Here is a 54,611-nt window from a genome sequence, read left to right on the forward strand (position 1 = left end):
CCTCATGCGTACGGACATGGCGGGCGGCGGCGCGGTGATCGCCGCCGTCGAGGCCATCGGCCGGCTCGGGCTGGACGTGCGGGTGACCGCCCTCGTGCCGTGCGCGGAGAACCACATGTCCGGGTCCGCCTACCGCCCCGGCGACATCGTCCGGCACTACGGCGGCCGGACCACCGAGGTCACCAACACCGACGCCGAGGGCCGCATGGTCCTGGCCGACGCGCTGGCCTACGCGGGGGCGACGCTCAAGCCCGACCTGCTGGTCGACGTGGCCACCCTGACCGGCGCGATGAAGGTCAGCCTCGGCATGCGCACCGCTGGCCTGTTCGCCACCGACGACGCCCTGGCCGAGCGGCTTCGCGAGGCGGGAGCCAGGGTCGGCGAGGCCTTCTGGCGGATGCCGCTGCTCGAAGAGCAGTACGCCGACGCCGTGGTCAGCGAGGTCGCCGACATCCGGCAGTGCCCGAGCGGCCCCGGCGGCATCACCGCCGCCCTGTTCCTGCGGCACTTCACCGGGGACACCCCGTGGGCGCACCTCGACATCGCGGGCCCGGCGCGGGCGGACAAGTCCTACGACGACGTCGTGCCCGGCGCCACCGGGTTCGCCGCGCGCACACTCGTCGAACTGGTGGCGTCGTACGCCTGACCGAACACCCGGTCCAGGAACGCGAACTTCGCCACGAACACCGGCAGCCCGCCGAGCAGGTAAGCAATGATCAACACCAGGGTGCGGGCGCCGCGGTCGACGACCAGCGGCGCGAACACCTGCTCGGCGACCGTGGTCAGCCCGATCGAGACGAACCCGCCGAGCCCGGTGACGACGAGATAGCCGACGACCTGCTTGGTCAGCCTGGGCATGCCGCGCTGACCCCATGCCCACCAGCGGATCATCACGAAGTGTGGGACGGCGCCCGCGACGAACCCGATCGCGCTCGCCGAGGTCGCGTCGAGGCCGGAGGAGAACAGCACCGACAGCACGAGCTGGGTGATGCCGGTCGCGACGAGCGAGGCCACCGCGTACCGGCTGAACCGCACTCGGTGCCGCCTGACCCAGCGAACCAGTCGACCCTCCACAGCGAACACAGTAGGTGCTACTTCCTGACCGGGTTCTCAGTGGCGACCCGCGTGTAGACGGCTACCGTGCGCTCCGCCACCGTCGTCCACGAGAACTCCCGCTCGGCCCGCTCACGGCCCGCCGCGCCCATCGCGGCCGCCCCTGCGGGATCACCGAGCACCCGGTTGACCGCCTCGGCCAACCCCGCCCGGTAGGACTCGGTGTCGGCCTCGTCGTAGTGCACGAGCAGGCCGTTGACGCCGTCGGCGACCACCTCGGGGATGCCGCCCACGTCGGAGGCCACGATCGCGGTTCCGCAGGCCATCGCCTCCAGGTTGACGATGCCCAGCGGTTCGTAGACCGATGGGCAGACGAACACGGCGGCCTGGCTGAGCACCTGCCGGACCTCGTGCTGCTTAAGCATCCGCTGGATCCAGAAGACCCCTTCGCGCGATTCGGCCAGTTCGGCGACGGCGGCGCGGGTCTCGGCCTCGATCTCCGGGGTGTCGGGGGCGCCCGCACACAGCACGATCTGGGCGGCCGGGTCGATCCGGTGGGCGGCGGCGATCAGGTGTCCCACGCCCTTCTGCCGGGTGATCCGGCCGATGAACGCGACGATCGGCCTGTCGGGGTCGATACCCTCGCTGAGCAGGGCGTCCGTCTCCGTGACCGGGTGGTACTCGGTGGTGTCGATGCCGTTGCGCACGACGTGGACGCGCTCCGGGTCCAGCGTCGGGTAGCAGGCCAGGACGTCGGCGCGCATGCCCTCGCTGACCGCGATGATCGCCGCCGCGGATTCGTAAGCTGTCCGTTCGATCCAGCAGGACAGCCGGTAGCCGCCGCCGAGCTGTTCGGCCTTCCACGGCCTGCGCGGCTCCAGCGAGTGCGCGGTGACCACGTGCGGCACGCCGTGCAGCAGCGACGACAGGTGGCCTGCCAGGTTCGCGTACCAGGTGTGCGAGTGGACCAGGTCCAGGCCCGCGGTCGCCGCCGTGATCGCCAGGTCGGCGGAGAGCATCCCCAGGGCCGGGTTGACCGCGGACAGGTCCGGCAGGGGAGCGTGCGCGAACGCGCCGGGGACGGGTCCGCCGATGCGGTGCACGTCGACGTCGACCAGTCCACGCAGCCGGGGCGCCAGCGCCCCCACGTGGACGCCTGCGCCGCCGTAGACCTCCGGCGGGTACTCGCGCGTCAGCAATCCGATGTGCACGCGAGCCAGGCTAGTCGCGGGTACCTGGCGGAACGCATTGCGGCGCACGGGTGAACGTGCGGCGACGAGGGGCCCGAGCGGCGTGTCACCGGTGGCCTGGGTCCCGTGCGGCCGGTTAGGGTCGAGACGTGAAGGGCCGGCCGCGCGTACTAGGCATCGTGCTGGCTGGCGGGGAGGGCAAGCGGCTCTGGCCGCTGACGGCCGACCGCGCCAAGCCCGCCGTTCCCTTCGGCGGCAACTACCGCCTCGTCGACTTCGTCCTGTCGAACCTGGTCAACGGCGGCTTCCACCAGCTTTGCGTGCTGACCCAGTACAAGTCGCACTCGCTCGACCGGCACATCTCCACGACGTGGCGGCTCTCCAGCGTCCTCGGGCAGTACATCACCCCGGTCCCGGCGCAGCAGCGGCTCGGCCCGCGCTGGTACACCGGCAGCGCCGACGCGATCTTCCAGTCCTTGAACTTGGTCTATGACGAAGCCCCGGACCACATCGCGGTCTTCGGCGCCGACCACGTCTACCGGATGGACCCGGCGCAGATGCTCGACCGGCACATCGACTCCGGCGCGGGCGTCACCGTCGCCGGGATCCGGGTGCCCCGCGCCGAGGCGCGCGCGTTCGGCTGCATCGACTCCGGCCCCGACGGCCGGATCACCCGGTTCCTGGAGAAGCCCGCGGACCCGCCGTCGGTGCCCGACGACCCGAACGTGACGTTCGCGTCCATGGGCAACTATTTGTTCACGACCAGCGCGCTCCTCGACGCTCTTCGCGCGGACGCGGCGAATCCGGACTCGCTGCACGACATGGGCGGCGACATCATCCCGATGCTCGTCGACGCGGGCACCGCGCACGTCTACGACTTCGACGACAACGACGTCCCCGGCGCCACCGAGCGCGACCGCGGCTACTGGCGCGACGTCGGGACCCTGGACGCCTACTACGAAGCCCACCAGGACCTGGTCTCAGTGCACCCGGTGTTCAACCTCTACAACCAGCGGTGGCCGATCCGGACCGCGACGCCGCCGCTGCCGCCCGCGAAGTTCGTCAACCTGGGGTCCGCGGTCGAGTCGATCGTCGGCCCGGGGGCGATCATCTCCGGCGCGTCGGTCGTCGACTCGGTGATCAGCGCGGACGTGGTGATCGAGGACGGCGCGACGGTCGAGGGCAGTGTGCTGCTGCCCGGCGTGCGGGTCGGGAAGGGCGCGACCGTGCGGCGCGCGATCCTGGACAAGAACGTGATCGTCGCCGACGGCGCGCGCATCGGCGTAAACCAAGAGGCCGACCGCCAGCAGTACACGGTGAGCGCGAACGGGGTCGTCGTCCTCGGCAAGGGCGTCCGCGCGGAGTAGCTAGATCTTGGCCGCGACCAGCAGTCCGTCGCCCGTCGGCAGCAGCAGCGGGACCAGCCGGTCGTCCTCGCGCACCAGCTTGGCCACCTCGCGCAGTGCCGTGCTCTCGACGTCGTGGCGGGACGGGTCGGCGGCGGCGTTGACGTCATCGAACGCGAGCACGCCGCCGGGGCGCAGCAGGCGCACACCCTGGGCGTAATAGGTCAGGTAGTCCGCCTTGGCGGCGTCGGCGAACATCAGGTCGTAGCCGCCGTCGGTCAGCCGGGGCAGCACGTCGACCCCGCGGCCCATGATCAGCCGAGTGCGTCCGGGCGCCACGCCCGACTCCAAGAAGGCTCGCTTTGCGACGGCCTGGTGCTCCGGGTCGACATCGATCGAGGTCAGGACGCCGTCCGGGGCCATTCCGCGCAGCAGCGACAGGCCGCTCACCCCGGTGCCGGTGCCGATCTCCACGACAGCCCTGGCCTGCAGGACCGCGGCGAGAAACCGCAGGGCGGCGCAGGTCCCTGAGCTCGCAGGCGGGCAGCCCAAGGCGATCGCGCGGGCCCGTGCGGCCGCCAGCGGCTCGTCGTCGGCGAGGTAGGCGTCGACGTAGTCGCTCAGCTCAGCCGCGGTTTCCGGTCCCACAGGGACGCAGACTAGCGAGGGAAGTCCCAAAATCGGGTGAACCTTGCCGTGGAGCACGTCACCGGTTTTCTCAGGCAGGTCTCAGCCGACTCTCACGGTCGCCACATGGGCGTGCTGAATGCTCATCGCCAAGACGGGGAATCTGTCGTGGAGGGGGAACAAGATGGGCGACACGCACGTTGGAACCGGCAGTGGGCAACACAGCCTTCAGGAGGTGCGTATCCCCACGATGCAGACGCAGCCGATGAGCGAGACGGTCCTGGACAACAAGCCGGTCGGCTTGGACGCCCCGGCCTGGACGCCGCCGTCATGGGACGAGGTCGTGCGCGAACACGGCGACCGCGTCTACCGCCTCGCGTACCGCCTCTCCGGCAACGCTCACGACGCCGAGGACCTGACCCAGGAGACGTTCATCCGGGTCTTCCGGTCGCTGGCGTCCTACAAGCCCGGCACGTTCGAGGGCTGGCTGCACCGCATCACGACCAACCTGTTCCTCGACATGGCCCGGCGCCGCTCCCGGCTGCGCATGGAAGGCCTGCCCGAGGACACCGACCGGCTCGTCGGCGACGACCCCAGCCCCGAGCAGGTCTACTCCGACACCCATCTCGACCCGGACCTGCAGGCCGCGCTCGACGAGCTGCCGCCCGAGTTCCGCGCCGCGGTGGTCCTGTGTGACGTGGAAGGCCTTTCCTACGAAGAGATCGGTGCCACCCTCGGGGTGAAGCTCGGTACTGTGCGGAGCAGGATCCACCGGGGCCGCCAGGCCCTCCGCGCGTCGCTCGAGCGTCGCCGCGAGCTCGCACGGGAAGGCCTGTGATGACCCTCTCGACCACGGAGTCGAACCGATGAGCCTTGAGCGTGGCTGGGGGCTGCCCGAACAGCACCTGCTGCCCGACGCCGTCGTCGCTTTCGTCGACGGCGAGCTGTCGCGCACCGCGGTCGACCGGGTCACCTCGCACCTGGCCAAGTGCCCGTGGTGCGCCGCCGACATCAACGCCCAGCGCCAGGCCCGCGCCGCGGTCCGCGCCGCCGACACCCCGGCCATGCCCGCGGGTCTGCTCGCGTCACTGCGCGCGATCCCGCAGGAAGTCGACCTGCCCGCCACCCCGGACGGCCTCGCGGTCACCGAGGACGGCCAGCTCGTCGCCGTCCAGCGCACCGACAAGGCCGCATTCGGCAGCAGTGTGCCGCTGGGCTCGTCCCCAAAACTCGGCGAGAGCCGCAACGTCCTGGGCCGCCGGCCGGGAAGACGCGCCGCACAGGGCGCGGGCGTCGTGGTGTCCGGCCTGGTTCTCGGCGCCTTGGCGTTCGTCAACACCGGCGGCACCGACGGGCCGAGTGACCCGAACTTCGGCTCCGACGTCGAACCCGCGGGCTTCGTCGGCGGCCAGCTGAACGCCCACTTCGGCACCGTCCCAGCGCGCTAGTACGCCCACTTAACCGTGCGGCGGGCATCCTGAGCAGTGATGAGCGAGCACAACTCGGACCCGACCCAGGCCGCGAACACCCCCGCACCGCAGCAGCCCGCCGTGGCTGACCGCGGCCAGGGGGCCACCCCGGACCCGGACGCCACCGTGACCCAGCCCGTCCTCGGCCGGGACGCGCGCCTGAATCCACCGGGGCCGTTCGCCATCGATCACCAGCAGCGAGTCGGGCCTCGGCCGCTCGACCGCCCCCCGGTCGACCCGTCCAGCGCCGCCGTCTTCGGCAGGCCCGCCGGCGTCGAGGGCGCGTTCTCACCCAACGCCCCCGCACCGGCGCCGATCGGTACCCTCACCTCCACACCACCCCCGCCGGAGTCGCTGAGCAGCGCCTTCGGCAGGCCTCCAGGCGAGTCCGACGTCGTGCTGCAGCGCCCTCCGGGAGCGCGCGCCACGGCCCCCCAGGACGACCCGATGTGGACTGAGGACGGCTTCGACCCGTGGCGTGACCCGGCCGCGGGCGCCGTCATCGGCCCACCGGCCCTCGACCGCGAACCCGACGGCTCGACGACCGACACCAAGCGCCCGCCGGGTGGTCAGCTCAGCCTCACCGAGGTGCTCTTCGGCAGGCGGGTCAAGCCGCTCGCCCTGGGGATCCTCGGCTTGGTGGCTCTGTTGATCGGCGCGGTCGGCGGTCTCGTCGGCTGGGTCGTCGCCCGCGGTGGCGATGCCCTGACCAGCGACGTCACCCTCGCGCAGGCCGAAGCGGGCAAGGAGCGGCCCGCGGGTTCGGTGTCCGACATCGCCGCGCGCGTGCGGCCCGCCGTGGTGTCCATCGAGGTCCGGATGGAACAGGGCGGCGGCACCGGCTCCGGTGTCCTCATCGACGGCGCGGGATACATCGTGACCAACTGGCACGTGGTCACCCTCGAAGGCCGCGCCGACGACAAAGCCAAGATCACCACCGTCTTCACCGACGGCACCCGGGCCGAGGCCAAGCTCGTCGGCACCGACCCTAAGACCGACCTCGCGGTCATCAAGGTCGCCGTCACCAACCCGACCGTCCTGCAGTTCGGCAATTCCGACGACCTCAAGGTCGGCGACGCCGTCATCGCCGTCGGCTCCCCCCTGGGCCTGACCGACACCGTCACCGAGGGCATCGTCAGCGCCCTGCACCGCCCGGTCGTCGCCGGCGGCGACAACGGCCAGGCCCCGATCACCTACGACGCCATCCAGACCGACGCCTCGATCAACCAGGGCAACTCCGGCGGCCCGCTGGTCGACTCGACCGGCGCCCTGGTCGGCATCAACTCGGCGATCCGCAGCAGCGGCTCAGGCAACACCGGCAGCGTCGGCCTCGGCTTCGCCATCCCGTCCAACGACGCCAAGCGGATCGCCGAGATGATCATCCGCGACGGCAAGGTCAAGCACGCCGACCTCGGCGCGAACGTCCGGTCGGTGTCGGCGGAGACCGCCGAGGGCGCCCAGGTCGTCAACGTCACCGAAGGCGGCGCCGCGTCCCGCGCGGGCATCGCCGAGGGCGACGTCATCCGCAAACTCGGCGACCGCCAGGTCCGCAACGCCGCAGAACTGACCGTGGCGGTCCGCAGCCACCAGCCAGGGCAGACCGTTCCGGTTGTGTTGGCCAGACAGGGCCAAGAGCTGACCATTCAGGTAACCCTGCAGTCAGATTGACGGGATAACCTGGTCGGGGACGGTTCGCGAATTCGGAGGTAAGGGTGTTCGAGAGCATCGGTTGGACCGAGATCCTGGTGCTCGGCGTGGCCGGCCTGTTCATCCTGGGCCCGGAACGCCTCCCGGACGCCGCGGCCTGGGTGGGCCGCACGGTCCGCAAGGTCCGCGAATACGCCACCGGCGCCCGCGACCAGCTCAAATCCGAACTCGGCCCCGAGTACGACGAACTCCGCAAGCCCCTGCAGGACCTCCAGCAGCTGCGCAACCTGGACCCGAAGCAACTGGTCACGAACCACCTCTTCGGCGACAACGACAACGGCGTCAAGCCCAACGGCCACGCCCCGCAGCCCGCCATCCCGGCCAAGCCGGTGGACCCGCCTGCAGTGGGTCCGCAGCCACAGTCCCCGTTCGACCCCGACGCCACCTGATCCAGGAACGTTGGGTGTCCTAGCGGCCGGCGGGGCTGACCGACAGCATTCGGCCTGCCAGGCCACGGGCCCGGATGGACAGCTTGCCCGCGATGTCGTCGAGCACCTTCGCCGCGGGAGCGTCCGGAGTCGACTTCACCAGGGGCAGGCCGGAGTCGCCGCCTTCGCGCAGGCGTGGGTCGAGTGGGACCTGGCCGAGCAGGGGCACCGTCGAGCCGACCGCGCGGGACAGGGAGTCCGCCACCAGCTGTCCGCCGCCCGTGCCGAAAAGGTCCATTCGAGAGCCGTCCGGCATTTCCAGCCAGGACATGTTCTCGATGACGCCCGCCACCCGCTGCCGGGTCTGCAGGGCGACCGCGCCCGCCCGCTCGGCCACCTCGGCGGCGGCCTGCTGCGGGGTGGTCACCACGAGGATTTCCGCGTTCGGGATCAGCTGGGCGACGGAGATGGCGATGTCGCCGGTGCCGGGGGGCAGGTCGAGCAGGAGCACGTCGAGGTCGCCCCAGAAGACGTCCGCGAGGAACTGCTGGAGTGCACGGTGGAGCATCGGGCCGCGCCACACGACCGGGGCGTTGCCCGGTGTGAACATGCCGATCGAGATGACCTTCACGCCGTTGGCCTCCGGCGGGAGGATCTTCTTCTCGACCTTGGTCGGCTTTTCGCTGGTGCCGACCATCCTCGGGATGGAGTGGCCGTAGATGTCGGCGTCGACGATGCCGACCTTGATGCCGCGCGCCGCCATGGCGACGGCGAGGTTGACCGTGACGCTGGACTTGCCGACGCCGCCCTTGCCGGACGCGACGCAGTACACGCGTGTCAGCGAGCCCGGTTCGGCGAAGGGGATGCGGGGTTCCTCGCTGTCGCCGCGCAGCGACTTGCGGAGGGTGGTGCGCTGCTCGTCGTTCATCACGTCGAGTTCGACGGCGACGCTGGTCACGCCGGGCAGGGCGGCGACCGCGGCGGTGACGTCCTTGGTGATCTTGTCCCGGAGCGGACAGCCCGCGACGGTCAGGTACACCGCGACGTCGACCTTGCCGTCGTCGTGCACGGTGATGCCCTTGACCATGCCGAGTTCGGTGATCGGCTTGTGGATCTCGGGGTCCTCGACCTTCGCCAGCGCGGCGCGCACTGTCTCGACGCTGGGAACCTGCTCCGTTGTGGTCACCAGACCATGCTACGACCGAGTAGCCCGCCGCCTTCGTGCGGATGGCGGGCGCCACAGGGCACTGCGCGTCGGGACAATCGCGTTCCGTAACATCGATCCCCCGCTCAGCCTTAACCAGTTCCACCCCGAGGGCCGCGAGGATCGCAATCAGGAGGAACCTTGACCGTGCCGGATCAGTCCGCCCGGCCCACGCGTGAAGAACTCCATGCGTGGCGCACCTTCCTGCGTGCCCACGCCAAGATCACCCGTGCTTTAGAAGCCGAACTCGTCGCTGAGCAGCGGCTTTCCCTTGGGGGATATGACGTGCTGGTGCAGCTCGCGGAGGCCCCGGAGCGCAAGCTGCGGATGGCCGAGCTGGCCGACGCCGTCCTGCTGTCCCGCTCCGGGGTCACCCGGCTGGTCGACCGCCTGGAACGCGTGGGCCTGGTTTCGCGCGAACGGGTCGCCGGTGACGGCCGCGGTGTCGTGGCGACGCTCACCCCGGAGGGCCTCGACACGCTGCGCACCGCCGCCCGCACGCACCTGGCGGGTGTTTCGCGTCACTTCGTCGCCAAGTTCGACACCGACGAGCTCAACGACATGGGCGCCCTCTGCGCCAAACTTGTTGAATGACCCCGCGTGACCGCATGAGATGGCTGGTCAGGCGTCGTCGTCCCAGCGGGGGTCGTCGCGCATGGACTGGGCGGGCGCCCGCGGCCTCTTGGTGGCCTTGAGGTCGCCGCGCAGCTTGTCCAGCTCACCGCGCAGGTAGTCGCGGGTGGCGACCTCACCGATCGCGAGCCGCAGCGCGGCGAGTTCGCGGGCCAGGAACTCGGTGTCGGCCTTGGTCTGCGCCGCCCGCGCGCGGTCTTCCTCCAGCGACACGCGGTCGCGGTCGTCCTGCCGGTTCTGCGCGAGCAGGATCAGCGGGGCGGCGTAGGCGGCCTGGGTGGAGAACGCCAGGTTGAGCAGGATGAATGGGTACGGGTCCCAGCGCAGCGACACCGCGACCAGGTTCATCGTGATCCAGGCGATCACCAGCATGGTCTGCCAGAACAGGAACTTGCCGGTGCCGAGGAACCGGGCCAGCCGCTCCGAGAACCGCCCGAACGCCTCCGGGTCGATCTCGAACCGCAGCGTCCGGGGCCTGCGTGGCTGGTCGAGCCGCCTGCGGTAGGTGGGCTCAGGCATGGGCGCGCTCCCGCCAGCCTTCGGGCAGCAGGTGGTCGAGCACGTCGTCGACGGTGACCGCGCCGAGTAGGTGCTCCTCGTCGTCGACCACCGGCGCGCACACCAGGTTGTAGGTGGCGAAGAAGCGGGTGACCTCCAGCAGCGAGTCCGTGGGCCGCAGGCTGGTGAGTTCCTTGTCGATCGCCCCGGCCACCAAGTCCGACGGCGGTTCACGAAGCAACCGTTGGATATGAACACAGCCCAGGTAGCGGCCGGTCGGCGTGGCGGACGGCGGACGGCACACGAAGACCATGCTGGCCAGCGCCGGTGTGTTGTCCGGGTTGCGCACGCGCGCGAGCGCCTCCGCGATAGGCGCGTCCGGGGTCAGCACGATCGGCTCCGGGGTCATCAACCCGCCCGCGGTGTCGAACGAGTACTCCATGAGCCTGCGGACCGGCTCGGACTCCTCGGGCTCCATCAGCTCCAGCAGCCGGTCCTTGTACGGCTCGGGCAGCTCGGCGAGCAGGTCCGCCGCGTCGTCGGGGTCCATCGCCTCGAGGATGTCGGCGGCGCGCTCCTCGTGCAGGTGGGTGAGCAGGTCCTTCTGGTCGTCCTCGGGCAGTTCCTCGATGACGTCGGCGAGCCGCTCGTCGTCGAGCGCGTCGGCGACCTCGTAGCGCCGCTTCGCGGGCAGGTCCTGCAGGGCGGTGGCCACGTCGGCGGCGCGCATCGAGTCGAAGACCGCGAGCAGCCGGTGGGCGCCCTGCGGCTGCCCGGCCAACTCGGTGATGCCGAGCGCGCGGATCTCCGACCACGGCAGCACCTGCAGCGGCCCGCGCCGCGCCAGCCGCCCGGTGCGCTCCCGGATGGCGACCCGGCCCAGCACCCAGTCGCGGGTCCGGGTCGGTTCCATCGCGGTGTCCACGACGATCGCCTGCGTCCCACTCGCCACGATCTCGACCCGCGCGTCCATCAGCTGGCCGACGACGAGCACCTCGTTGGGCCGCTGGTGGAAGTGGCGCATATTGACCGAACCGGTGGCCAGCGTGATCGCGTTCGCGTCGATCGATGTGACCCGCAGCATCGGCACGAAGATCCGCCTGCGGGTCAGCAGCTCGACGACCATGCCGAGGACCCGCGGGGGCTGCCGGTCCACCCGCAGCCCGGCCACCACGTCCCGGATCTTGCCGATGGACTCGCCGTCCGGCCCGAAGACCGGCAGGCCCAGCAGCTGCGCGACGAAAATCTTGCCGATGCCTGCCACGATCGCCAGGCTAGCCGCCAACCGTCACACCAGCGCGTCGCCGCGCTCGGTGCGCTGTCGGCAGGCGCCAGCCGCGGCCCGCGCCAGGATTCGACCAGCTTCGAATCGTTTCTCCGTGGCCCCGGGATGCGGTGTGCTGGTGCCGTGCCACTGGGGGTACGGCCGGGGCCGACCAGCCCCGGCCGTGCTGTTTCTCACCTGACGCGGGCGCCGACATCGCTGGGCCAGGTCAGCAGCGACGGTGTCAGCACGACGTCGGCCGCCTGGTAGTCGACCGCCAGGTCGATACAGAGATCGATCTCCATCGCGGACCCGGTCCAGCGCACGTCCGGGTGTAGCGAGCCGATCACCCCGGCCACGCCTTCGCGGGACATGGTCCGGGCGCGGTGGTCGAGGTCGGCGTCGAGGCGTTCGCGTAGGCCGCTCCACTCGTCGCGCAGCGCCGACGCCCAGAACTTGGCCATTCCGTTCGCGGCGCGCGCGGCGAACTCGCCCGCGTCGACCGCGGCGCGCACCCGCGAGTCGCCGGAGTCGTCCGCGAGTTGGCGGGCCGCCTCCGTCGCCGGGGTGGCCGCCATCCGCTCAAGCTGCGCGCCGAGGATCCGGTCGGTTGGCACCGGCTCGGGCTTGGGAGTGAGCAGGTCCGGCATGCCCTTGCCCGGGTTCGCCAGCGTGGCGGCGACCAAGGCGACATCCGGGTCGCGCAGCGCGAACCTGGCGGCCGCGCCGGGATCGCCGAAGACCGGGTGCGACCCTCCTTGCGCGGCCAGCCGCAGCCAGGTCATCGCCTCGATCGCCGGTGACGCTGACAGCCGCACGCCGGCGAGCGTCTCGACGTCGAAGCGGGCCACGATCACGCGCTGAATGTAGTGCCCGTCTCACACGATCCCATCGGCCGATTTTCAGTGCGCCAGCGCGAAGGCCACCGCCTTGGCGTCGGTGTGGTCGTCCTCGTCGATCCAGGTGTCGACGGCTCGGACGAACGCCCAGCGTCGGGCGAGGTCCCCGTCGGCCCCGGTGGCCTCGACCACCGCGTCGAGCCTTGCGCGCGGGTCGTCGAGCCGGTTCCAAAGCAAGGCGATGAGCCCGAACTCCAGGTCACCCGCGATCGGCTTCGGATCGATCACCAGCCACGGCTCTCGCTCGGCGCGCAGCACGTTCTCGAAGTGCAGGTCCTCGTTGACCAGCCGGTCGCCCGACTTCGGGCCCAGTTCCCGGCAGTACGCCACGGCCTGTTCCACCAGTTCCCGAGGAACCGCGCTGTCGGAACGCTCCATCTCGTCGGCCCAGCGCAAAGCCTTCTCGCGCACGGACCGGACCTGCGGCGGCGCCTGCCGGTCGAGCCTGCGCATCAGCCCGGCGATCACCCCGATGGCCTCGTCGATCGGCACGTCCATCAGGTCGGCGTCGGAGTCGAGGCGTTCGAGGAGCATCGACCAGTCGGACGGCTCATGGGCCAGCAGCCGAACCGCGCCGTCGCCGTCCCACAGCGACAGCACGAGCGCCTCGTGCTCGGCCTCCTCGTGCGGCCACGGCAGCTTCAGCACCGCCGGGGTCCCGTCGGTCCGACGTACCGGCAGCACCAGCGCGACGTAGCCGTACATCGGGTCGCCGTCGAGGGTCAGGTCCCATCGCCGCAGACAACGGCCCGCGAGGTCGGGCAGGCCCGCGATCCACGCCTGCTCCTCGGGGGCGTCGAATCCGTCGGCGAAGTCCGCGGGGACGATCAGCTTCGGTGTCATGGTGGCCACAATGGCGGTCCGCTCCGGGTCGTGGTCGACTACAACTCTTCAGTGGTTACCGGACGGTTAACCTCGTACCGAACGGAGGCTCGATGCGTTCACCGAAGGACTTCTTCCGCCCGCTCGCGGTTGGTGCGCCCGAGCCGGTGCGGGAGATCCCGTTCCGGCCCTCGCGGATGATCCACTTCTTCGATCCGAGTAACGAGAAAATGGCCGCGAAGGTTCCCGACATGGCGGCGCAGGCCGACGTGGTGCTGGGCAACCTCGAAGACGCCGTGCGCGCCGACCGCAAGGAAGCCGCGCGCGAGGGTCTGGTGAAGATCGCCCGGGCCACCGACTTCGGCGACAGCCAGCTGTGGACCCGGGTCAACAGCCTCGACTCGCCGTGGGTCCTCGACGACCTGATCACCCTGGTCACCGAGATCGGCGACAAGCTCGATGTGATCATGGTCCCGAAGGTCGAGGGCGCCGCCGACATCCACTACGTCGACCGCCTGCTCGCCCAGCTCGAAGCCCGCGCGGGCCTGGACAAGCCGCTGCTGGTGCACGCGATCCTGGAGACCGCCAGCGGCGTCGCCAACGTCGAAGAGATCGCCACCGCGAGCCCCCGCATGCAGGGCATCTCGCTGGGCCCGGCCGACCTCGCCGCGAGCCGCCGGATGAAGACCACCCGAGTCGGCGGCGGGCACCCCGGCTACCTGGTGCGCACCGACCCGGTGGGCGACGACTTCACCGTGGGCCGTGTCACCTACCAGCAGGACCTGTGGCACTACACCGTCGCGCGCATGGTCGACGCCTGCGCGGGCGCCGGAATCCTGCCCTACTACGGCCCCTTCGGCGACATCGCCGACGTCGTGGCCTGCGAGGACCAGTTCCGCAACGCCTTCCTGCTCGGCTGCGTCGGCGCGTGGAGCCTGCACCCCAAGCAGATCGCCATCGCCAAGAAGGTCTTCTCCCCGGCGCCGGAGGACGTCGCCTGGGCCCGCCGCGTCATCGCCGCGATGGGCGACGGCACGGGCGCGGTCATGATCGACGGCAAGATGCAGGACGACGCCACGGTCAAGCAGTGCCGCGTGGTCGCCGAACTCGCCGACGCCCTCGCCGCGCGTGACTCGGACCTCGCCGCCGCTTACGACGCCGCCACGAAGGAAACTCTGGCCAGTGAATAATCCACAGCCCGACCCCATTGACCCGACCCAGCGCCCCCGCCGCTCGGTGCTCTACATGCCGGGCGCCAACGAGCGCGCGCTGGAGAAGGCCAAGACCCTGCCCGCCGACGCGCTGATCCTCGACCTTGAGGACTCCGTCGCCCCCGACGCCAAGGCCGAGGGCCGCGAGCGGGTGTGCGAGGCGGTCGCCAATGGCGGCTACGGCAAGCGCGAGCTGACGATCCGGGTCAACGGCCTGGGCACCCAGTGGCACGCCGACGACCTGCGCGCGGCGGCCAAGGCCGGTCCGGACGCCGTCGTGGTGCCGAAGGTCAACAGCGCCACCGAGGTGCACGCCATCGAGCGTGCCCTCGAAGCCGCGGGCGCCCCTGACCACACGGCGATCTGGGCCATGGTCGAAACGCCGATCGCCATGCTGCGTGCCCACGAGATCGCCGCGGCCAGCGACCGGCTGACCGTGTTCGTCATGGGTACCAACGACTTGGCCAAGGAACTGCACGCCGAGCACGTCCCCGGCCGCGCCCCGCTGCTCGGCGGCCTGTCGCTGGCGCTGCTGGCGGCCCGCGCCACCGGCAAGGTCATCCTGGACGGCGTCTACAACGACGTGAAGGACCTCGACGGCTTCGCCGAGGAATGCGTCCAGGGCAGGCAGTTCGGCTTCGACGGCAAGACGCTGATCCACCCCGGGCAGATCGGTCCGTGCAACGAGATCTTCGCGCCGTCGGAGTCCGCGATCGCCCAGTCCCGCAAGATCATCGAAGCCTTCGAGGAGGCCGCGGCGGCGGGTCGCGGCGTCGTCACCGTCGACGGCCGGATGATCGAGAACCTGCACGTCGAGAACGCCCGTCGCATCCTGGCGGTCGGCGCCGCCATCGACGGCCTGGGCTGAGTTCCGAACTCGGCAGAGCCGCCCACCCCGCGCGGGGTGGGCGGCTTTTCATTTCCGCACGTCATCGGCCTTCCCATTTCGCTATTCCGCCGGCGGGCGGAGCTGTGGTTGTGCCCTAGATCGTGTTCGACGCCATTTGGTTGCCAAGCTTGCGTGCCTTTTTTCGCGACTCAGCGTGATCACTGATTCGTAGAAGTTCGACGGCGCGGGGAGCGCGCAGTAGCCGATCTTTGGGGTTACAGTGTCGCCTGTGACCGACCGGCGGAGTGCTGATCTCGAATGCTTCTCAGGTACTGCACGGAGAGTGCGTTTGTGTCGACTCGTTCGCCCGTTAAGGTGTACCACTCGCCCATCCCGTGATGACTACGGAATGTAGTCAAATTCGGGCGTGAGTGGATCGTGAGTATTACTCCCCATTTCTCATCGCGACGGATTTCGGCCGGCCGTGTTGAGTATTTCGGAAAGTATTCGGCGGCCCTGCCGTCGACGCGCGAGAAGGAATCACAGTGTTGGACGATGACGACGTCTCCGTCTACGGGTCGCGGGCAGCGGGCCGCCGCGGGCAGGCCGCGCTGGCCAAGCTGCCGACCACCGACGACTTCACGAACCACAAGCTCACCCCGCACGACCGCAAGCTGATCCTCTTCCTGCTGGTCACCCTGGTCGACCGCTACGACCGGCTGACCGCCACCTACGACCGGCTGGTCCTGGCCTACGGCGGCCGGGAAGGTCACTGGGCGTTCGGCAAGGACGTGGCCGACCTGCAGAAGAGCTGTGCCAGTTTCCTCGGCCGCGGCGCCCGGCGGGCCCCGCGCTGGCCGGAGATCGTGGACCTGTTCGCCGCGGGCGTCTCCGACCGCAACCGGGCCCGAATACTCGCCTTCGCCGCGGGCCTGCACTGCCGTGCCGCGGGTGTTGCGGCGCCGGCGGGCTACGACGGGCCGATCGCCTACCCGAAGTGGGGTCGACTCTCCGCGTGTCTACGCGACCCAGATCTGCGAGGAACTCATCGAGGTGACCACCAACGGTTCCGACGTCCTCGAACTCCCGGCTCCGCGCGGGTCCACCGACCCCGCCGACCTGGTGGCGGAGGTGGCGGCGCTCAAGGCCGAACTGCTCGACCGCGACCGCCGCCTGCACACGGCCATGGAGTCCTTGCGGCACAAAGCCGCCGAGGTCTCCAACCTGGGCCACCGGGTGCGCGCGCTGACCGGCGAGCTCAACATCCTGCGCTGCTCGGAAACAGTACTGCGCAACGAAGTCCACCTCCTGCGCAGACAGTCCGTTCGGCTGCTGACCGACGCGCCGACCGTCCGGTTCCGGCCGGTCACGCTACAGGCCCCCGGCCTTCCGGGGTGACCCACTCGGCGCCGAAGTCCCTTGTGAACCAAGGCTTCCGCGCCGCCGTCCCGACCCACCACGCATGGCCTTTCACCTCGTGACTCGATCTCTGACGCGCCGGCATCGAGTCGGTTTCAGTGCGAGGAACGGAGAACCATGACGAAAGGGGATCGGGACAACCCCACCGAGGACGGCACCAAGCCTGCCCGGCGGGGATGGCGGGACCCGGGTCGATGGTGGCGAGCGGTGCGAACACCGCTGCGGCTGCTGCACGGCTGGGCGGTGCTCACACAGCACGAAGCCCTTGCCGTGACGACAAGGGCTCTCGTGGTGATCGGTGACGCGGTCTTCGGCACGCATCAGCGCTGACCGCGGCGCCTGCTGAGGATCGGCCCGGTGTCGGATGGACCCCGGCATCGGGCCGTTTCTCTCCGTGCGCGGCGTTCTCACCCCGGCACGACGAGTATGTTAGCCGCGCTCTGTGTTCACCACGTGTGATCAGGCCCCGCTTCACTCGCTCGGCGTAACATCGAGGGTGCTGAACGGAGGCCCCACGATGGTTCTCCTCTACATCCTCATCACGATCGCGTCCGTGGCCGCGCTGGTCGCCGCGGCCAGCGCCCGCGTGATCAGACAGTACGAGCGCGGACTCGTCTTCCGCTTCGGTCGCGTGCGGCCTGACCTGCGTGAACCCGGTCTGACGTTCCTCATGCCGGTGTCGGACCGGCTGCACAAGGTCAACATGCAGGTGGTCACCATGCCGGTGCCCGCGCAGGACGGCATCACCCGCGACAACGTCACGGTCCGGGTCGACGCCGTCGTCTACTTCAAGGTGATGGACCCGGTGCTCGCCGTGGTCAACGTGGAGGACTACCGGTCCGCTGTCGGCCAGGTCGCGCAGACGTCGCTGCGGTCGATCATCGGCAAGAGCGAGCTCGACGACCTGCTCTCCAACCGCGAGCGGCTCAACCAGGGCCTCGAGATGATGATCGACAGCCCCGCGCTCGAGTGGGGCATCCACATCGATCGGGTGGAAATCAAAGACGTCGCGCTGCCCGAATCGATGAAGCGGTCGATGTCACGCCAAGCCGAGGCCGAGCGCGAACGCCGGGCCCGGGTCATCTCCGCCGACGGCGAACTCCAGGCCTCCCACAAGCTCGCCGAGGCCGCCCGGACGATGGCCGACACACCGGCCGCGCTGCAGCTGCGACTGCTCGAAACGGTGGTCGAGGTGGCCGCCGAGAAGAACTCGACGCTGGTGCTCCCGTTCCCCGTGGAGCTGCTCAGGTTCCTCGAGAACTCGTCGAGTTTGCCGAGTCGTGATCGTTCAACGATGACTACGGAATGATTACGCAGCAGGTCAAGGACGTGACAGGCCGTAGAAGGTTGTCGTGACATAACGCACAGATAACGGGATTGGCTTGCTTCGCCACCCGAAGTCGACCAACGCTAGGCCCATGGGTAGACACCGCGACACCTCATCGGAGGGCCGAAGTCTTCTGAGCCTGTTCGGCGGACGACGCCGCCAGGCCGACGACCTCTTCGACCGCAGCTTCCGCTCTTGCGACGGCTGTGGGGCTGACGTTTACATCCTCGCCGAGGAATGCCGCGGCTGCGGCGACGAGCTGGTGCTCCGCGCGGGCTGAGTGGTCCTGCGCACTTCCGTACCGCGAACGGTCGTTAACCGGTGGATACTCCCGGGTAACTCAGAAGCCGTCTTCGTCAAGGGAGCTCGCATGGCCCGCCTCGCCCAGACCGCTGGATTGACCGACATCCAGCGCGAGATCCTCTCCACGGTCAAGGACTTCGTGGACAAGGAGATCATCCCCCACGCGCAGGCGTTGGAGCACGCGGACGAGTACCCCGCGGACATCGTCGCCGGCATGAAGGAAATGGGCCTGTTCGGGCTCACCATCCCGGAGGAGTACGGCGGCCTCGGCGAGTCGCTGCTCACCTACGCGCTGGTCGTGGAGCAGATCGCCCGTGGGTGGATGAGCGTCTCGGGTGTCATCAACACCCATTTCATCGTCGCGCACATGATCAAGCAGCACGGCACGGAGGCGCAGAAGCAGCACTTCCTGCCGCGCATGGCCACCGGCGAGGTCCGCGGCGCGTTCTCGATGTCCGAGCCCGACCTCGGCTCCGACGTCGCCGCCATCAAGACCCGCGCGAAGCGCGACGGTGACGACTACGTCATCGACGGCGCCAAGATGTGGCTGACCAACGGCGGTTCGTCGAACCTCATCGCGCTGCTCGCGAAGACCGACGAGGGCGCGGACAAGCCGCACCAGAACCTCACCACGTTCCTCATCGAGAAGCCCGAGGGCTTCGGCGAGGTCGCCCCCGGCCTGACCATCCCGGGCAAGATCGACAAGATGGGCTACAAGGGCGTCGACACCACCGAGGCCGTGTTCGACGGCTACCGGATCGGCGCGGACAAGGTCCTCGGCGAGGCCCCCGGCAAGGGCTTCTCGTACATGATGGACGGCGTCGAGGTCGGCCGGGTGAACGTCGCCGCCCGCGCCTGCGGCATCGCGATCCGCGCGTTCGAGCTGGCCGTGGAGTACGCCCAGCAGCGCCACACCTTCGGCAAGGCCATCGTCGAGCACCAGGCCATCGCCTTCAAGCTCGCAGAGATGGCCACCAAGGTCGAGGCCGCTCACCTGATGATGGTCAACGCGGCCCGCCTGAAGGACTCCGGCGAGCGCAACGACGTCGAGGCGGGCATGGCCAAGCTCATCGCTTCGGAGTACTGCTCGGAGGTCACCCAGGAGTCGTTCCGCATCCACGGCGGTTACGGCTACTCCAAGGAGTACGAGATCGAGCGCCTCATGCGTGAGGCGCCGTTCCTGCTCATCGGCGAGGGCACCAGCGAGATCCAGAAGACGATCATCTCCCGCGGCCTCCTCCGCGACTACAAGTCCCGCGGGTAACAGCTTCGCGTGCCGGACGGGCCCGCTCCCTCACTCGGGGGAGTGGGCCCGTTCCGCGTGCCGGGTTCGCCACCCCGGGCGAACATTGGCAGGATGGAGCGATGACCGGTGCGTTTTCGGGTTCTGGACGCTCGAACCAGGGCCTGCCCAAGGTGCCCACGCCGCCGAGCGGGTGGCCCATCGGCTCGTACGACACCTACCAGGAGGCCCACCGCGCGGTGGAGCACCTGGCGGGCAACGACTTCCCCGTCGAGGAAGTCACCATCGTCGGCGTCGATCTGATGCTGGTGGAGCGGGTGATCGGGCGGCTGAGCTGGCCGAAGGTCCTCGGCACCGGCGCGCTCTCCGGCGCGTGGTTCGGCCTGTTCGTGGGGCTGCTGCTGGGCCTGTTCAGCCAGCAGCAGACATCTTTCGCTCCGATCCTGGTCGGCCTGTCCGCCGGCGTCGTGTTCGGCCTGATCTTCGCCGCCGTGGGCTACGCCAGCACCCGCGGCCGCGGCCGTGAGATCGCCTCGGCCACGCAGCTCGTCGCGGGCCGCTACGACGTTCTCGCGCAGCCCCGCAACGCCGAGAAGGGCCGCGACCTGCTGGCCAAGCTCGCCATGGGGCCCGGGGGAGCACTCAGCTAGCGCTGTGCCTGCCCTGTGGATAGCCGTTTGCACCCGCCGAGTCGCCAGAGCACCCTTGATCACGTCGGACGCCTCACCCCGAGGCGTCCCGGGGACCAGGGGAAACACACATGCGCACGCTCCTGCGCGCGACTCTCGTCGCGCTGCTCGCTCTGTCCACTGTGCTCGGTCTGAGCTCGCTCGCCGCGGCTGATCCGTCGCCGTGCGACCGTGGAGAATTCTGTCTGTGGTCCGAGCAGGCTTTCGGTGGTGCTCGGGCTGTAATCACCCTGTCCGACAGCGCCCTCGAGGAGTGCGTTCCGGTTCCCGACGGTATCGCGGGCCGCTCCTTCGTGAACGCGTTGAGCAAACCTGTCACCGTCTACCAGGACGCGGAGTGCTCCACCGAGGGCGAGTTCGACACCTATCCGGGTGCAGGGACATACGTGCCCGACGCGCCGTTCGTCGTTCGGGCGGTGCAGATCTGGTTCGAGTGAGAGGCCACCTCATCGCCGGTCGCGCAGCGCCATGATCACCTCGTCGTCCCACCGGTGGGTGCGGATCAGTCGGTAGCGCTCGAGGAGGGCGACCACGGGCACGAATTCCTCGGCGTGCCAACGGGCGGCGATGGTGGAGCGGTCGAGGAAGGTGTGCTCGTCCTGCATCAGTCGGAATCCCCACGCCTCAACGGCTTCCGACAGCTGCGCGTAATCCCACGGCGCGACAAGGTTGATGGCGGTTCGTGCCTCGCCGCGCAGGGTGACCCGGTGGTGCCCGTCCACGACGAAATGGAGATCGCCTATGCGGTAAACCTCGATCGGCGGTATCGACTCGCCCCTGCGCTGCGCCCGCGCGAGACGCTCCCAACGTCGTCGGGTTCGCGGCGCAGCCAGGCGGCGAGGCGGGAGAGGACTTGGCGTCTGCGCATGCGGAGGAAGTCGTTCTCGGCGTCGGCGCGGGAGAAGCCGGTGTCACGCGCCATGGTCGTGCTCCGGGATGTGGAGGATGCGGTAGCCGACGGTGTTGATCACGGTGGTCGTGCCGAGTGTGCGGTCGGGGACGGGTTCGCCGGGCGGGTGGATGTGGCCGTGCAGCAAAACGGTGGGCCGCAGCGCGTGCACGGTGGTGTGCAGGCACTCGAAGCCGCGGTGTGGCCGGTCCTCGCGGTCGCCGAGGTGCCTGGGCGGCGAATGGGTCAGCAGCACGTCGACGCCGCGGCCGTCGCGTAAGCGGCGCCACGCGGCGCGGCGGCGCAGGGCCCGGGCGCGCCATCTGGCGTTCGGTCCACTGGTTCGGTCCGCCGCTGTAGCGGATCGACCCGCCCAGGCCCGCGCGACGAGCCGTAGCCGCCGAGGTCGATGTCGTGGTTGCCTGGTACGAACACACACGGTCGGTCGAGCGCGTCGGAAAGGAATTCGAGGTAGTCGAACGGGAGGTCACCGGCGGCCAGCACCAGGTCGACGTCGTGGCCGCGTACCCGGGTGGTCCACAGGTGTTCCACGACTTCGTCCGCCACGGCGAGCACCTTCGGCATCATCCGAGCGTACGTCCGATCAGGTATCGATGTGCCGCCGCGAAACGAGAAGAACCACGGGGGGAACGGTTCTTTCCCGCGCCGCGTCGGACAGCTAGCGTGATCATCGGATGCGATCGTCCAGTGGGCGGTCGTTCAGTCACGGGTGCGGTGGCCAGGCCTGCCACCGAGGGGAGTTCGTGGGATGGGCAGTGGGCAGCAGTCGGAGGACCGGTATGTCACCGGTGGCGTGAACTGGGAGTCCTACTCGCTGGAGGATCTCGTCGCCATGGTCGCCGAGAACGCCAGCGCCCCCCAGTTGGAGCGCCTCGCCGACGACTGGCGTGCCGCGGGCGCCGAGGTCACCGACGCCGCCGCGGTGCTGGCGACCGCGCTTGAGGAGCTGATGCAGTACTGGTCGGGCGCGGCCGCCGAACAGGCCCGCGCCGACACCGCGCTCAACGCGCAGTGGGTGGGCGACCTGGGGGAGACCGCCCACCAGATCGGCGATCCGGTCCAGGAGGCCGCGGGCGCGCTGAAAGCCGCGCAGGACGCCATGCCGGAGATCCCGCCCGCCCCACCCGTGGAGCCCGCCCTCGCGGTGGACGCCGCCGAACGCGGCGGCATCGCAGGCGGTCCGATGGCCGCGGCGATCAACGCCACCGCCGCGGGCGCCGACAGCGCCTTCGTCGCCCAGCAGGAACAAGCTCAGCACAAAGCCGTCGCGGTCGAGGCCATGCGCCGCTTCGAGGGCGCCGCCCTCGGTATCGACGCCGCGACGCCCCGGTTCGAGGAACGCGAAACCGAACTACGCCCCCGCCCGGCTGCCCCGAGTGTGCCGCGCCCGCCCGGCTGGGTCCCGACCATCCCGGTCTCCTACGTCACCGATGTCGAACTGCGCTGGCTCGAACTCACCGGCGGCAGTTCCGGCACCACAGCCCAGTCCTCGGACACCACGGGCTCGTCCGGCGGCGGCGGTTCCGGAGGAGGTGGCGCCTACGGCGGGGGAGCGGGAGCGGGAGCAGCCGCGGGAGCGGCAGGCGCCGTGGGTGGGGCGGCCCCCCGCGGACCACTGCAGTCCGGCCAGCGCACCGGCGTCACCGAGTCGTTCCAGAACCCGGTCAAAGCCGCCACCGCCGGCCCAGCCCTGCACGCCGCCCCGGCGGCCGCCCACGGCGCCATGGCGGGTGGCATGCCGATGGGCGGCATGGGAGCGGGCGCCGCCCAAGGCGACCAGGGCGAACACCGCAGGCGCTACCCCTTCGACGCCGACGACCCGTTCGCGTTGGACCAGAAGGCATCGCCGCCGGTGATCGGACTGTAGGCGCCCGGATGAGCAGACACGACGAAGCCGGTCATGGGCTCGCCACAGGCGTGCGGGGATAGGGGGAAGACATGCGGGAAGAACTCGAACGCCGGTCACTGATCGAGGAACGGCTGGCAGGCCCGGCGATGCTCGCCCCCGAAACCGCGGACACCCCACCGCCGCCCATGCCCGTCCCGCAGCCGGGGGGTTCCGCACCCGTCCAGGTGCCGCAACCGAGCCCGGGCCACCCCGAGCCCGGCGCTCTTCCTGCGCCTTCGCCCGACCACGGCGGCACCCCGCCTGCCACCCCAACCGACCAATCGCCCGGCTACTGGGATGTCGACACCGACAAGCTCACCGGCTTCGCCATGGCGGTCACCTCCGCCCGGTTCGGCCTCGCCGCCGTGCAGGCTCGGGTCGAGCGCATGCAGGGCGACGAGTACACGCCCAAGCTCGGGACGAGTCCAGTCGGGCAGCAGCTGGCCAAGAAATTCGACGACCGGCTCAACGGCGACGCCGGCCTGCGAGGCCTGCTGGCCGAGGCGATGCGGCGGATGGACCAGTTCATCGAGAGCGCCGAGAAGGTCCGCGACACCTACAGCGAGACCGAGGCCGACACCGAGCAGTCGATCAACCGGGCGAGCGGCGGATGACCGCCGGCACCCGCCAGGGCACCTGGCTGCGGCCCGCCGAGGTCGATCTGCTCTGCACCTTCGCCGAGGTCTCGCTCCCGTTCCCCCTCACTGTCGACTCCCACGGCGCGACCGTCGATGAGCGACGGGACATTTTCGGCACCGCCCGCACCGGGTTGGCCGCCCGCGGCCTGGCCGACCACCGTGGGCCGCAGGGCCTCGCCGCGGCCTTCGTCAGCCTGCTGCGCGACGGCGTCGGTTCGCTGGACATGATCGTGGCCCGCCGCGGCGGTGTGCGGCGGGTGCTGGTGCTGACCAGGCGCGAGCAGGCGCTGGTGGCCCGGCAGGACAGCGGGGACGCCTCGGTCCAGTTGTTGGCGCTCTCGACCCACGACGCCGTCGCGCACCTCATGCGCATGGTCCCCGACCAGCCCCCGGCCATGGCGGCCCCGTTCAGCCTGCCGCGCCGGGCGGTCGACCAGGCCCACCGGGAGATCATCGCCGCCACCGGCCCCGACAGCGCGCCGCGCAGGCTGTCCTCCGATGAGGTCGACCGCATCCTGCGCCGCCACGGCCTCGACGACGCCACTGTCCGCCGGATGGCCACCCACCTGCAGCCGGTGCTCGGCAACGGCCAGGCGGGCATCGCGGTCAAACGTGGCTACGCCGACTCGTGGACCCGGGCAGGCGAGGAACTGCGCTGGTTGGACACCGCGCGCGGCCGTTTCCGCATCGTGGGCGACGGGCAGGCCGACTGGATGAGCGTCAACCCCCTACCCCGCGACGACCTCCGGGCCGAGCTGCGGACTCTGGCCCAGAAGCTTTGGCACTAATGACGAACTCGCCGAAAACGACGGCTCCATCGGCTAGCGTGACGGTCGGAAACGATGGTTCTGGAGGCTGACGCATGATCGATGTCGACCAGCTGGTTCGCCGGGTCAAGGACACCGCCGAGCGGGCCGCCGCGGCGCGCGCGGCCGCCGAGCAGGACCGCAGACGCCGCCGCGAGACCGACGACACCTACGTGACCGGCGGCGTCCACTGGAACGGCTACAGCCTCGAAACCCTGCAGCGCATGGTCGGCGACCAGGCCAACCCCAGCCAGCTCGACATGCTCGCCGACGAGTGGGCCCGCCACGGTGACCGCATCGGCCGCGCCGCGAAAGACCTGTCCCGTTCGCTGAACCGCCTCATGGATTTCTGGTCGGGAACGGCGTCGCAAGAGGCGACCCGCACCGTGGTCGCCAACGCCGCCTGGGTCTCGGAGATGGCGGCGACGGCCAAGAGCATGGCCGACCCGATCCAGGACGCGGGCGGGGCGCTGCGCTCCGCGCAGGACACGATGCCGGGCAAGCCGCGCAGCGCCTGGTACGCGACCGCTGGTGGCGGCGCGGCGGCCGGGTTCGCCGTGGGCGGTCCCGTCGGCGCGGCCTTCGGCGCTGCCCTGGGCGGCATCGCCAGCGCGTTCGGCTTCGGCAGCAACAAGAAGAAGCTCAAGCGCAAAGCCGTGCAGACCATGCAGCGGTTCGAGGCCGCGGTCCTCGGCATCGACGGCTCGACCCCGCGTTTCGGCGGCCCGGCGACCGGCGTCAACCCGGGCACCGGCCCGGGCTCGACCCCACCGCCGGGCGTCGGCACGCCTGGCCCCGGGGTGTCGGTGCCGGGCGGCCCGTCCCATCCTGGCTGGAACGGCGGCGCACCCGTCGGTGGCACCACTCCGTCCTTCGCGCCCCCGTTCGGCTCCGGCTGGGAGGGGCGCTGGCAGGGCCTCACCAACTACGGCGGCGGCAACGCGGGCTTGGGCGCGGGCGGCCTCAACGGCTTCGGCGCGGGCGCGTTCGGCCTCGGCGCGGGCGGGCTCGGAGCAGGCCGCGGCGGTTTCGGCGCCGGACCGGGCGCCGGTGTCCGTGGGGGCAACAACGGCCGGGCGGGCGCGGGACGCTTCGGCAGGCACAACGGATTCGGTGCCGCGGGCCGCGGCTTGACAGGCGGCGGCGCCGCGGGCACGGGCGGGCGCAAGGAAGAAGACAGCGAACACCGCAGGCGGGTCCCGATCGAAGAGGACCCGTTCGCCATCACCGACATGAAGTCCGCGCCACCGGTGATCGGGCTGTAGCAACGTGAGAGGAAACACCCATGTACGTCGATGAGCCAGGCCCGATCGGGAACTTCGACGGCGCCAACGGCTGGCAGGTCGATCCCGCGCAGGTCCGCGAGTTCGCCGCCGCGGTCGAGGACGTGCGCGCCGACCTGGACGCGATCATCGCCGAGGTCGCCGACCTGAGTTCCCCCGCGTTCCAGCCGATGCTGGGCACCAGCCCCGTCGGCCAGGAGCTGGCGGAGAAGTTCAGCGATCGGCTCGGCTCCGAATCCGGGCTGCGCGGGCAGTTGGAGACCGCCCTGCAGCGCATGGAGGAGTTCGTCGCGAGCGCGGAGCGGACCGCGGCCGGCTACCAGGAAAGCGACGAGCACGCCGCCAAGCGGTTCCCGAACACCTGATGGCCGAGGTCTCCCTGCACCCGGTCGAAGTCGACCTGCTGTGTGTCTTCGCCGAAGTCGAGGCGCCGTTCCCGATCGATGTCCCCGCCTCCGGCCGCAGTGACATCGAACGCGGTGTGCTGTTTTCCGGTGCGGCGCAACAACTCCGCGACCGCGGCCTGGCAGATGAACGCGGCCCGCTCGACGTCGCCGAGGAGTTCGTCTACCTCCTGCGCGCCTGCACGGGCGTGGTCGACCTGGTCGTGCTGAGCGACGACCGCAAGCTCGCCGCGGCCGTCCTCACCGCCCAGGACGAAGCCCTGATCGTCGTGCAGGACAGCGCCGACCCCAACGGCATGATCCGCCTGCGCGCGGCCACCCTCGACGACGCGATCGGCAAGCTGGAACGGATGGTCCCGCGCGTCGACGCCCCGCTGACCGCGCCGTTCAGCCTGCCCCGCCGCGCGCTCGAGTCCGCGTTCGAGGCGATCCTGGCCGGAGCGCCGAAACCGTTGGCGCAGAACGAGATCGAAGAGATCCTCGCGGCTGGCGGAATCGACGACCGGGTGGCCCGCCGGATGGTGTCGCACCTGCAGCCGGTGCTCGGCAGCGGCCAGACCGGCGTCGCCAAGCGTGACGACACCGAAGACCAGTGGCGCCGCGTCGGCGAGGAGATCCGGTGGATCGACACCACCCGCGGGCGCTACCGGCTGGCGGGCGACGCGGACTGGATGAGCGTGAACCCCTTGGGAACAGACGACTTCCGGGCGGCCCTGCGGACCATGGCGGGGGCGGTCAGGGCGTAGGCATCTCGGCGATGAGCACCGTCACGACCGCGATCCAGGTGATGATCGTGGTCAGAAGCCAGAACTTGAGGTTGGTGAGCAGCCGGGTCATGACGGAACCTCCCATCGGGGAAGCGGGCGGGGGACCTGGGTGTCGCTGGAGCCGGGAAAGGCCTCCAGCTAAAGCCATCGGTTCTTGCGGAAGATTCGATACAGGACGAGACAGGCCGTGAAGATCACGACCATCACCAGCGGGTAACCGAACCGCCATTTGAGCTCGGGCATGAACTCGAAGTTCATCCCGTAGACGCCGACCACCATCGTCGGCACGGCGATGATCGCCGCCCACGAGGTGATCTTGCGCATGTCCGAGTTCTGCTGCAGCGTGATCTTCGCCAGGGTGGCGTCGAGCAGGGTGGTCAGCAGCTCGTCGAACGCCGTCACCCGCTCCGAGACCGTCGTCAGGTGGTCGTCGACGTCGCGGAAGTAGGAGCGCACCTCTTCCGGGATCAGCGGCGAGCAGCCCTCGGCCAGTCTGCGCAGCGGGTTGGCCAGCGGCATCACCGCGCGGCGCAGTTCGAGGATCTCCCGCTTCACCAGGTACATCTGCTCCGCGCCCACGGGGTTGCGCGGCGCGAAGACGGCCCGCTCGAGAAGATCGATGTCGTTCTCGAACGCCTCGCTGACCGCCAGGTAGCTGTCGACGATCCAGTCGGCGATGCCGTGCAACACCGCGGCGGGCCCGGCGCTGAGCCGTTCCGGCGAGCGCTCCAGCTCCTCCCGCAGGTCATGCAGGCCCGAATGGGCGCCGTGGCGGACCGTCACGACGTAGTTCTTGCCGAGGAACGCCATGATCTCGCCGGTCTCGACGATCTCGTTGGCCGTCGTCGGCGACTCGTGCTCCACGTAGCGGACCGTCTTGAGCACGATGAACAGGTTGCTCTCGTACCGGTCGAGCTTGGGCCGCTGGTGCGCGTGCACCGCGTCCTCCACGGCGAGCTCGTGCAGCCCGAAGGTCTCGGCGACGCCCTGGATCTGCTCGGCGTCGGGCTCGTGCAGACCGATCCAGACGAAGCCCTCACCCCGCGAGCGCACCTCGGTCACGGCCTCGGTGTGCGTCCAGCGGCCGGGCAGCCGCTTGCCGTCGACATACACGGCGCAGTCGACGACGTACTCCGACTTCCGCGCCGGGCTCGGGGCCTGCGGCGCGGATACGGTGTTGCGGCCTCTGCGGCCGCCGAGCGAGGGAATGAAGGCCATGGGGGTCTCCAGGTGCTCCCGCCGCGAACGGCGGACCGGACGACCTATCGCCGCTCCGGTGACGGAGCGTCCCTGCCGGACCCGCGGAAACTGCCGTCAGCGGCGGATTCCTCCGGAGGGGACGCGGGTACTACTGCAACCTGTCGCGCTTTCATGACCATGCGGGTCGCCCATGTGCGTCCTCACCTCCTCGCGGCCGGTGGCGGACCGGGCCGAATGCCCACGCCCACCAGGGCGACAGCGTACCCCCTCGGTCCGACCATCCGATGTTCAGGGATGCGCGATCACGCGCGGTGCACTCCCTCACACATCGGTTGCACCACCGGCCCGCGCGCCGTACACAGTTGTCTACTCGGCGGCCTACTCGCCGGTCACTTACTTGGAGGAACAGTGCAGTTCGGTCGGTACTACGAGGAGTTCGAGGTCGGCGCGGTCTACAAGCACTGGCCGGGCAAGACGGTGACCGAGTACGACGACCACCTGTTCTGCCTGATCACGATGAACCACCACCCGCTGCACATGGACGTCAACTACGCCGAGAACACCACCGATTTCGGCAAGAACGTCGTGGTCGGCAACTACATCTACTCCCTGCTGCTGGGGATGTCGGTGCCCGACGTGTCCGGCAAGGCGATCGCCAACCTGGAGATCGAGTCGCTGCGCCACGTGAAGCCGACTTTCCACGGCGACACCATCTACGGTGAGACCGAGGTACTCGACAAGACACCGTCGAAGTCCAAGGATGATCGCGGCGTCGTGTACGTCGAGACGCGCGGTTACAAGCAGGACGGCACCGTCGTGTGCATCTTCCGCCGCAAGGTGATGGTGCCCAAGCAGTCCTACGGCGACGCGCGCGGCGGCGAGCAGCCCGGCAGGCCTGAGCCCAAGGTGTGAAGAGCAAGACGGAGGAGCCCGTGACCGTGTCGCTGGAGGAGATCAGGCAGCGGTTGCGGCGCTTCGCCGAGTCGGAGGCGGCGGGCGTCTCCCCGCTCTACGAGCACCTCGCCGCCCGCGCCGCCGAGGACGACGCCGTCGCCGGGCTGCTGACCTCCGCGCAGCCCGGTTTCGGCCACCCGACGCTGCTGCTGGCCGCCGTGCACCGCGCGCTGCAGGCCGAACCCTTCCACGAGCTGGTGAATTACTACCCGTCGATGGGCGGCACGTACGGCCTCGACGCCGGGACGTGGCCGCTGTTCCGCACGTTCGTGGTGGAGCGGTCGGAGAAGATCCGCGCGCTTATCGCCGCGCACACCACCCAGACCAACGAGGTCCGCCGCGCCGCCCTGCTCTACCCCGCGGTCGCCTTGGCCGCCAAGCAGGCGAAGGCCCCAGTGGGCCTGCTGGAAGTCGGCTGCAGCGCGGGTCTGCTGCTCGACCTCGACCGCTACGCCTACCGCTACCAGACCGAGCAGGCGGGCCAGGTCGTCGCGGGCCCGACGAAGACCGCGCTGGGCCTGCACTGCGCGCTCGAACTCGCCCCCGGCGCCGCGCTGCCCGTTATCCCCAAGAAGCTTCCCCTGGCCGCCAAGGTGGGCCTGGACCGCGACCCGGTCGACCTCGGCGACGAGGACGCCGCGGCGTGGCTGGAGGCCTGCATCTGGGCCGACCAGCCCGAGCGGCAGCGGCTGTTCAGCACCGCGGCCGCCATGCAGCACAAGAACCCGCCGGAACTGGTCAAGGGCGACGCCGTAGCCGACCTCGCCGCCGCCGCGGGCCGGATCCCGGCGGACGTGCCGCTCGTGGTGATCACTTCCAGCGTGCTCAGCTATCTGCCCGACAGCGACCGGGCGGCGTTCGTCGAGGCGCTGCGCGCGCTCGCCGCGACCCGCCCGCTGTGGTGGGTCAGCAACGAGGGCTACGCCGCGGCACTCAGTTTCGTCCTGCCCGGGCGTGACGAACTTGTCACCGCCGAGAGTGAAACGGCGCTGGGCGTGCTGGGCCTCACGTCGTGGGCTGACGGCCGTCCGGAAGCGGTCGCGCTGGCGCGGACGTCGCCGCACGGCGAGCGCCTGCTCTGGCTGGCCTGACCTGCGCTAACGGGGTAGCACACCCCACCCGCGAAGGGTGTCCGAAAGCTGCGCGACAAGATCGTTACCGGCCTCGAGTGTGGTGAATGTCGCAAGGTCGACCCACGCTGCCTCAAGGGCGTCATCGCCTGCCCGAAGATCACCGCCCGTAACCGAACAGGCGTAGTCGTAGATCACGTACACCCCCTTGGGGCCCTTTCGCTCCACTACGCCGATCAGGTCCCCGACGATCACCGTTAACCCGGTCTCCTCCTGGAGTTCACGAACCAGTGCGACGTCGTCGGCCTCGCCGGATTCGACCCTCCCGCCAGGTAGAGACCACTGGCCGCGACCGGGATCGTTCGCCCGCCGAATCAGCAGGAGGCGGCCTGAGGAGTCACCGACGATGCCTCCGACACAGCGGATTCTCCCATTTGGACCAGCACTCATAGCTACAGAGCGTAGCCGTGCTTCTTCGGTAACGCTCCGCATTGACCCAAGCGCGGGACACCCCTCCCTAGCGGGCTCCGCGTGCGGTACAACGGTTTTCAACAAGGCCACTTCGGGTGCGGACGGAACGGGGTAGATCGCAGTGGACGTCAAGAAGGTAATGATCTTGACTGGGGCAGCGTTGCTCGTCTTCTTCCTGGTGACGCAGCCGGTTCAGTCGGCGGGCATCGTGAACTCGATCATCCAGACGCTCCGGGAGGGCGCCGAAGCGGTGATCACCTTCGCAAAAACTGTTTTCTCCGGCTGAGCCGGGTAGCGTCGAACCATGTTCGCGCCCCGAGACCCAGACGAGTACTTGCTGGACTCCGAACGCCGGGTCATCCGGGTGCGCAGGCACTGGGCGAGCCTGGTCTGGGAGGTCTTCGAGGCAGTCGCGCTCCTCGCGATCTGCGTCATGGTCTCCTACCTGCTCCCGCCGGCGGCATGGCTGGTGCAGAACATCCTCTGGTACGTCGCACTGGCCGTCGTGCTGCGCTTCACCTACCAGGTCATCGACTGGTGGGTGGAGCGCATCGTGGTCACCGACAAGCGGTTCATGATGACCACCGGGGTCATCACGACGCGGGTGTTGATGATGCCCATCGGCAAGGTCACCGACCTGACGTACAAGCGCACGGCGATGGGCCGCATCTTCGGCTACGGCACGATGGTCGTCGAGTCCGCGGGCCAGATCCAGGCGCTCAACAACATCGAGTACCTGCCCAAGCCGGAACAGGTCTATGACGCCATCTCCGAGCTTGTCTTCGGTGACAAGAAGGCGGCCGCCGAGCGGTTCTCGATGATCAAGGCGCAGCGGATGGCGCAGGGCAAGCGCAAGGCAATGAAGGGGTGACCGGCGTCATCGTCCACACTGACGCAGGTGCGGATCGACCTTCACTGCCACTCCACTGCCTCTGACGGCACCGACAGCCCGGCCGAGCTGATGCGGGCGGCCGGGCGGGCGGGCTTGGACGTCGTCGCCATCACCGACCACGACACCACGGCGGGCTGGACCGAGGCCGCCGCCGCGCTGCCGCCGGGGCTGCGGCTCGTTCGCGGCGCCGAGCTGACCTGCGTGTCGGAGGACGGCCGCGGCGGCCATTGCACGGTCCACGTGCTGGCCTACCTGTTCGATCCCGCCGCTGAGGCCGTGGTGACCGAGTACGCGCGCACGCGCGCCGAGCGCCGCACCCGGCTGCACACGATGGCCACCCGCATGGCCGCCGACGGCTACCCCGTCGACCCGCACACGCTGCTGGCCGCGATCCCCGACGACGTCCCCGCGGGCCGCCCGCACCTCGCGCAGGCCCTTGTCCGCGCCGGGATCGTCGGATCGGTCACCGAGGCGTTCACCAAGCTCCTGCACGGCCGCGACGGCTACTACGTGCCCAGCGACAAGACCGCGGTCCGCGACGCCATCGCCATGATCAAGGCGGCGGGCGGGGTCACGGTGCTGGCCCACGGGTTCGCGCACCGCCGGGGCCCGACGATCAACGCGGCGGTGGTGGCCGACCTCGTCCGGCACGGTCTCGACGGCGTCGAGATCGACCACCCCGACCACGATGAGCAGTCACGCGACGAACTGCGGTCCCTTGCGGTCAAGCACGACCTGGTGGTCACGGGCTCCAGCGACTACCACGGCACCAACAAGACCATCGCGATCGGCGCGGAGACCACCGCGCCGGCCATGCTGGACGCGATCGCCGAACGCGCCACCGGCGCCAAGATCCTGGAGGGCTGATGAGCTGGTTCGACGTCCAGATCTTCACCCACGCGCTGATCACCCTGCTGGTGATCATGGACCCGCCGGGCACGATCCCGGTGTTCCTGAGCCTCACCGGCCGCAAGACGAAGGCCACCAGGCTGCGCGCGGCCCGCCAGGCGGTGCTGGTGTCCCTCGGCGTGATCACCCTGTTCGCCATCGGCGGCGAGGCGATCCTGTCCTACCTCGGCATCGGCATCCCCGCGCTGCAGGGCGCGGGCGGGTTGCTGTTGCTGCTGATCGCCCTCGACCTGCTGACCGGCCGCGGCATGACGGAGCCGGAAGCGGTGGAGGACGTCAACATCGCCCTGGTGCCGCTGGGCACCCCGCTGCTCGCCGGCCCCGGCGCCATCGCCGCGACGATCGTCTTCGTCCGCCAGGCCGACACCGACAGCGGCGGGGGCGGCTACGTGGCTGTCGGCGCGGCCATTGTCGCGGTGCACTTCATCCTGTGGCTGTGCCTGCGCTACTCGGGCGTGGTCATCCGGATCATCAAGGACAGTGGCATCCTGCTGCTGGCCAAGATCGCCGGTTTGCTCCTCGCCGCCATCGCCGTGGAACTGATCGCCAACTCGGTGAAGGGCTTTATTTCCGGTTGAGCAGGGCGTTCAGGGCTTCCTGGGTGCGCACGATCGCGGCGGTGCCGTCGTCGTGGATCACGATGGGGCGCTCGATCAGCGCCGGGTTCGCGGCGAGCACGGCGATCCACTGCGCGCGGTGGTGCGGGAGGTCGGCGAGGCCGAGTTCCTTGGCAGGCGGCTCCTTGAGCCGGGTGATGTCCCAGGGCTCCAGGTTCAGCTTGACCAGCACCTCTTCGATCTCCGCCGCGGTCGGCGGATCTTCGAGGTAGCGGCGCACGGTGTGCTCGGTTCCCAGCTCGCCAAGAGCCGACTCGGCGCTGCGGGACTTGCTGCATCGGGGGTTGTGCCAGATTTCCACACCACGATTGTGCCCGGCGCGGGGAGTGTCGGTGTCACTGCGTACGGTGGGGGCCGTGCAAGGCCAGCTGGGTTTTGAGAGCATGCCGCGGAAGCTGATCAAGGTCACGCCGTCGCGGCTTTCGGTGTGGGCGGACTGCCCGCGCCGGTTCCGCATGGCGTACCTCGACCGCCCCACACCACCTCGCGGTGGGCCGTGGGCGCACAGCACGCTCGGCGCGGTCGTTCACAACGCGCTCAAGGCGTTGTTCGATCTGCCGGTGGGGAAGCGGACGCCTGACGCGGCGGCCGCGCTTGTCGGCACGCACTGGAAGGACGACGGGTTCGCCGGGTCCGAGCAGGCGGCCACCTTCCGCGAGCGCGCCGCGGGCTGGGTGCACGACTACGTCGCCGAGATCGACGTCAACCACGACCCGGTCGGCCTGGAACGCTGGGTGTCCGCCCCGGTGGGCACGATCGTCGCCGAGGGGCGGGTCGACCGCATCGACCAGCGCGACGGCGAACTGGTGATCGTCGACTACAAGACCGGCAAGCACGCGCTGACGACGGACGACGCCCGCGGCTCCCAGGCGCTCGCGCTGTACGTCCTGGCGGCCCGCCGGACGCTGCGCAGGCCGTGCACCAAGGTCGAGCTGCACCACCTGCCTTCGGGCACCGTGTCGTCCTGGGAGCACACCGACGAGTCCCTGGCCCGCCACCTCCGCCGCGCGGAGGAGTCGGCCGACGAGTTCCAACTCGCCACCGACACGCTCAAGGCGGGTGGCGACCCGGAAGTCCTGTTCCCGCCCACCCCGGGCCGCCAGTGCTCGTGGTGCGACTTCCGCCGCAACTGTGCGGACGGCAGGGCGGCCGGACCGCAGATCGAGCCATGGGCGATGCTCGCACCGTGACCGGCCCGACTGACCGCTTCCCGCACTCGGACCCTCGCACGGCCCGACTCCCCACCGGGACCCCCACCGCGCAGGTCGGTACCGCGACGGTCCCGTTGCCGTCGGCGGCGTACGACGGGTCACCGCGCCCGCCGCGGCGCGGGCCGAACCGGGCGGGACCCGGTGGCGGGCACGGGGAAGCCGAGGGTTTCCAGCCCGACGGGGCGCCCGGCGACTACCCGACCGAACCGTTCGATCGACCCGACACCGCCGACGACGAGCCCAGGCCGCCCGGTTTCTTGCGCGAGCTGTCCGGCGCGCTCACCCTAGGCCTGTGCGTGCTCGCCCTCGTGGTCGTCGGGCTCCAAGTGCTCGCCGCGTCCAAGGGCATGCCCGGTCCAGGCTTGCCCATCGTCCTGGGACACGCGGTCGCCGCGATCGCCGCCGTGGTCGTGCAGCGCCAGGCGGACCGCCGCCCAGGCTCGGTCGCCGCCCTGCCGGTCCTGCTGGTCGCCGCCATCACCGCGGCCACGACCTGGTTCTTCTGGTGGTCCTGACCGGGCTAGAGCCAGGTTTTCCAGGTGGGGAGGAGCGTGGCTAGCAGGTCGGTTGGGTTTTCCATGGCGGGGGAGTGGGCCGCGCCGGCGATCATGCTGAAGTCGGCTTCCAGGCGGTCGGCCATGTCGCGCTGAGTCGACGGCGACCACGCGTCGTCCTCGGCGCCGCAGACCACCAGGCAGGGGGTGCCGCGGGCCCGCAGGGCGCGGGCGAGGTCGCCGACCAGGTCGGGTTCGCCGCGCAGGCCGGTGCCCATGCCGACCAGTGCCGCGACGGTGTTGCGCAGGAACCGATCGCGCAGGAACACCCGCTGCTCGGCGGGCATGGTCTGCCAGCGCGGGTTGCTCGCGTTCAGCTTCTCCAGCACGTCGTGCGTAGGCCCGATCCCGTGCTGGTGCAGGACCGGCTCCGCCAGCTCCAGCACCGCTCGCCGCCCACCCGAAGGCAGCTCACCCGGACCCGAGCTGAGCAGTGTCAGCCCGGCCACCGGCGCCCCCGCGAGCACGGCTCGACGGGACACCAGGCCGCCGTACGAGTGGCCCATCAGCACCACGGGACGACCGTCGGCGGCGAGCTTGCCGACCAGTTCCGCCACGACCTGACCCAGCGGCGCGGGCAGGAACGACGCCTCGTCGCTCGGCCCCGGGGAGTCCTGCTGACCCGGCAGGTCGATGGCGACGACGTCGAATCCGGCGTCGGCGATCGGGTCGAGCAGCGGCGCGAAATCCTCTTTGGACCCCGTGTAGCCGGGCACCAGCAGCGCGATCGGGCCCTCACCGCGGATGCGCAGGGCGCCGATCGGTCCGTAGGGCCCGGACAGGTCGGCGCGGACGGCCCGGTGCGGGCTCAGCTGCGAGTGCATGAACCGAGTGTGCCGCGCGCGGCGGTCAGTGCAAAGCCACGAGGGTCGTGCCGCGCTGTTCGAGCACGATCGGACCGATGGAGCTCATCGTGACGACGCCCGTGTGGTTCGCCCGGTCGACGGGGATGCGGCCGACCTCCTTGCCGTCGGCCTGGCTGACCACCGAGATGGCGTCCTTGACCGGAAACAGTGCCCGCCCGGCGAAAACGGTGCCGGGGCCGAGCGTGTCCTTGATCGTCCACAGAGGACGAAGCTCGGTCGCGGAGACGACGATCGTGCGGGACCCGCTGAACCAGTGGAACGCGCCCGTGGCCTTCGTCACCGGCGACGCCCGGCCGGGCGGGTCGGCGCGCAGGTCGTCGGGACCGAGGTCGAGGTCGTAGGTCGCGGCCTGGGCACCCTCGGCGCCGTAGACGACCAACCGGTTGGGCGAGGGCATGGCGACCGCGGTGAGTTCGTCGTTCATCGCGACGACCTGGGCCGACTCGCTGCCGAGAACGCTGCTCAGCACCTCGACCGGCTTGTCCGCCTCGTTGTCCTTGCCCGTGGCCTTGTAGACCGTCAGGCGGGCCGCCGCGTCGTTCGGGCAGCGCTCGATGACGGCGATCTTGTTCGACGCCGCGTAGGCGGACTTGTAGGTGCATCCCGTGCGCGGCTGCTTCTCCGCGTTGACCATCGCCGGGACCTGGCCGTAGTCCATCGTCTCGACGAGGTCCGAGCGCACGCTCGTGAGCAGGCGCTCTCCCGTCGCCGTCAGGTAGACGCCGTCGCCGATCAGCCGGGTGCCGCGTTCGGCGTCGCTGTTGCGCTGCCGGTCCCGCTTGCCGCTCACCGGGTCCAGCGACGTCATCTCGCTGCAGCCGCCCGCGTGCCGGGGGTCGCTGTCGGGCAGCGCGTTCTCGGTCGTGCGGAACAGCGCCACCGCGTTGCGCCACTGCGTGCTGACGGTGCACAGCTCCAGGTCGCGCCGGTAGGTCCAGCGGACGTCCCCGGTCTCCGGGTCGCGCCCGGCCACCTCGCCGCCGCGGCCGGTGACCACGGTCGGTCCGGCGATCACGGGCTCCCACGTGGCGGGGCTCTCCGCGCGCCAGACCTCGCCGAGGGACGGCGGGAAGAACTCCGGCGCCGCGGGTTCCTCGTACTGCCGTTCCGTGGTGATCGAGGTCGTGGCCCGCAGATCGCTCTTCTGCCACACGACGACGACGGCCGCGACGAGCGCGACGACGATCAGGCCGATGCCCGCGTAGTCGCGCTTGCGGTTGAACCGGGTGCGCGGCGCGCGCGGCGGCGGAACGTCCCCTTCGAGGACGTCCTCGCTGCCCACACCGTCAGAGTCCGCGGAAGTCACGGACGCTAGTCTGCCGCGCCCGATGTGTCGTTGGCGTTCGAACTCGCGTCCGCGCCGACCTCGGCGCCGGAGCGCCTGCGCCTGCGACGTGCCCGCGCGGGCTTGTCCTCGGTGCCGCCGGTCTCAGTCGGAGCCGCCGTCTGGGCCTCGCCCGCGGCGTCGACACCGGAGCGCCTGCGCCGACGGCGGGGCCTGCTGGCGCGGTCCTCGGACTCCTCACCCGACGTGCGGGTGGCGGCGTCCTCACCGCCCGCACGGCCACGCGAGGACGAGACCCGGGTGGTGCGGACCGGGGCGGCGCCGCGGCCGCGGCCGGGACGCTTCTGGCCCATGTCCTCCTCCGGTTCGGCGTCGAGGCCCGCGCGGGTGCGCATGGCCAGCGGCAGCCTGCCGGTGGAGCCCTCGGGGATGCCGAGGTCGCTGAACAGGTGCGCGGAGGTCGAGTACGTCTCCACCGGCTCGGGCATGTCCAGGCCGAGGGCGTCGCTGATGCCCTTCCAGCGGGGCTCCTCGTCCCAGTCGACCAGGGTGATCGCCACGCCGGTCTTGCCCGCGCGGCCGGTGCGGCCGATGCGGTGGACGTAGGTCTTCTCGTCCTCGGGACACTGGTAGTTGATCACGTGCGTGACATCGGTCACGTCGATGCCGCGGGCGGCGACATCGGTGCAGACCAGGACGTCGACTTTGCCGGAGCGGAACGCGCGAAGCGCCTGCTCGCGGGCGCCCTGGCCGAGGTCGCCGTGCACGGCGCCCGCGGCGAAGCCGCGCTCGGTCAGCTCGTCGGCGACCTTCTGCGCGGTGCGCTTGGTGCGGGTGAAGACCATGGTCAGACCGCGGCCCTCGGCCTGCAGCGAGCGGGCCACGACCTCGATCTTGTCCAGCGAGTGCGCCCGGTAGGAGAACTGCTCGGTGCGCTCGTGGGTGGCGCCCGCGTCGTTCTCCTCGGCCCGGATGTGCGTGGGCTGGGTGAGGAACGTGCGCGCCAGGGTGATGATCGGGCCCGGCATGGTGGCCGAGAACAGCATCGTCTGGCGCTTGTCCGGGACCATGCGCAGGATGCGCTCGATGTCGGGCAGGAAGCCCAGGTCGAGCATCTCGTCGGCCTCGTCGAGGACCAGGCCGGAGACCTTGCCCAGGATCAGGTCCTTGCGCTCGGCCAGGTCGAGCAGGCGGCCGGGGGTGCCAACCACGATGTCGACGCCCTTGCGCAGCGCGGCGACCTGGGGCTCGTACGGGCGGCCGCCGTAGATGGCCAGGACGCGCGCGCCGAGGTGCTTGCCCGCGTCCTTGAGGTCGTGGGTGACCTGCAGGCACAGCTCGCGGGTCGGGACCACGACGAGGACCTGCGGGGTGCCGTCACCCGGGGTCTCGAGCCGCTGCAGCAGCGGGACGCCGAAGCCGAGGGTCTTGCCGGTGCCGGTGCGGGCCTGACCGATGAGGTCGTCACCCGCCAGCGCCAGCGGGAGCGTCAGCTCCTGGATGGCGAAGGTCCGAATGATGCCCGCCTCGGTCAGCGCGCGGACGATCTCCTCGCGGACGCCCAGCTCGGCGAAGGTCGGTGCTTCTTCCTTCACCGGCGCGCCCGCCACGAGCGGGTGCGACGTGTCGGTCTCGGGAACGCCCGCGACGCTGTGGTCCAGCGTCACGGGGTCGAGATCGACGGCTGGGGTAGTGCTGTCAGTGTTGTCACTGTCGTGCGTCAGGGTGATCAGCCTCTCTCATACCAGCGCGCACTGCCCTGGACGGGCCCTCGACCGCACCGGATTCCCTACGCCGGCGCAGGAGGCCCAAGAGGTATGCGCGCACCCTCACACTCGGTCCGCGGCGTGCTTCGCCACGAGTTTCCCGAGGTCCTCGTCAGCCCTGCGTCGCCTGCCGAGACGGCGGCGAGACACGGGCGTCCTGCCGAGTCTACCCGCGACGGTCGCCCGATACGCTGCCAACCATGGAGAACGCTGAGCCTGAGGTGTCCCGGGGCGTGTTGTCGGCTGCTGTAGTGGACCTGCTCGGCGTGCTGGCCTATGGCGAATTGTCCGCTTTCGACCGCATGTCGGAGGACGCCAGGTCGGCCCCGACGGTGGCCGGGCGGGCCGCGCTGTCGGCCATGGCCGCCGCCGAGATGGGGCACTACGCCAAGATCGAGAAGTTCCTCGCCGGGCATGGGGTGGAGATCGAGGACGCGATCCGTCCGTTCATCGCCCACATCGACACCTGGCATGCGTCGACCGCGCCCCGCTCGTGGCTGGAGTCGCTGGTCAAGGCCTATGTCGGCGACGGTCTGGCGGCCGACTTCTACCGCGAGATCGCCAACTGGCTCGACGAGGAGACCAAGGCGCTCGTGCTCGAGGTCCTCGCCGACACCGGCCACTCCGCCTTCGCCGAGCGCGAGGTCGCCGCCGCCATCGAGCGCGACGGCACCGTGCGCGACCGGCTCGCCCTTTGGGGCAGGCGGCTGCTGGGCGAGGCGCTGACGCAGGCCCAGTACGTCGTGGCTGAACGCGACAGCCTCGCCGAGCTGATCGTGGGCGGCACCGGCGACCTCGCGGGCATCGCCGCCCTGTTCCGCAAGCTGCAGCAGCAGCACGGCAAGCGGATGACCGCCCTCGGCCTTGGCTGACCCGAGTCCCCAACTCCCGACAACGACTTCTCACTTCAACTGTGGACAAGTCGGCCCGAGATGGGAACTCGGTGTCGGGGCGTGGGGACTCGCGATTACGCGCGTGGTGAAACTCGCAGGGCCTGAGCGGTCGTCGGGGCCGATCTCCACTAGCCTGCGATGGTGAAACAGTCGTATGACGCACGGAGGTCTGGCGTGGAGGTCAAGGTCGGTGTCGCGGACACCGCGCGGGAAATTGTCCTGAACAGCGCGCAGACTCCCGACGAGGTCGAGGCCATGGTGGCCGCGGCGCTGAAGGACCAGCAGGGTCAGCTAGTGCTGCTCGACGACAAGGGCCGCCGCTTCGTGATCCCGTCGGCGCGCATCGCCTACGTCGAGATCGGCGGCGCCGACGCCCGCAAGGTCGGCTTCGCCCCCTAAGGGCATCGCAGACAACACGATGGCCACCTACCGCAAGGAGGTGGCCATCGGTGTTTCCAGGCTCAGCTGTCGGCGTGGTCCAGCGTGGTCTGCACGACGAACGGCGGCCTGCTGGTGCCCATGATCCTGTAGCGGTCCCACGGGTCCGGGTCGGACAGCTCGCCGTCGGCTTCCGCGCCGGGCGTGCGCAGCGTCGCCTTGGTCTTGCGGCCGCCCACCGCCTCGGAGACCGCCGGGTCGGCGTCGATGCGGCCGTACCAGCGGTAATAGCCGTCGATGGGCTGGAAGTGGCCGCGCAGCGTGACCCGGACGTCGAATTCCTGCTCGCCGATCACCAGCGTCGCGGAACCCGTGTAGCCGTCGTCCTCGGGGTGCTCTTCATGGTCCATGGGGGTTGCTCCTAGCCCGCCGCGGTGCCGCTGTCGGCGGCGTCGCCGTTGGTCAGTTTCACGATCTTGTTGATGTCCAGCGGCTTGTGCGGGTCGATGGTGACGCCGTAGCTGCGCAGGGTGCCGTCGACCGCGGCCCAGATGGTCATGGTCAGGTACTCGACGACCGCGTCGCGGCCCATCGTGCGCCGCTCCAGCCACCACTCGCCGACGTTCTGCACCATGCCGACGATGCCGTGGCCCCAGACCTCCGCGCCGCCCGAATCGATCTTGAACGCGCGCATGTAGTCGCCGAGCAGGCTCGACAGGGCGTTCGCGATGACCTCTTTGTCCTCGGCGACGATGTCCGCGTCGATCTTGCGGTCGGCGAACGTGCTGCGCACGAGCAGGCGGTAGAGGTTCGGGTACTCCTCGATGAAGGAGAAGAACGCGTCGAGGCTCTTGCGGATGCGCGGCATCGGCGCCTCTTCGCGGTTCATCGCCGGGATGAGCCGCTCGAAGAGGATCTCGGTCGCCCGGTGGCCCAGGGCCAGGAACAGGTCCGCCTTGTCGGTGAAGTGCCGGTAGAGGACGGGCTTGGTGACCCCGGCCTCCGCCGCGACGTGCTCCATGGCCAGGTCGGGCCCGTGTGTCGCCAGCGCCCGCAGCGCGGCTTCGACGAACTCCTCCCGCCGGGCGGCGCGGTGCGACTTCCACCGGTCCCGCCGGGCGTCCCCGGAATCCGTCGAGCTGCGTCCCTTGACACGATCCGTCATGGATTGCATGCTACCAGAAGTAACTGTTACCTGCAGTCACACGCATGCCGAGGAGATGACTCGACGATGAGCCGCGCTCTACAGATCGCCAAGGTAGCCGACCGGGAGAAGACCGCGGGTCGTTTGCTCAAGTCTTCGGCTGAAAAGTTCTACGACCCCGACATCGACATCGACTGGGAAGCGCCGGTCGTCGACGGTCTGCACTACCATCCGGAACACCGCATCTCGCTCTACGGCACCGAGATGTGGGACCGGATGACCCCGGAGCAGCGCATCGAGCTGGGCAAGCACGAGATCGTCAGCATCGCGAGCACGGGCATCTTCTTCGAGGTCCTGCTCATGCAGATGCTGCTCAAGCAGGTCTACCGCAACGACCCGACCACCAACCACGTGCACTACCTGCTGACCGAGATCGCCGACGAGTGTCGGCACTCGACGATGTTCGGCAAGGCGTGCAAGCGCCTCGATGCGCCCGCCTACGGCCCGCGGGTATGGGTCAAGCAGCTGGCCAAGATCCTGCCGGCGATCGGCCGCGGCCCCTCGACCTACGCCGCGATCCTGGTCGCCGAGGAGGTCCTCGACCGCATGCAGCGTGAGGCGACCGCCGACGAGACCATGCAGCCGCTGATCCGCATGGTCAACCGCATCCACGTCCTCGAAGAGGCTCGGCACGTGACCTTCGCGCGGGCCGAGGTCGCCAACGGCATGGCCGAGGCGGGCTGGTTCGCCAAGAAGTACCACCGGCTGCTGACCGCGCTGGTGTCCTACTTCGTGGCGCTGAGCTTGGTGAACCCGAAGGTCTACAAGGCCGTCGGCCTCGACCCGCGGGCCGCCCGCAAAGCCGCGCGGAACAACCCGCACTTCCAGGCCACGATGGCGTACTGGGGCGAGCGGATCATGGGCTTCCTCCGCGAGGCCGACCTGGTCGGCGGACCTGGGATGGTGCTGTGGCGTCACTCGATGTTGCTCCCGCGATGACCTTCCACACGTCGGACGGCGTCCGGCTCAACGTCGTCGAGAGCGGGTCCGGCCCGGACACCCTCGTGCTGCTGCACGGCTGGGTGATGGACCACCGGTCCTGGGACCACGTCGCCGCCGAGACGCGCGGGGTGCGCGTCCTGCGCTACGACGCCCGCGGCCACGGCTCGTCCGGTCCCGGGCCGAAGTCGGCGGCGACGATCGACCGGCTCGCCGACAATCTCGCCGAAATCATCACCCACCGCGCGCCTGGCCGGGTCTTCCTCGCGGGCCACTCGCTGGGCGGGATGACGATGATGGCGCTGGCCGACCGGCACCCGAAACTGGTGGCCGAACGCGTCGCAGGGGTCGCGTTCGTCAACTCGGCTTCGGGTGGGCTCGCCGAGCTGACCTTCGGGCTGCCGAGGTGGGTCGCCGCGCCGATCCTGTTCATCGAGATGCTGGCGAACATGCTGATCGCCCGGCTGCCCGGACGCAGGCTGCTCAGCCCGCGGCTGTGCTCGGTGACCTGGCCGCTGGTGCGGTTCCTCGCGTTCGGCCGCAAGCCCGGCAAGGGGCACGTGGCCGCCGCGGCGGGCCAGCTCGGGGCGTGCAGCCCGTCCGGGATGGTGGCTTTCCGGGAGGAGCTGAAGTCGCACGAACGCGCGCCCGCGCTGCGGGTGTTCAGCGACGTCCCGGCGATCGTGCTGGCGGGCGACCGCGACCGGCTGTGCACCGTGGCGCTGGCCCAGGCCATCACGGACGCGCTGCCCAAGGCCGATCTGGTGGTCTACCCGGGCGCCGGGCACATGCTGCCGTACGAGCGGACCGCGGAGGTCGCGGCGCACCTGTCGAGGCTGGTTGCTCACACGGGAGTTCTCACCAAAGCTACTGCGTAGTAGGTTAGGTGGGTGGCTGACTCTTTCCGCACCTCGGACGACCTCGACCTGCACGTCGTCGAAACCGGTCCGTCGACCGCGCCGGTGACCGTGTTGCTGGCCCATGGGTGGACCAGCTCGCACGCCGTCTGGGACCACGTCGTGGCCGAACTCGGCCCGGACGTGCGGACCATCAGGTACGACCACCGCGGACACGGCCGTTCGGCGCCCGCCCCGGTCGACGCCGCCACGATCGCGCACCTCGCCGACGACATGGCGGAGCTGATCATGGCCAAGGCGCCGACGGGCAAGCTCGTGCTCGTCGGGCACTCGATGGGCGGCATGACGATGATGGCCCTCGGCGAACGCCACCCCGAGATCACCCAGCGGGTGAGCGCGGCGCTGTTCGTCTCGACGTCGTCGGGGCGGATGAGCGAGGTGACCTTCGGCCTGCCGAAGCCACTGGTCCGGGCCTACGTGAAGCGCGCCAAGCGTCCCACCGGTTCGAAGCCGTCGACGGCGCCGAGGCGTCCGCGCAAGCGGGCGGTCAAGGTGGAGGTGCCCGCGCCGGTGCAGCGCGCGCTGTCGCTCGCCGTGACTCGCTGGCTGGTGTTCGGCAGCCGCTTCCGGATGATCGACGTGCGGGCGACAGCCGACCACGCCGCCGCGGTCCACCGCCGCACCGCCGCCCTGTTGCGCCGGAGCATCAGCAAGCACGATCGGGTCTCAGCACTGGACGCGTACGCGCACGCCGATGTGCGTGTGCTGGTCGGAGACCGTGACCGGCTCACCCCGGTCGACCATGCGCGGGCGATCGCCGACGCCCTCCCGAATGCCCGGTTCGTGCTGTACCCGGCGGCGGGCCACATGCTCCCGTATGAACGGGTTCGTGAGGTCGCGACACAGATCCGCCGGGCCGCCGCGGCATGATCGGCTAGTGCCCGCAGTGCTTGTGGGGCACCAGCTGCTGATCCGCCGCCACGAGAAGTCGTTCGCTGATCAGGTAGTCCGGCAGCTCATGGCGGTGTCCCTGCGGGGCGCCCCAGATTTCGGTGACCACCTCGTTCAGTGCCCGCTCCAGCTGGGTGAACGACGTGAGCCCCATGCACAGCCGGGTCTGCATCCGGTCGAGCGGCGCGGGCGAGGCGATGCCGGGCGTGAAGTACTCCCGGTAGTACGCCGCCAACACCGTGCGGTGGCGCGGTTTCCGGCTCAGCAGCAACTCCACCCGCACCGCCGCGCCGGAGAGGCCGAACGCCGTCGGTGGTCCGATGTGGACAGTCTCCGTGGTCGGCGGTGTGTCGCTGACGATCAGCCGCACCCGGTAGCGGGAGTCCCACACGTGCAGCTCCGATTCCCCATCCGGCAAGGGAAACGCGCACCGCTCGCCGACCGTGAACCGGCGGCTCTCGCCCGCCACGTACACCGCCAGCGGCGCCTGCTTGCTGTTGACCACCCACCAGCGTCCGTTCATATGCCGCAGATACGGCGCGTTGCAGCCGCGGGACAGGCGTTCGTCGGTGCCCGCGCTGAGGAAGTCGCGGTCCAGCGTCAGCTGTTCGTCCGGTGAAAGCTGGCGTGGTTCGGGCAAGCAGTGGTAGTCGACCGTCAGACAGGCCATGCGCCACCTCACACGATGTCGGCGACGACCACCGTCACGTTGTCGTGCGCGCCGGCGTCGCATGCGAGCTTCACCAACGTGGACGTGCAAGTCTCCGGGTCCGTTGCCCGCAGGTCCGCCAAGATCGGGCCCAGGTCCTCGCCGAGGGCGTCGGTCAGGCCGTCGGTGCACAGGACGTAGCGCTCGCCGAGCACCGCGGGGCGTGACCACGTCTCGGGCTCGATCTCGGTGTCCAAGCCCACGGCTCGCACCAGGGCCGCGCCCTTCGGGTGCCGTTCGGCCTGTTCCGGGGTCAGGTGCCCGGCCGCCAGGAGTTCGGCGGCCAGGCTGTGTGGCCAGGTGATGCGCTCGGACTCGACGAACGTGACGCTGTCGCCGACGTGGGCGCCCAGGACGTGGCCGTCCGCGAGCACCGCGATCTCCAGGGTCGTGGCCATTCCCGTGGTGTTCGGGTCCTCGGCCGCCCGGGCGCGGACGGCCTTGTTCGCGAGTCGGGCCGCCGTGCCCGGGTCCACGAGCGGACCGGCCGCGACGACCGCGTCGACCGCGAGTCGGGACGCCACCTCGCCCGCGGGGGCCCCGCCGACGCCGTCGGCGACGACGAGCAGCTGGCCCTCCGCGTGGAACGAGTCCTGGTTGTTGGTGCGGCCGCCGAGCACGCTGGCGCCCGCTACGTGCATCCTCATGAGTCCACCGTGCCGCATTTCGCGCGAAGTCAGCAGGGGGAGGCCTCTCCCCGCCCGGTCAGTCGTGCGGTTGCAGCGGGAAGCCGCCACCGATGCCGCGCCACGCCAGGTTGGAGATCAGGGCGATCGCCTCGTCCTTCGGCATCGCCCGGTTGTCCTCCAGCCACGCGCGGGCCGCCACCTGGCTGACCCCCACCAGGCCGACCGCGAGCAGCCGCGCGCGGTGCACGTCCAGGCCCGCGTCGGCGGTGATGGTGGCGGTGATGGCATCCACGCTGGCCGTCGTGGCCCGGTCGATGGCGTCGCTGACCAGCGGCTCGCCGCGCAGGTCTGACTCGAAGACGAGCCGGAACGCCTGGCTCTCGCCGTCGACGAAGTCGAAGTACGCGCCGACGGCGTTGCGCACCCGGACCTTGTTGTCGGTGGTGGAGTCCATCGCGGCGTTGACCCGGCGGATCAGCTCGTCGACGTGCTTCTCCAGCAGCGCCATGTACAGCTCGAGCTTGCCGGGGAAGTGCTGGTAGAGGACCGGCTTGCTGACTCCGGCGCGCTCGGCGATCTCGTCCATACCGGCGGCGTGGTAGCCGTTGGCCGCGAACACGTCCTGGGCGGCGGCGAGCAGCTGTGCCCGGCGCGCGGTCCGCGGGAGTCTGGCTCCCCGGCCGACCCCGTTCTGCTGAATCGTCTCAGACATTCAAGTCTCCACCCTCAGTTGTGCCTACGGGCCGGGATCGCCAACCCGCGACGGGTGGTTCGACCGTACTACTGGGTAACCCCATTCGGGTTCAGTGTCCAGCCATACGGACAGCCCGTCCAGTATCGGACGTGACACAGGTCTCACCCGAGCGAGGGCCTGAATCGCACTGCACACTGGTCAGGTGTCCCTTTCCTCCACTTTCCGCGCGCCGCTCACCCGGGTCCCGCTGTCGGAGACGCAGCTGCCGCCCCTGGACCTGTCCAGCCCGGCCTGGCCCGGGGAGGAGATCACCGCAGGCGGTCACACCCTGCACGTGCGGCGCACGCCCGGCGCGGGCGACGAGACGGCTGTCTACGTGCACGGCCTCGGCGGCTCCGCGATGAACTGGACCGACCTCGCGGGGCAGCTCAGCGGGCAGGCGCCGGGCCTGTCGGTGGACCTGCCCGGCTTTGGCCGGACATCGCCGGCGGAGGCGTTCCCGTACACCCTCGAAGCCCACGCCGACACGGTCGCCGAGTGGCTGCGCGGCCTGGACCTGGGCCGGGTGCACCTGCTGGGCAACTCGATGGGCGGGGCGATCTCGATGGTGCTCGCCGCCCGCCACCCGGACCTGCTGCGCACGCTGACCCTGATCTCCCCGGCCGTGCCCGACCTGCGGCCCAGCGTCAACCGCATGTCCGACCCGCGGATGGCCTTGGCGCTGCTCCCGGTGATCGGCCCGTCGATGCGCAAACAGCTGGCCCGGCTCAGCCCCCGCCAGCGCGCCCAGCAGCTGCTCGACCTGTGCTTCGCCGACCCGAGCCTGGTCACCGAGGAGCGCCTGGACGAGGCGGCCCACGAGTTCGCCGAGCGGGCGAAGCTCGCCTGGGCGAACCCGGCCCTCGCCCGCAGCACGCTCGGGCTGATCCGCGCGTGGATGGTCCCGCGGACCCGCTCGCTGTGGACGCTCGCGCCCAAGATCACCACGCCGACGCTGGTGGTCTGGGGCACCGAGGACAAGCTGGTCACGGTCCGCAAAGCGCCCCGCGTCACCCGGCTGCTGCCGCACGCGCGGCTGCTGGTGCTGCCCCGGGTGGGCCATGTCGCCCAGATGGAGCGACCCGTCACCGTCGCCCGTGCGGTACTCGGTCTCTGGGAGGCGGCGGCGCGGGGTGACTGGTAGCCCACAGTGCGCTTACCCCTCAGTGCACTGCTCCGAACCGGTGATGTGGCACCCTAGATGCCGTGAGCGACACCTCCCAACGTGAGCGCGACGCGCGCACCGGGGGTTCGCGTCGCCCGCCGGAGCGCCGCACCTCGGCTGAACCGCTGGCCGCGTCCTGGGCCCCGAAGCCGCCGCCCCGCCGTCGTCCCAGCAGGTCCAAGGGCGCGCGGGGCATCCTCGCGACGTACGGCTGGCGCGTCTACGCCCTGCCCGTCCTGGTCGCGGTGACCGCGCTCGTCGCCGTTCAGACGGCCGGGGAGAAAGTGCCCGACACCACGGCCGCGGCCAGCACCGAGGCCGTGATCGGACCCGGCGGCCCCACCGAGGAGACGTCGCTCCCGCCGGATGTCCAGGAGACGCCGCCAGCCCCCGTCGACGTGAACATCCCGTCGGCCGAGCTGCCCAACGGCGGCGCGTACACCCAAACGGGCGCGGGCAAGTGGCACGTCGTGCCGGGCGAGACCGCCAAGGTCGGCACCGGCGCGAAGTTCTTCACCTACACCGTCGAGGTCGAGGACGGCATCGACGCGACGTCGTTCGGCGGTGACGACGCGTTCGCCAAGCTCATCGACCAGACCCTCGCCGACCCGCGCGGCTGGACCGGCGGCGGTCAGATCTCGGTGCAGCGGGTCCCGGCGACCTTCCCGAACCCGACCATCCGGATCAGCCTGACCAGCCCGGACACCGCGCACCGCGGCGACATGTGCGGCTACTCGATCAAGTACGAGTCCTCGTGCTGGCGCGGCACGGAGAAGCGACTGATGATCAACCTCGCCCGGTGGGTGCGCGGCGCGGTGGCCTTCGGCGGCGACATGCTGACCTACCGGCAGTACGCCATCAACCATGAGATCGGCCACGCCTTCCGCAACGGCCACGTCGGCTGCGCCCAGGAGGGCGCGCTCGCCCCGGTGATGATGCAGCAGAGCTTCGGCGTGGCGAACAACTACGTCGCCCAGCTCAACCGGGCTGTCGGGGTGCGTGACGCGGTCAAGGAGGACGGCCTCACGTGCAAGCCGAACGCCTGGCCTAACCCGACGGCGAAGCCAGCGGGCTGATTCCCGCATGTTGGAACCCCGGGAAGCGCGGGTGGGATTCCGGCGTTGCAACGGACGACAATCGGGATAGACCCGTGGTCCGTGAGGATCGCAACTAGGAGGGACCCTGATGCCAGGCACTTTGCCGCCGCTCGTCGAGCCGGCGCAGGAGCTGACCAAAGAAGAGGTCGAGCGGTACAGCCGCCACCTCTTCATCCCCGACGTCGGCATGGCCGGGCAGAAGCGCCTGAAGAACGCCAAGGTCCTGGTCGTCGGCGCGGGCGGCCTCGGCAGCCCCGCGCTGCTGTACCTGGCCGCGGCCGGGGTCGGCACGCTCGGCATCGTCGACTTCGACGTGGTCGACGAGTCCAACCTGCAGCGCCAGGTCATCCACGGCGTCTCGGACGTGGGCAAGCCCAAGGCCCAGTCGGCCAAGGAGTCGATCGCCGAGATCAACCCGCTGGTCAACGTGATCCTGCACCAGGAGCACCTGAACTCGACCAACGCACTCGACATCTTCGAGCCGTACGACCTGATCCTCGACGGCACCGACAACTTCGCCACCCGCTACCTGGTGAACGACGCCGCGGTGCTGCTGGGCAAGCCGTACGTCTGGGGCTCGATCTTCCGCTTCGAGGGTCAGGCGTCGGTGTTCTGGGAGGACGCGCCGAACTCCCAGGGCCTGAACTACCGCGACCTCTACCCCGAGCCGCCGCCGCCCGGCATGGTCCCGTCGTGCGCCGAAGGCGGCGTGCTGGGCGTGCTGTGCGCGTCCATCGGCTCGGTGATGGTGACCGAGGCGATCAAGCTGCTCACCGGCATCGGCGAGCCGCTGCTCGGCCGCCTGATGGTGTACGACGCGCTGGAGATGTCGTACCGGACGATCCGCATCCGCAAGGACCCGGAGTCCAAGCCGATCGAGGGTCTGATCGACTACGACGCGTTCTGCGGTGTCGTGTCCGACGACGCCCAGCAGGCCGCCGCCGGCCACACGATCACCCCGCGCGAGCTGAAGGACAAGTTCGAACGGGGCGAGGACTTCGCGCTGATCGACGTCCGCGAGCAGCACGAGTGGGAGATCGTCAACATCCCCGGTGCGGTGCTGATCCCCAAGGACAAGATCCTCTCGGGCGCGGCGCTGGCCGAGCTCCCGCAGGACAAGCCGATCGTGTTGCACTGCAAGTCCGGCGGCCGGTCCGCGGAGGCGCTGGCGGCGCTGCACCAGGCCGGCTTCCGCGACGCGGTGCACGTCGGCGGCGGCGTGCTCGGCTGGGCCAGGGACGTCGACCCGAGCCTGCCGACCTACTGAGCGGAGCCAAGCCGGTAGCGTGCCGGATCGTGAGTGCGTCCCCACCGCCCCTGCACGTGCGTGCGGCTTTCGGTGTCAAGGAGATCGAGCCCGAGCTCCTCGACACCGGGCCGCAGTGGCGGTGTGGCGAGCTCGCGCTGCGACCGGCCACCAACACCGCCGAGGCGACCTGGGTCGCCCAGACCCTCGGCGACCTGCACGTACCCGAGCTGCGTATCGGGCGGCCGGTGCGGGCCAGCGACGGGCGTTGGGTGGTCGGCGGCTGGGCGGCGTTCCACCACCTCGACGGCCGGCCCGAGCCGCGCTACGACGAGGTCGTCGCCGCGTCGCTGCGGTTGCACAAGGCCACCGCCGACCTGCGCGTGCCTCGCTTCCTCGCCGCCCGGACCGACGTGTTCGCGGTGGCCGACCGGGTCGCGGCCGGCTGGGGCGAGTCGGCCGAGGAGGCCCGCCTCGACCCGGCACAGGGCGGCCGGCTCTTCGACGTGCTCGCCGGCACCCGCAAGCCGCTGACCGTCAAGTCGCAGGTCGTGCACGGCGACCTGTTCGGCAACGTCCTCTTCGACGGTGATGCCGCACCCGGCATCACCGACTTCACCGCCTACCACCGGCCCGCCGAGTGGGCGGCCGCGGTGGTCGTCGTCGACGCGCTCGCCTGGGGCGGCGCGGACGACGGCATCCTGCGTCGCTGGTCGCACCTGCCCGAGTGGTCCCAGGCGCTGCTGCACGCGCTGCTGTTCCGCCTCGCCGTGCACGCCATGCACCCGCACTCGACCGAGCAGTCCCTGCGCGGCCTCGAGCGCGCCGCGCACCAGATCACACAGCTGTGACGCTCGACCCAAGCACCCGCCACAACAGCTCGGCACACGCCCGCAGCGGGTCCCCGTCCATGATCGCCGTGCCGACGACCAGCGCCAGCGCCGTGATGACGAGCGCGTTGACGTTGGCCTGCCGGGACTCCAGCAGCAGCGCGGCGATCAGCACGAACGGCACGCCGCCCAGCACGTAGGCGAGGACCAGCTGCGCCGTGAGCGAGTAGTCGCCGGCGAACGTCGCCGCGGCAGCGTAGCCCCAGCCGGCGAACCCGCCGCCGCCGACGACCAGCACCCACAGCGCGCCCGCGCGGCCGGTCGGCGGCAGCCAGGTGACCTCGAGCGTGCCCCAGGCGAGCAGCCCGAGCGCGGCGAACAGCGCGGCCAGCATGCCGAGGACCCCGAGCACGGACAGGGTCGGCAGTTCGTCCACCGGTTGGACCGGCAGGCTGCCCCGGTCGAGCGTGAAGAGCACCGCGAGCGTGCCGGTCGTCGCCGAGCCCACCACCCACGTGCCCACCAGATGCCGCACCACCAGGCTCAACACGGTCCTCCGGGAATAATTGAGCGTGCAACTACCTTGTTTCCGGCGTAGGCTCATCCTGACCTCAGAGGAGGGTGTCATGCCGGCCATCACCGCGGACACGCTGACCTTGTCCCGTCTCCCCGAGCTGCCCCTGCCCGACACCGCGTGGCGCGGCGTCGGCCGGGTGGTCACCTCGCAGCGGTTCCTGGAGGGCGAGGGCTTCCAGGTCCGCCGGCCGTTCCCCGGCGTCGACCTGGCGCTGGCCGACCCGTTCCTGCTGCTGGACCACATGGGCGCCGTCGAGTACGGGCCCGGCGAGGCGAAGGGCGCGCCGTGGCACCCGCACCGCGGCTTCGAGACTGTGACGTACATGATCGACGGCGCGTTCGAGCACACGGACTCGATCGGCGGCGGCGGGCTCATCACCGACGGCGCGACGCAGTGGATGACCGCCGGGGCCGGCATCCTGCACAACGAGGTGCCGCCGCAGGACATGGTCGCTCGCGGAGGTCTCTTCCACGGCGTGCAGCTGTGGGTGAACCTGCCGCGCGCCAAGAAGATGACGACGCCCCGCTACCAGGACATCGAGGCGAACGACGCCACCCTGCTGTCGAGCGACGACGGCGGTGCGCTGGTCCGGGTGATCGCCGGCTCGCTGGCCGGGCACGACGGTCCGGGCGTGACGCACACCCCGATCACCTACCTGCACGCGACGGTCAGCCCGGGCGCGCGGCTGGCGATGCCGTGGCCGGCGGACTACAACGCGCTGGCGTACGTGCTGTCCGGGCGCGGCACGGCCGGCCAGGAACGGCGTCCGCTCGAGGAGGGCCAGCTGGCCGTGTTCGGCCCCGGCGACGCCCTGACCGTGCAGGCGGCGGACTCGCAGCCGGCGAACAGCCCGACCGGCTGGGAGATCCTGGTGCTGGGCGGCCTGCCGATCAACGAGCCGGTGGCGCGGTACGGCCCGTTCGTGATGAACACGCGCCAGGAGATCGTCGACGCGTTCGAGGACTTCCAGGCGGGCCGCTTGGGGCAGATCCCCGCGGAGCACCTGGCTCACCGAACCCGGGCGGACGAGAACCTCTGAGCGAGAGGCGAACCCGAACGCGCGCAGCGAAACCGGCGAAGCCGACGCCGAAGGCGCTCTCGAATCGTGAGTCGCCGCCCGCGAATCCGCCGACGGCCCCGACCCCCGTGGAGCGACCGGCCAGGCCTCAGCTCAGGGCCGCCAGCGGTACTCGCGCATCCTGATCCGCTGACCGTCCGCGAGCACTCCCTCGCCCCGCAAGAGCTCGAGCTGCTCACGCACGAGGTGCGGCGCCGGCGTCCCGTTGGCCCGCAGAACGCGGTGCCAGGGCAGGTCATGCCCGTCCTCGTTGAGGATCCGGCCCACCAGGCGGGGCGTGGAAGCGCCGGCGAGGGCGGCGATGTCGCCGTAGGTGGACACCCGGCCCGCCGGGATCGACGCGATCAACTCTCGGACGCGTTCGTGCAGTGCCTCGTCCACGCGGCCAAGTATGACGGCGTGCCGGTGCGGCCAACGTCGGTGGGCCGTGTTTTCATCGTCGGCGTGGTCACGACCGCGAGCCAGCCGGCTCCCCGGCTCGTACGCCGGCCCGTGGCACCCCGACGGCCCTCCCGGTGGGATGCCGCGGCCCAGCGCGTCCTCGACGGCGCCGAGGGCTTCGTCCGCGTCCTCGGCGGGCCCGGCACCGGCAAGACCACCCTGCTCGCCGAGGTCGCCGCGGACCGCATCAGGCGCGGCGGCGTCGATCCCGACCAGCTGCTCGTCATCACCGCGAACCGGCGCGCCGCCACCCACGTCCGCGAGACCGTCAGCGGCCTGCTGAGCACCGAGGACATGCGCGCGGTCCGCGAGCCCCTCGTCCGCACCGTGCACTCCTACGCCTTCTCCGTCCTGCGCCTGCACGCCGCCATGCGCGACGTGCCCGGGCCGCGGCTGCTCTCCGGGCCCGAGCAGGACGCCGTGGTCCGCGAGCTGCTCGCCGGCGACGTCGAGGACGAGGCTCACTACTGGCCCGACCGGCTCTGGCCCGCCCTGTCCGTGCCGGGCTTCGCCGAGGAGCTGCGCGACCTCATGCTCCGGGCGGCCGAGCGCGGCCTCGGGCCCGAGGACCTGATCAGGGTCGGGCGGGACGCCAAGCGCGACGAGTGGGTCGCCGCCGGCCGGTTCGCCCGCCAGTACGAGCAGGTCACGCTCCTCGCCGGGGCGGACAGCGCGGCCGCACAGGAGAGCGCGCCGGCCCTGGACGCCGCCGAGCTCGTCGCGAGCGCCCTGCTCGCCTTCGAGACCGACGCCGAGCTGCTCGCGAGCGAGCGGGACCGGGTCCGCTACCTGCTCGTCGACGACGCCCAGCACCTCGACCCGCTGCAGTACCGCCTGCTGGCCCGACTCGGCTTCGCCGCCAAGGAGTTCGTCCTCGCCGGCGACCCCGACCAGGCCGTCTTCTCCTTCCGCGGCGCGGATCCCCGCCTGCTCGCCGACACCCAGCCCGACGGCGGCACCATCGTGCTGAGGGAGAGCCACCGCCTCGCGCCCGCGGTCCGCCAGGCCGTCGCCCGCCTGGCCGCCCGGCTGCCGGGCGTCGCGCCGCAACGCCCGGCGCTCGATGTCGAGGAACCGCCCAGCCCCGACGGCCGGGTCGCCGTCTGTCTGCACGCCACCGACGCCGCCGAGGCCGCGTGGGCCGCCGACCAGCTGCGCCGCGCGCACCTCATCGACGGCGTGCCCTGGTCGGAGATGGCCGTGCTCGTCCGCTCCGCCGAGCGCTCCGCGCCGATCCTGCAGCGCGCGCTCGCCTCCGCGGGCGTCCCGGTCACCACCGACGCCGACGAGCTGCCGCTGGCCCGTCAGCCCGCCGTGCGCCCGTTCCTCGAGCTGCTGCGTATCGCCGCCAACCCGTACCTGCTCGACCCCGCCCGCGCGGAGATGTTGCTGTCCTGCCAGTTCGGCGGCGCCGACCCGCTGGCGCTGCGCCGGCTGCGGCGCGCGCTGCGCCGCCTCGAGCTGGCGAGCGGCGCCGACCGGCCCAGCGACGAGCTGCTCGTCGAGGTGCTGCGCGACGCCGCGGACGACGACGACCGGCTCACCGCGCTCGCGGAGGACGAGGCGGCGAGCGTGCACCGGGTCGGCGCGCTGCTGCGCATCGCCCGGAGGGCCATCGCCGAGCACGCCGGCGTCGAGCAGGTGCTGTGGCTGGTGTGGCGGCAGAGCGGGCTCGAGGACCGCTGGGTCGCCCAGTCCCGGCGCGGCGGCGCGCTCGGCGCGCACGCCGACCGCGACCTCGACGCGATCGTCGGGCTGTTCCACGCGGCCGGGCGCTACGCCGACCGGTTGCCCGGCGCGGGCGTCACCGGGTTCGCCGAGTACCTTGCGGCGCAACGGATCGTGGGCGACACGCTCGCGCCGTCCGCACAGCGCGGCGAGGCCGTCTCGGTCCTCACCGCGCATGCGGCCGTCGGTCGCGAGTGGACGGTCGTGGCCGTGCTCGGTGTGCAGGAGGGCGCCTGGCCGGACCTGCGGCTGCGCGGGTCGCTGCTGGGCGTGGAGCGGCTCACCGACCTGCTGTCCGGAGTAGACGGTGTGGAGCTGTCCGCCACCGCGCCGCTGCTCGCCGAGGAGCGCCGGCTGCTGCTCGTCGCCGCCAGCCGGGCGCGGCACACGCTGCTGCTGTCCGCGATCCGCGGCGAGGACGAGCAGCCGTCGCGGTTCCTGTCCGAGATCGCCGGCGGTGACGTCGAGGAGGCCGCCCGTCCCGTGCGGCTCGGCCCCAACCGCGCGCTCGTGCTCGCCGACCTGGTGGGGGAGCTGCGCCGCGCGGTGTGCGACGGCACCGCT

General features: G+C 70.7%; 62 protein-coding genes and 2 pseudogenes. 41 read left to right on the forward strand and 23 right to left on the reverse strand.

The window, feature by feature from the left end; genetic code table 11:
• Positions 1-646, forward strand: a 646-nt coding sequence (locus tag ACRDSQ_RS31985; RefSeq protein ID WP_431426305.1) for a leucyl aminopeptidase family protein, incomplete at its 5' end; no start/stop codon positions are given.
• Here the strand turns inward: ACRDSQ_RS31985 and ACRDSQ_RS31990 are convergent.
• Positions 571-1,035, reverse strand: a complete 465-nt coding sequence (locus ACRDSQ_RS31990; protein ID WP_431426307.1) for a GtrA family protein — start codon at positions 1,033-1,035, stop codon at positions 571-573. The two genes, ACRDSQ_RS31985 and ACRDSQ_RS31990, sit on opposite strands and share 76 nt — an antisense overlap.
• A 56-nt stretch (positions 1,036-1,091) precedes the next feature.
• Positions 1,092-2,264, reverse strand: coding sequence for a glycogen synthase (gene glgA / locus ACRDSQ_RS31995; protein ID WP_431426309.1), 1,173 nt, complete (start codon positions 2,262-2,264; stop codon positions 1,092-1,094).
• A 128-nt stretch (positions 2,265-2,392) separates the two neighbouring features.
• Between glgA and glgC the strand changes: the two genes are divergently transcribed.
• The gene (glgC, locus tag ACRDSQ_RS32000; protein ID WP_431426311.1) at positions 2,393-3,610 is read left to right on the forward strand and encodes a glucose-1-phosphate adenylyltransferase; all 1,218 of its coding nucleotides are present in this window, start codon (positions 2,393-2,395) and stop codon (positions 3,608-3,610) included.
• On the opposite strand, the gene ACRDSQ_RS32005 is transcribed toward glgC, so the two are convergent.
• Positions 3,611-4,237, reverse strand: a complete 627-nt coding sequence (locus ACRDSQ_RS32005; RefSeq protein WP_431426313.1) for an O-methyltransferase — start codon at positions 4,235-4,237, stop codon at positions 3,611-3,613.
• Between the two features lie 244 nt (positions 4,238-4,481).
• Between ACRDSQ_RS32005 and sigE the strand changes: the two genes are divergently transcribed.
• From sigE to tatB, 4 genes are read left to right on the forward strand one after another with little or no spacing between them, the layout of a single operon-like run.
• Positions 4,482-5,054, forward strand: coding sequence for an RNA polymerase sigma factor SigE (gene sigE / locus ACRDSQ_RS32010; RefSeq protein ID WP_176926794.1), 573 nt, complete (start codon positions 4,482-4,484; stop codon positions 5,052-5,054).
• Positions 5,055-5,082: 28 nt separating this feature from the next.
• Complete coding sequence (locus ACRDSQ_RS32015) at positions 5,083-5,664, forward strand: zf-HC2 domain-containing protein (RefSeq protein WP_431426315.1); 582 nt, start codon at positions 5,083-5,085, stop codon at positions 5,662-5,664.
• Positions 5,665-5,703: 39 nt separating this feature from the next.
• Positions 5,704-7,353 (forward strand): trypsin-like peptidase domain-containing protein, encoded by a 1,650-nt coding sequence (locus ACRDSQ_RS32020; RefSeq protein ID WP_431426317.1) that lies wholly within the window; start codon positions 5,704-5,706, stop codon positions 7,351-7,353.
• 44 nt (positions 7,354-7,397) lie between these two features.
• Positions 7,398-7,781: a Sec-independent protein translocase protein TatB gene (gene tatB / locus ACRDSQ_RS32025; RefSeq protein ID WP_431426318.1), complete on the forward strand. Its 384-nt coding sequence runs from the start codon at positions 7,398-7,400 to the stop codon at positions 7,779-7,781.
• Positions 7,782-7,800: 19 nt separating this feature from the next.
• On the opposite strand, the gene ACRDSQ_RS32030 is transcribed toward tatB, so the two are convergent.
• Positions 7,801-8,946, reverse strand: coding sequence for an Mrp/NBP35 family ATP-binding protein (locus ACRDSQ_RS32030; RefSeq protein WP_431426320.1), 1,146 nt, complete (start codon positions 8,944-8,946; stop codon positions 7,801-7,803).
• Positions 8,947-9,105: 159 nt separating this feature from the next.
• Between ACRDSQ_RS32030 and ACRDSQ_RS32035 the strand changes: the two genes are divergently transcribed.
• Positions 9,106-9,558: a MarR family winged helix-turn-helix transcriptional regulator gene (locus ACRDSQ_RS32035; RefSeq protein WP_431426322.1), complete on the forward strand. Its 453-nt coding sequence runs from the start codon at positions 9,106-9,108 to the stop codon at positions 9,556-9,558.
• Between the two features lie 27 nt (positions 9,559-9,585).
• Here the strand turns inward: ACRDSQ_RS32035 and ACRDSQ_RS32040 are convergent, their stop codons facing one another.
• From ACRDSQ_RS32040 to ACRDSQ_RS32055, 4 genes are all read right to left on the reverse strand, one after another.
• A complete protein-coding gene (locus tag ACRDSQ_RS32040) occupies positions 9,586-10,116 on the reverse strand; it encodes a DUF1003 domain-containing protein (protein ID WP_431426324.1) in 531 nt (176 codons plus the stop codon).
• Positions 10,109-11,350 (reverse strand): magnesium transporter MgtE N-terminal domain-containing protein, encoded by a 1,242-nt coding sequence (locus ACRDSQ_RS32045; protein WP_431426397.1) that lies wholly within the window; start codon positions 11,348-11,350, stop codon positions 10,109-10,111. The genes ACRDSQ_RS32040 and ACRDSQ_RS32045 overlap by 8 nt, the downstream gene beginning before the upstream one ends.
• Positions 11,351-11,553: 203 nt before the next feature.
• Complete coding sequence (locus tag ACRDSQ_RS32050) at positions 11,554-12,216, reverse strand: hypothetical protein (protein WP_431426325.1); 663 nt, start codon at positions 12,214-12,216, stop codon at positions 11,554-11,556.
• A 45-nt stretch (positions 12,217-12,261) separates the two neighbouring features.
• Positions 12,262-13,101 carry an aminoglycoside phosphotransferase family protein gene (locus ACRDSQ_RS32055; protein ID WP_431426327.1) on the reverse strand — a complete coding sequence of 280 codons (840 nt, stop codon included), beginning with the start codon at positions 13,099-13,101 and terminating at the stop codon, positions 12,262-12,264.
• A gap of 92 nt (positions 13,102-13,193) precedes the next feature.
• Here ACRDSQ_RS32055 and ACRDSQ_RS32060 point away from each other — a divergent pair, with 92 nt between their 5' ends.
• The 9 genes from ACRDSQ_RS32060 (at position 13,194) to ACRDSQ_RS32100 (ending at position 20,538) form a co-directional block, all read left to right on the forward strand.
• On the forward strand, positions 13,194-14,270 hold the full coding sequence (locus ACRDSQ_RS32060) for an HpcH/HpaI aldolase/citrate lyase family protein (RefSeq protein WP_431426328.1): 1,077 nt from the start codon (positions 13,194-13,196) through the stop codon (positions 14,268-14,270).
• Complete coding sequence (locus ACRDSQ_RS32065) at positions 14,263-15,159, forward strand: HpcH/HpaI aldolase/citrate lyase family protein (protein WP_431426329.1); 897 nt, start codon at positions 14,263-14,265, stop codon at positions 15,157-15,159. Before ACRDSQ_RS32060 ends, ACRDSQ_RS32065 begins: the two co-directional genes overlap by 8 nt.
• A gap of 1,014 nt (positions 15,160-16,173) precedes the next feature.
• Positions 16,174-16,518, forward strand: coding sequence for a hypothetical protein (locus ACRDSQ_RS32070; protein ID WP_431426331.1), 345 nt, complete (start codon positions 16,174-16,176; stop codon positions 16,516-16,518).
• A 138-nt stretch (positions 16,519-16,656) separates the two neighbouring features.
• Positions 16,657-16,869 carry a hypothetical protein gene (locus tag ACRDSQ_RS32075; RefSeq protein ID WP_431426333.1) on the forward strand — a complete coding sequence of 71 codons (213 nt, stop codon included), beginning with the start codon at positions 16,657-16,659 and terminating at the stop codon, positions 16,867-16,869.
• A gap of 187 nt (positions 16,870-17,056) precedes the next feature.
• On the forward strand, positions 17,057-17,848 hold the full coding sequence (locus ACRDSQ_RS32080) for a slipin family protein (RefSeq protein ID WP_431426334.1): 792 nt from the start codon (positions 17,057-17,059) through the stop codon (positions 17,846-17,848).
• 109 nt (positions 17,849-17,957) lie between these two features.
• Complete coding sequence (locus ACRDSQ_RS32085; protein WP_091378294.1) at positions 17,958-18,146, forward strand: hypothetical protein; 189 nt, start codon at positions 17,958-17,960, stop codon at positions 18,144-18,146.
• A 90-nt stretch (positions 18,147-18,236) separates the two neighbouring features.
• Positions 18,237-19,433 carry an acyl-CoA dehydrogenase family protein gene (locus tag ACRDSQ_RS32090; RefSeq protein WP_091378291.1) on the forward strand — a complete coding sequence of 399 codons (1,197 nt, stop codon included), beginning with the start codon at positions 18,237-18,239 and terminating at the stop codon, positions 19,431-19,433.
• Positions 19,434-19,534: 101 nt separating this feature from the next.
• Complete coding sequence (locus tag ACRDSQ_RS32095) at positions 19,535-20,062, forward strand: general stress protein (protein ID WP_431426336.1); 528 nt, start codon at positions 19,535-19,537, stop codon at positions 20,060-20,062.
• Between the two features lie 110 nt (positions 20,063-20,172).
• Complete coding sequence (locus ACRDSQ_RS32100; protein WP_431426338.1) at positions 20,173-20,538, forward strand: peptidase inhibitor family I36 protein; 366 nt, start codon at positions 20,173-20,175, stop codon at positions 20,536-20,538.
• Positions 20,539-20,547: 9 nt separating this feature from the next.
• Here the strand turns inward: ACRDSQ_RS32100 and ACRDSQ_RS32105 are convergent.
• Both ACRDSQ_RS32105 and ACRDSQ_RS32110 read right to left on the reverse strand, forming a co-directional pair.
• Positions 20,548-21,023, reverse strand: a pseudogene (locus ACRDSQ_RS32105) (hypothetical protein).
• A pseudogene (locus ACRDSQ_RS32110) lies at positions 21,013-21,575 on the reverse strand (metallophosphoesterase). Before ACRDSQ_RS32110 ends, ACRDSQ_RS32105 begins: the two co-directional pseudogenes overlap by 11 nt.
• Before the next feature lie 184 nt (positions 21,576-21,759).
• On the opposite strand from ACRDSQ_RS32110, the gene ACRDSQ_RS32115 reads away from it, so the two are divergent.
• The 6 genes from ACRDSQ_RS32115 (at position 21,760) to ACRDSQ_RS32140 (ending at position 26,776) form a co-directional block, all read left to right on the forward strand.
• The gene (locus ACRDSQ_RS32115) at positions 21,760-22,878 is read left to right on the forward strand and encodes a WXG100 family type VII secretion target (protein ID WP_431426340.1); all 1,119 of its coding nucleotides are present in this window, start codon (positions 21,760-21,762) and stop codon (positions 22,876-22,878) included.
• A 71-nt stretch (positions 22,879-22,949) separates the two neighbouring features.
• Positions 22,950-23,513 carry a hypothetical protein gene (locus tag ACRDSQ_RS32120; protein ID WP_431426341.1) on the forward strand — a complete coding sequence of 188 codons (564 nt, stop codon included), beginning with the start codon at positions 22,950-22,952 and terminating at the stop codon, positions 23,511-23,513.
• Positions 23,510-24,325 carry an ESX secretion-associated protein EspG gene (locus ACRDSQ_RS32125; RefSeq protein WP_431426343.1) on the forward strand — a complete coding sequence of 272 codons (816 nt, stop codon included), beginning with the start codon at positions 23,510-23,512 and terminating at the stop codon, positions 24,323-24,325. The genes ACRDSQ_RS32120 and ACRDSQ_RS32125 overlap by 4 nt, the downstream gene beginning before the upstream one ends.
• A 74-nt stretch (positions 24,326-24,399) precedes the next feature.
• Entirely contained in the window at positions 24,400-25,608 is a 1,209-nt protein-coding gene (locus tag ACRDSQ_RS32130) for a WXG100 family type VII secretion target (RefSeq protein ID WP_431426345.1), read from the forward strand.
• A gap of 20 nt (positions 25,609-25,628) precedes the next feature.
• On the forward strand, positions 25,629-25,991 hold the full coding sequence (locus ACRDSQ_RS32135; RefSeq protein WP_091383424.1) for a hypothetical protein: 363 nt from the start codon (positions 25,629-25,631) through the stop codon (positions 25,989-25,991).
• Positions 25,991-26,776: an ESX secretion-associated protein EspG gene (locus ACRDSQ_RS32140; RefSeq protein ID WP_431426346.1), complete on the forward strand. Its 786-nt coding sequence runs from the start codon at positions 25,991-25,993 to the stop codon at positions 26,774-26,776. Before ACRDSQ_RS32135 ends, ACRDSQ_RS32140 begins: the two co-directional genes overlap by 1 nt.
• 159 nt (positions 26,777-26,935) lie before the next feature.
• On the opposite strand, the gene corA is transcribed toward ACRDSQ_RS32140, so the two are convergent.
• Positions 26,936-28,015, reverse strand: coding sequence for a magnesium/cobalt transporter CorA (corA, locus tag ACRDSQ_RS32145; protein ID WP_431426347.1), 1,080 nt, complete (start codon positions 28,013-28,015; stop codon positions 26,936-26,938).
• Between the two features lie 390 nt (positions 28,016-28,405).
• Here corA and ACRDSQ_RS32150 point away from each other — a divergent pair, with 390 nt between their 5' ends.
• Both ACRDSQ_RS32150 and ACRDSQ_RS32155 read left to right on the forward strand, forming a co-directional pair.
• Complete coding sequence (locus ACRDSQ_RS32150) at positions 28,406-28,909, forward strand: MaoC family dehydratase (protein ID WP_431426349.1); 504 nt, start codon at positions 28,406-28,408, stop codon at positions 28,907-28,909.
• 20 nt (positions 28,910-28,929) lie between these two features.
• Positions 28,930-30,042, forward strand: a complete 1,113-nt coding sequence (locus ACRDSQ_RS32155) for a DUF2332 domain-containing protein (protein ID WP_431426350.1) — start codon at positions 28,930-28,932, stop codon at positions 30,040-30,042.
• A gap of 6 nt (positions 30,043-30,048) precedes the next feature.
• Here the strand turns inward: ACRDSQ_RS32155 and ACRDSQ_RS32160 are convergent, their stop codons facing one another.
• Complete coding sequence (locus ACRDSQ_RS32160) at positions 30,049-30,471, reverse strand: NUDIX hydrolase (RefSeq protein ID WP_431426351.1); 423 nt, start codon at positions 30,469-30,471, stop codon at positions 30,049-30,051.
• Between the two features lie 142 nt (positions 30,472-30,613).
• Between ACRDSQ_RS32160 and ACRDSQ_RS32165 the strand changes: the two genes are divergently transcribed.
• From ACRDSQ_RS32165 to ACRDSQ_RS32180, 4 genes are read left to right on the forward strand one after another with little or no spacing between them, the layout of a single operon-like run.
• On the forward strand, positions 30,614-30,778 hold the full coding sequence (locus tag ACRDSQ_RS32165; protein WP_431426352.1) for a hypothetical protein: 165 nt from the start codon (positions 30,614-30,616) through the stop codon (positions 30,776-30,778).
• 18 nt (positions 30,779-30,796) lie between these two features.
• Positions 30,797-31,363 (forward strand): PH domain-containing protein, encoded by a 567-nt coding sequence (locus ACRDSQ_RS32170; RefSeq protein WP_431426354.1) that lies wholly within the window; start codon positions 30,797-30,799, stop codon positions 31,361-31,363.
• Between the two features lie 27 nt (positions 31,364-31,390).
• Entirely contained in the window at positions 31,391-32,251 is an 861-nt protein-coding gene (locus tag ACRDSQ_RS32175; protein WP_431426355.1) for a PHP domain-containing protein, read from the forward strand.
• Entirely contained in the window at positions 32,251-32,871 is a 621-nt protein-coding gene (locus ACRDSQ_RS32180) for a MarC family protein (protein WP_431426357.1), read from the forward strand. Before ACRDSQ_RS32175 ends, ACRDSQ_RS32180 begins: the two co-directional genes overlap by 1 nt.
• Here ACRDSQ_RS32180 and ACRDSQ_RS32185 read toward each other — a convergent pair.
• Positions 32,858-33,211 (reverse strand): arsenate reductase family protein, encoded by a 354-nt coding sequence (locus ACRDSQ_RS32185; RefSeq protein WP_431426358.1) that lies wholly within the window; start codon positions 33,209-33,211, stop codon positions 32,858-32,860. The genes ACRDSQ_RS32180 and ACRDSQ_RS32185 overlap by 14 nt on opposite strands.
• An 82-nt stretch (positions 33,212-33,293) precedes the next feature.
• Here ACRDSQ_RS32185 and ACRDSQ_RS32190 point away from each other — a divergent pair, with 82 nt between their 5' ends.
• Both ACRDSQ_RS32190 and ACRDSQ_RS32195 read left to right on the forward strand, forming a co-directional pair.
• Positions 33,294-34,100 carry a RecB family exonuclease gene (locus ACRDSQ_RS32190; RefSeq protein ID WP_431426399.1) on the forward strand — a complete coding sequence of 269 codons (807 nt, stop codon included), beginning with the start codon at positions 33,294-33,296 and terminating at the stop codon, positions 34,098-34,100.
• Positions 34,097-34,636: a hypothetical protein gene (locus tag ACRDSQ_RS32195; protein WP_431426360.1), complete on the forward strand. Its 540-nt coding sequence runs from the start codon at positions 34,097-34,099 to the stop codon at positions 34,634-34,636. The genes ACRDSQ_RS32190 and ACRDSQ_RS32195 overlap by 4 nt, the downstream gene beginning before the upstream one ends.
• A 5-nt stretch (positions 34,637-34,641) precedes the next feature.
• Here ACRDSQ_RS32195 and ACRDSQ_RS32200 read toward each other — a convergent pair whose 3' ends face one another.
• The 3 genes from ACRDSQ_RS32200 to ACRDSQ_RS32210 are packed head-to-tail and all read right to left on the reverse strand — an operon-like array spanning position 34,642 to position 38,493.
• The gene (locus tag ACRDSQ_RS32200) at positions 34,642-35,499 is read right to left on the reverse strand and encodes an alpha/beta fold hydrolase (protein WP_431426362.1); all 858 of its coding nucleotides are present in this window, start codon (positions 35,497-35,499) and stop codon (positions 34,642-34,644) included.
• Positions 35,500-35,524: 25 nt separating this feature from the next.
• Positions 35,525-36,847 carry an Rv3212 family protein gene (locus ACRDSQ_RS32205; RefSeq protein WP_431426364.1) on the reverse strand — a complete coding sequence of 441 codons (1,323 nt, stop codon included), beginning with the start codon at positions 36,845-36,847 and terminating at the stop codon, positions 35,525-35,527.
• A gap of 5 nt (positions 36,848-36,852) precedes the next feature.
• Positions 36,853-38,493, reverse strand: a complete 1,641-nt coding sequence (locus ACRDSQ_RS32210) for a DEAD/DEAH box helicase (RefSeq protein ID WP_431426366.1) — start codon at positions 38,491-38,493, stop codon at positions 36,853-36,855.
• A 299-nt stretch (positions 38,494-38,792) separates the two neighbouring features.
• Here ACRDSQ_RS32210 and ACRDSQ_RS32215 point away from each other — a divergent pair, with 299 nt between their 5' ends.
• Both ACRDSQ_RS32215 and ACRDSQ_RS32220 read left to right on the forward strand, forming a co-directional pair.
• Positions 38,793-39,464 (forward strand): ferritin-like fold-containing protein, encoded by a 672-nt coding sequence (locus ACRDSQ_RS32215; RefSeq protein ID WP_431426368.1) that lies wholly within the window; start codon positions 38,793-38,795, stop codon positions 39,462-39,464.
• Between the two features lie 195 nt (positions 39,465-39,659).
• Complete coding sequence (locus ACRDSQ_RS32220; protein WP_431426369.1) at positions 39,660-39,884, forward strand: DUF3107 domain-containing protein; 225 nt, start codon at positions 39,660-39,662, stop codon at positions 39,882-39,884.
• 62 nt (positions 39,885-39,946) lie between these two features.
• On the opposite strand, the gene ACRDSQ_RS32225 is transcribed toward ACRDSQ_RS32220, so the two are convergent.
• Both ACRDSQ_RS32225 and ACRDSQ_RS32230 read right to left on the reverse strand, forming a co-directional pair.
• Positions 39,947-40,273, reverse strand: a complete 327-nt coding sequence (locus ACRDSQ_RS32225; protein WP_431426371.1) for a DUF4873 domain-containing protein — start codon at positions 40,271-40,273, stop codon at positions 39,947-39,949.
• An 11-nt stretch (positions 40,274-40,284) separates the two neighbouring features.
• Positions 40,285-41,037: a TetR/AcrR family transcriptional regulator gene (locus ACRDSQ_RS32230; RefSeq protein ID WP_431426373.1), complete on the reverse strand. Its 753-nt coding sequence runs from the start codon at positions 41,035-41,037 to the stop codon at positions 40,285-40,287.
• 57 nt (positions 41,038-41,094) lie between these two features.
• On the opposite strand from ACRDSQ_RS32230, the gene ACRDSQ_RS32235 reads away from it, so the two are divergent.
• Genes ACRDSQ_RS32235 through ACRDSQ_RS32245 form a run of 3 tightly spaced genes read left to right on the forward strand, consistent with a single transcriptional unit; the run spans position 41,095 to position 43,793 of the window.
• Positions 41,095-42,006: an AurF N-oxygenase family protein gene (locus tag ACRDSQ_RS32235; protein ID WP_431426374.1), complete on the forward strand. Its 912-nt coding sequence runs from the start codon at positions 41,095-41,097 to the stop codon at positions 42,004-42,006.
• Positions 42,003-42,884, forward strand: a complete 882-nt coding sequence (locus ACRDSQ_RS32240; protein WP_431426376.1) for an alpha/beta fold hydrolase — start codon at positions 42,003-42,005, stop codon at positions 42,882-42,884. Before ACRDSQ_RS32235 ends, ACRDSQ_RS32240 begins: the two co-directional genes overlap by 4 nt.
• A 12-nt stretch (positions 42,885-42,896) precedes the next feature.
• Entirely contained in the window at positions 42,897-43,793 is an 897-nt protein-coding gene (locus ACRDSQ_RS32245; protein ID WP_431426378.1) for an alpha/beta fold hydrolase, read from the forward strand.
• Positions 43,794-43,797: 4 nt separating this feature from the next.
• Here ACRDSQ_RS32245 and ACRDSQ_RS32250 read toward each other — a convergent pair whose 3' ends face one another.
• Genes ACRDSQ_RS32250 through ACRDSQ_RS32260 form a run of 3 tightly spaced genes read right to left on the reverse strand, consistent with a single transcriptional unit; the run spans position 43,798 to position 45,864 of the window.
• Positions 43,798-44,484: a hypothetical protein gene (locus ACRDSQ_RS32250; protein WP_431426380.1), complete on the reverse strand. Its 687-nt coding sequence runs from the start codon at positions 44,482-44,484 to the stop codon at positions 43,798-43,800.
• Between the two features lie 8 nt (positions 44,485-44,492).
• Positions 44,493-45,170, reverse strand: coding sequence for a PP2C family protein-serine/threonine phosphatase (locus ACRDSQ_RS32255; RefSeq protein ID WP_431426382.1), 678 nt, complete (start codon positions 45,168-45,170; stop codon positions 44,493-44,495).
• Between the two features lie 58 nt (positions 45,171-45,228).
• Positions 45,229-45,864, reverse strand: coding sequence for a TetR/AcrR family transcriptional regulator (locus ACRDSQ_RS32260; RefSeq protein ID WP_091383401.1), 636 nt, complete (start codon positions 45,862-45,864; stop codon positions 45,229-45,231).
• Between the two features lie 184 nt (positions 45,865-46,048).
• On the opposite strand from ACRDSQ_RS32260, the gene ACRDSQ_RS32265 reads away from it, so the two are divergent.
• The 4 genes from ACRDSQ_RS32265 (at position 46,049) to ACRDSQ_RS32280 (ending at position 50,244) form a co-directional block, all read left to right on the forward strand.
• Positions 46,049-47,029 (forward strand): alpha/beta fold hydrolase, encoded by a 981-nt coding sequence (locus ACRDSQ_RS32265; RefSeq protein WP_431426384.1) that lies wholly within the window; start codon positions 46,049-46,051, stop codon positions 47,027-47,029.
• Between the two features lie 62 nt (positions 47,030-47,091).
• Positions 47,092-48,126 carry a DUF3152 domain-containing protein gene (locus ACRDSQ_RS32270; RefSeq protein WP_431426386.1) on the forward strand — a complete coding sequence of 345 codons (1,035 nt, stop codon included), beginning with the start codon at positions 47,092-47,094 and terminating at the stop codon, positions 48,124-48,126.
• Between the two features lie 109 nt (positions 48,127-48,235).
• Positions 48,236-49,414, forward strand: coding sequence for an adenylyltransferase/sulfurtransferase MoeZ (gene moeZ / locus ACRDSQ_RS32275; RefSeq protein WP_431426387.1), 1,179 nt, complete (start codon positions 48,236-48,238; stop codon positions 49,412-49,414).
• Positions 49,415-49,443: 29 nt separating this feature from the next.
• Positions 49,444-50,244, forward strand: coding sequence for a TIGR02569 family protein (locus ACRDSQ_RS32280; protein ID WP_431426389.1), 801 nt, complete (start codon positions 49,444-49,446; stop codon positions 50,242-50,244).
• Here the strand turns inward: ACRDSQ_RS32280 and ACRDSQ_RS32285 are convergent.
• Positions 50,231-50,770 (reverse strand): hypothetical protein, encoded by a 540-nt coding sequence (locus ACRDSQ_RS32285; RefSeq protein WP_431426391.1) that lies wholly within the window; start codon positions 50,768-50,770, stop codon positions 50,231-50,233. The two genes, ACRDSQ_RS32280 and ACRDSQ_RS32285, sit on opposite strands and share 14 nt — an antisense overlap.
• Positions 50,771-50,849: 79 nt before the next feature.
• Between ACRDSQ_RS32285 and ACRDSQ_RS32290 the strand changes: the two genes are divergently transcribed.
• Positions 50,850-51,839, forward strand: coding sequence for a pirin family protein (locus ACRDSQ_RS32290; protein ID WP_431426392.1), 990 nt, complete (start codon positions 50,850-50,852; stop codon positions 51,837-51,839).
• Positions 51,840-51,971: 132 nt separating this feature from the next.
• Here ACRDSQ_RS32290 and ACRDSQ_RS32295 read toward each other — a convergent pair whose 3' ends face one another.
• Positions 51,972-52,259: an MGMT family protein gene (locus ACRDSQ_RS32295; protein ID WP_431426393.1), complete on the reverse strand. Its 288-nt coding sequence runs from the start codon at positions 52,257-52,259 to the stop codon at positions 51,972-51,974.
• Between the two features lie 111 nt (positions 52,260-52,370).
• On the opposite strand from ACRDSQ_RS32295, the gene ACRDSQ_RS32300 reads away from it, so the two are divergent.
• Positions 52,371-54,611, forward strand: a 2,241-nt coding sequence (locus ACRDSQ_RS32300) for an ATP-dependent helicase (RefSeq protein WP_431426395.1), incomplete at its 3' end; no start/stop codon positions are given.

Origin of the sequence: Actinokineospora sp. (assembly GCF_050699995.1) — a bacterium.
Taxonomy (GTDB): domain Bacteria; phylum Actinomycetota; class Actinomycetes; order Mycobacteriales; family Pseudonocardiaceae; genus Actinokineospora.

Coding starts and splice junctions, on each gene's coding strand:
- ACRDSQ_RS32260 (WP_091383401.1), bottom strand. CDS start 45,864: ATGTCTGAGACGATTCAGCAGAACGGGGTCGGCCGGGGAGCCAGACTC.
- moeZ (WP_431426387.1), top strand. CDS start 48,236: ATGCCAGGCACTTTGCCGCCGCTCGTCGAGCCGGCGCAGGAGCTGACC.
- ACRDSQ_RS32115 (WP_431426340.1), top strand. CDS start 21,760: ATGGGCAGTGGGCAGCAGTCGGAGGACCGGTATGTCACCGGTGGCGTG.
- ACRDSQ_RS32090 (WP_091378291.1), top strand. CDS start 18,237: ATGGCCCGCCTCGCCCAGACCGCTGGATTGACCGACATCCAGCGCGAG.
- corA (WP_431426347.1), bottom strand. CDS start 28,015: ATGGCCTTCATTCCCTCGCTCGGCGGCCGCAGAGGCCGCAACACCGTA.
- ACRDSQ_RS32290 (WP_431426392.1), top strand. CDS start 50,850: ATGCCGGCCATCACCGCGGACACGCTGACCTTGTCCCGTCTCCCCGAG.
- ACRDSQ_RS32060 (WP_431426328.1), top strand. CDS start 13,194: ATGCGTTCACCGAAGGACTTCTTCCGCCCGCTCGCGGTTGGTGCGCCC.
- sigE (WP_176926794.1), top strand. CDS start 4,482: ATGAGCGAGACGGTCCTGGACAACAAGCCGGTCGGCTTGGACGCCCCG.
- ACRDSQ_RS32055 (WP_431426327.1), bottom strand. CDS start 13,101: ATGACACCGAAGCTGATCGTCCCCGCGGACTTCGCCGACGGATTCGAC.
- ACRDSQ_RS32250 (WP_431426380.1), bottom strand. CDS start 44,484: ATGGCCTGTCTGACGGTCGACTACCACTGCTTGCCCGAACCACGCCAG.
- ACRDSQ_RS32130 (WP_431426345.1), top strand. CDS start 24,400: ATGATCGATGTCGACCAGCTGGTTCGCCGGGTCAAGGACACCGCCGAG.
- ACRDSQ_RS32190 (WP_431426399.1), top strand. CDS start 33,294: ATGCCGCGGAAGCTGATCAAGGTCACGCCGTCGCGGCTTTCGGTGTGG.
- ACRDSQ_RS32160 (WP_431426351.1), bottom strand. CDS start 30,471: ATGAGTGCTGGTCCAAATGGGAGAATCCGCTGTGTCGGAGGCATCGTC.
- ACRDSQ_RS32095 (WP_431426336.1), top strand. CDS start 19,535: ATGACCGGTGCGTTTTCGGGTTCTGGACGCTCGAACCAGGGCCTGCCC.
- ACRDSQ_RS32225 (WP_431426371.1), bottom strand. CDS start 40,273: ATGGACCATGAAGAGCACCCCGAGGACGACGGCTACACGGGTTCCGCG.
- ACRDSQ_RS32020 (WP_431426317.1), top strand. CDS start 5,704: ATGAGCGAGCACAACTCGGACCCGACCCAGGCCGCGAACACCCCCGCA.
- ACRDSQ_RS32240 (WP_431426376.1), top strand. CDS start 42,003: ATGACCTTCCACACGTCGGACGGCGTCCGGCTCAACGTCGTCGAGAGC.
- ACRDSQ_RS32235 (WP_431426374.1), top strand. CDS start 41,095: ATGAGCCGCGCTCTACAGATCGCCAAGGTAGCCGACCGGGAGAAGACC.
- ACRDSQ_RS32180 (WP_431426357.1), top strand. CDS start 32,251: ATGAGCTGGTTCGACGTCCAGATCTTCACCCACGCGCTGATCACCCTG.
- ACRDSQ_RS32135 (WP_091383424.1), top strand. CDS start 25,629: ATGTACGTCGATGAGCCAGGCCCGATCGGGAACTTCGACGGCGCCAAC.
- ACRDSQ_RS32040 (WP_431426324.1), bottom strand. CDS start 10,116: ATGCCTGAGCCCACCTACCGCAGGCGGCTCGACCAGCCACGCAGGCCC.
- ACRDSQ_RS32085 (WP_091378294.1), top strand. CDS start 17,958: ATGGGTAGACACCGCGACACCTCATCGGAGGGCCGAAGTCTTCTGAGC.
- ACRDSQ_RS32140 (WP_431426346.1), top strand. CDS start 25,991: ATGGCCGAGGTCTCCCTGCACCCGGTCGAAGTCGACCTGCTGTGTGTC.
- ACRDSQ_RS32170 (WP_431426354.1), top strand. CDS start 30,797: ATGTTCGCGCCCCGAGACCCAGACGAGTACTTGCTGGACTCCGAACGC.
- ACRDSQ_RS32215 (WP_431426368.1), top strand. CDS start 38,793: ATGGAGAACGCTGAGCCTGAGGTGTCCCGGGGCGTGTTGTCGGCTGCT.
- ACRDSQ_RS32255 (WP_431426382.1), bottom strand. CDS start 45,170: ATGAGGATGCACGTAGCGGGCGCCAGCGTGCTCGGCGGCCGCACCAAC.
- ACRDSQ_RS32120 (WP_431426341.1), top strand. CDS start 22,950: ATGCGGGAAGAACTCGAACGCCGGTCACTGATCGAGGAACGGCTGGCA.
- ACRDSQ_RS32230 (WP_431426373.1), bottom strand. CDS start 41,037: ATGCAATCCATGACGGATCGTGTCAAGGGACGCAGCTCGACGGATTCC.
- ACRDSQ_RS32080 (WP_431426334.1), top strand. CDS start 17,057: ATGGTTCTCCTCTACATCCTCATCACGATCGCGTCCGTGGCCGCGCTG.
- ACRDSQ_RS32100 (WP_431426338.1), top strand. CDS start 20,173: ATGCGCACGCTCCTGCGCGCGACTCTCGTCGCGCTGCTCGCTCTGTCC.
- ACRDSQ_RS32075 (WP_431426333.1), top strand. CDS start 16,657: ATGACGAAAGGGGATCGGGACAACCCCACCGAGGACGGCACCAAGCCT.
- ACRDSQ_RS32015 (WP_431426315.1), top strand. CDS start 5,083: ATGAGCCTTGAGCGTGGCTGGGGGCTGCCCGAACAGCACCTGCTGCCC.
- ACRDSQ_RS32200 (WP_431426362.1), bottom strand. CDS start 35,499: ATGCACTCGCAGCTGAGCCCGCACCGGGCCGTCCGCGCCGACCTGTCC.
- ACRDSQ_RS32125 (WP_431426343.1), top strand. CDS start 23,510: ATGACCGCCGGCACCCGCCAGGGCACCTGGCTGCGGCCCGCCGAGGTC.